This window comes from Streptomyces sp. CB02056 (assembly GCF_001905545.1).
In the GTDB taxonomy this organism is placed as follows: domain Bacteria; phylum Actinomycetota; class Actinomycetes; order Streptomycetales; family Streptomycetaceae; genus Kitasatospora.
This window is the reverse complement of the sequence record NZ_LIPD01000017.1, coordinates 1,836-58,063: the sequence shown is the minus strand read 5'-3', so window position 1 is coordinate 58,063 and position 56,228 is coordinate 1,836. Positions and strand designations below refer to the sequence as shown.

48 protein-coding genes and 1 tRNA gene are annotated in these 56,228 nt (G+C 74.4%); 31 read left to right on the top strand and 18 right to left on the bottom strand.

What is annotated here, in order from left to right:
• Window positions 1-89: 89 nt before the first annotated feature.
• Window positions 90-1,460 carry an alpha/beta hydrolase gene (locus AMK13_RS34630; RefSeq protein ID WP_241853156.1) on the bottom strand — a complete coding sequence of 457 codons (1,371 nt, stop codon included), beginning with the start codon at window positions 1,458-1,460 and terminating at the stop codon, window positions 90-92.
• 68 nt (window positions 1,461-1,528) lie between these two features.
• Here AMK13_RS34630 and AMK13_RS34625 point away from each other — a divergent pair, with 68 nt between their 5' ends.
• From AMK13_RS34625 to AMK13_RS34610, 4 genes are all read left to right on the top strand, one after another.
• The gene (locus AMK13_RS34625) at window positions 1,529-2,146 is read left to right on the top strand and encodes a TetR-like C-terminal domain-containing protein (protein ID WP_074005573.1); all 618 of its coding nucleotides are present in this window, start codon (window positions 1,529-1,531) and stop codon (window positions 2,144-2,146) included.
• Between the two features lie 156 nt (window positions 2,147-2,302).
• Window positions 2,303-3,634 (top strand): tetratricopeptide repeat protein, encoded by a 1,332-nt coding sequence (locus AMK13_RS34620; protein ID WP_079272769.1) that lies wholly within the window; start codon window positions 2,303-2,305, stop codon window positions 3,632-3,634.
• Window positions 3,635-3,693: 59 nt separating this feature from the next.
• The gene (locus AMK13_RS34615; RefSeq protein WP_074005630.1) at window positions 3,694-4,725 is read left to right on the top strand and encodes a S66 peptidase family protein; all 1,032 of its coding nucleotides are present in this window, start codon (window positions 3,694-3,696) and stop codon (window positions 4,723-4,725) included.
• 105 nt (window positions 4,726-4,830) lie between these two features.
• Window positions 4,831-6,045 (top strand): alpha/beta hydrolase family protein, encoded by a 1,215-nt coding sequence (locus tag AMK13_RS34610; protein WP_074005572.1) that lies wholly within the window; start codon window positions 4,831-4,833, stop codon window positions 6,043-6,045.
• A gap of 26 nt (window positions 6,046-6,071) precedes the next feature.
• Here the strand turns inward: AMK13_RS34610 and AMK13_RS43155 are convergent, their stop codons facing one another.
• Window positions 6,072-6,251 carry a hypothetical protein gene (locus AMK13_RS43155; RefSeq protein WP_143204706.1) on the bottom strand — a complete coding sequence of 60 codons (180 nt, stop codon included), beginning with the start codon at window positions 6,249-6,251 and terminating at the stop codon, window positions 6,072-6,074.
• Between the two features lie 215 nt (window positions 6,252-6,466).
• Here AMK13_RS43155 and AMK13_RS34605 point away from each other — a divergent pair, with 215 nt between their 5' ends.
• A complete protein-coding gene (locus AMK13_RS34605; RefSeq protein ID WP_074005571.1) occupies window positions 6,467-7,666 on the top strand; it encodes a pentapeptide repeat-containing protein in 1,200 nt (399 codons plus the stop codon).
• Window positions 7,667-7,726: 60 nt separating this feature from the next.
• Here the strand turns inward: AMK13_RS34605 and AMK13_RS34600 are convergent, their stop codons facing one another.
• The gene (locus AMK13_RS34600; RefSeq protein WP_074005570.1) at window positions 7,727-8,437 is read right to left on the bottom strand and encodes an alpha/beta fold hydrolase; all 711 of its coding nucleotides are present in this window, start codon (window positions 8,435-8,437) and stop codon (window positions 7,727-7,729) included.
• Window positions 8,438-8,601: 164 nt separating this feature from the next.
• Complete coding sequence (locus tag AMK13_RS34595; RefSeq protein ID WP_074005569.1) at window positions 8,602-9,987, bottom strand: aspartate aminotransferase family protein; 1,386 nt, start codon at window positions 9,985-9,987, stop codon at window positions 8,602-8,604.
• 123 nt (window positions 9,988-10,110) lie between these two features.
• Between AMK13_RS34595 and AMK13_RS34590 the strand changes: the two genes are divergently transcribed.
• The 3 genes from AMK13_RS34590 to AMK13_RS34580 all read left to right on the top strand — a co-directional run bounded on the left by AMK13_RS34590 (window position 10,111) and on the right by AMK13_RS34580 (window position 13,415).
• Window positions 10,111-10,860 carry an SDR family oxidoreductase gene (locus AMK13_RS34590; protein ID WP_074005568.1) on the top strand — a complete coding sequence of 250 codons (750 nt, stop codon included), beginning with the start codon at window positions 10,111-10,113 and terminating at the stop codon, window positions 10,858-10,860.
• A gap of 304 nt (window positions 10,861-11,164) precedes the next feature.
• A complete protein-coding gene (locus AMK13_RS34585; RefSeq protein WP_143204705.1) occupies window positions 11,165-11,692 on the top strand; it encodes a hypothetical protein in 528 nt (175 codons plus the stop codon).
• 172 nt (window positions 11,693-11,864) lie between these two features.
• Entirely contained in the window at window positions 11,865-13,415 is a 1,551-nt protein-coding gene (locus AMK13_RS34580; protein ID WP_074005566.1) for an AMP-binding protein, read from the top strand.
• A gap of 218 nt (window positions 13,416-13,633) precedes the next feature.
• Here the strand turns inward: AMK13_RS34580 and AMK13_RS34575 are convergent, their stop codons facing one another.
• Complete coding sequence (locus AMK13_RS34575) at window positions 13,634-14,485, bottom strand: helix-turn-helix domain-containing protein (protein ID WP_074005565.1); 852 nt, start codon at window positions 14,483-14,485, stop codon at window positions 13,634-13,636.
• 162 nt (window positions 14,486-14,647) lie between these two features.
• On the opposite strand from AMK13_RS34575, the gene AMK13_RS34570 reads away from it, so the two are divergent.
• Window positions 14,648-15,853 (top strand): MFS transporter, encoded by a 1,206-nt coding sequence (locus AMK13_RS34570; RefSeq protein ID WP_074005564.1) that lies wholly within the window; start codon window positions 14,648-14,650, stop codon window positions 15,851-15,853.
• Between the two features lie 29 nt (window positions 15,854-15,882).
• On the opposite strand, the gene AMK13_RS34565 is transcribed toward AMK13_RS34570, so the two are convergent.
• Window positions 15,883-16,845 (bottom strand): GlxA family transcriptional regulator, encoded by a 963-nt coding sequence (locus AMK13_RS34565; RefSeq protein WP_074005563.1) that lies wholly within the window; start codon window positions 16,843-16,845, stop codon window positions 15,883-15,885.
• A gap of 15 nt (window positions 16,846-16,860) precedes the next feature.
• Between AMK13_RS34565 and AMK13_RS34560 the strand changes: the two genes are divergently transcribed.
• Window positions 16,861-17,511: a cysteine hydrolase family protein gene (locus tag AMK13_RS34560; RefSeq protein ID WP_338016376.1), complete on the top strand. Its 651-nt coding sequence runs from the start codon at window positions 16,861-16,863 to the stop codon at window positions 17,509-17,511.
• Window positions 17,512-17,736: 225 nt separating this feature from the next.
• Here the strand turns inward: AMK13_RS34560 and AMK13_RS34555 are convergent, their stop codons facing one another.
• The gene (locus AMK13_RS34555) at window positions 17,737-18,519 is read right to left on the bottom strand and encodes an SDR family oxidoreductase (protein WP_074005562.1); all 783 of its coding nucleotides are present in this window, start codon (window positions 18,517-18,519) and stop codon (window positions 17,737-17,739) included.
• Between the two features lie 103 nt (window positions 18,520-18,622).
• On the opposite strand from AMK13_RS34555, the gene AMK13_RS34550 reads away from it, so the two are divergent.
• The gene (locus AMK13_RS34550; protein ID WP_241853155.1) at window positions 18,623-19,555 is read left to right on the top strand and encodes a sigma-70 family RNA polymerase sigma factor; all 933 of its coding nucleotides are present in this window, start codon (window positions 18,623-18,625) and stop codon (window positions 19,553-19,555) included.
• Between the two features lie 107 nt (window positions 19,556-19,662).
• Here the strand turns inward: AMK13_RS34550 and AMK13_RS34545 are convergent, their stop codons facing one another.
• Complete coding sequence (locus AMK13_RS34545; protein WP_049649370.1) at window positions 19,663-20,238, bottom strand: nucleosidase; 576 nt, start codon at window positions 20,236-20,238, stop codon at window positions 19,663-19,665.
• 360 nt (window positions 20,239-20,598) lie between these two features.
• Between AMK13_RS34545 and AMK13_RS34540 the strand changes: the two genes are divergently transcribed.
• From AMK13_RS34540 to AMK13_RS34495, 10 genes are all read left to right on the top strand, one after another.
• Entirely contained in the window at window positions 20,599-22,140 is a 1,542-nt protein-coding gene (locus AMK13_RS34540) for a hypothetical protein (RefSeq protein ID WP_241853154.1), read from the top strand.
• A gap of 22 nt (window positions 22,141-22,162) precedes the next feature.
• Window positions 22,163-23,131: a glutamate ABC transporter substrate-binding protein gene (locus AMK13_RS34535; RefSeq protein ID WP_079272766.1), complete on the top strand. Its 969-nt coding sequence runs from the start codon at window positions 22,163-22,165 to the stop codon at window positions 23,129-23,131.
• 305 nt (window positions 23,132-23,436) lie between these two features.
• Window positions 23,437-24,798: a hypothetical protein gene (locus tag AMK13_RS34530; RefSeq protein WP_234348701.1), complete on the top strand. Its 1,362-nt coding sequence runs from the start codon at window positions 23,437-23,439 to the stop codon at window positions 24,796-24,798.
• Window positions 24,799-24,803: 5 nt separating this feature from the next.
• Window positions 24,804-27,344 carry a serine/threonine-protein kinase gene (locus AMK13_RS34525; protein WP_074005627.1) on the top strand — a complete coding sequence of 847 codons (2,541 nt, stop codon included), beginning with the start codon at window positions 24,804-24,806 and terminating at the stop codon, window positions 27,342-27,344.
• Between the two features lie 3 nt (window positions 27,345-27,347).
• A complete protein-coding gene (locus AMK13_RS42525; protein WP_074005560.1) occupies window positions 27,348-28,658 on the top strand; it encodes a PP2C family serine/threonine-protein phosphatase in 1,311 nt (436 codons plus the stop codon).
• A 110-nt stretch (window positions 28,659-28,768) separates the two neighbouring features.
• Window positions 28,769-30,124 carry a vWA domain-containing protein gene (locus AMK13_RS34515; RefSeq protein WP_049660919.1) on the top strand — a complete coding sequence of 452 codons (1,356 nt, stop codon included), beginning with the start codon at window positions 28,769-28,771 and terminating at the stop codon, window positions 30,122-30,124.
• A gap of 73 nt (window positions 30,125-30,197) precedes the next feature.
• Window positions 30,198-31,511, top strand: a complete 1,314-nt coding sequence (locus AMK13_RS34510) for an FHA domain-containing protein (RefSeq protein ID WP_074005559.1) — start codon at window positions 30,198-30,200, stop codon at window positions 31,509-31,511.
• A gap of 201 nt (window positions 31,512-31,712) precedes the next feature.
• Entirely contained in the window at window positions 31,713-32,630 is a 918-nt protein-coding gene (locus AMK13_RS34505) for an ABC transporter ATP-binding protein (protein WP_049657872.1), read from the top strand.
• Window positions 32,627-33,763, top strand: coding sequence for an ABC transporter permease (locus AMK13_RS34500; protein WP_079272765.1), 1,137 nt, complete (start codon window positions 32,627-32,629; stop codon window positions 33,761-33,763). Before AMK13_RS34505 ends, AMK13_RS34500 begins: the two co-directional genes overlap by 4 nt.
• Before the next feature lie 120 nt (window positions 33,764-33,883).
• Entirely contained in the window at window positions 33,884-34,288 is a 405-nt protein-coding gene (locus AMK13_RS34495; protein WP_049657871.1) for a globin, read from the top strand.
• A 45-nt stretch (window positions 34,289-34,333) separates the two neighbouring features.
• Here AMK13_RS34495 and AMK13_RS34490 read toward each other — a convergent pair whose 3' ends face one another.
• The 5 genes from AMK13_RS34490 to AMK13_RS42515 form a co-directional block, all read right to left on the bottom strand.
• Entirely contained in the window at window positions 34,334-35,020 is a 687-nt protein-coding gene (locus AMK13_RS34490) for a hypothetical protein (protein WP_074005626.1), read from the bottom strand.
• 35 nt (window positions 35,021-35,055) lie between these two features.
• The gene (locus AMK13_RS34485) at window positions 35,056-35,499 is read right to left on the bottom strand and encodes an acyl-CoA thioesterase (RefSeq protein ID WP_049657866.1); all 444 of its coding nucleotides are present in this window, start codon (window positions 35,497-35,499) and stop codon (window positions 35,056-35,058) included.
• 128 nt (window positions 35,500-35,627) lie between these two features.
• Window positions 35,628-37,292 carry an energy-dependent translational throttle protein EttA gene (ettA, locus tag AMK13_RS34480; protein WP_049657863.1) on the bottom strand — a complete coding sequence of 555 codons (1,665 nt, stop codon included), beginning with the start codon at window positions 37,290-37,292 and terminating at the stop codon, window positions 35,628-35,630.
• A 403-nt stretch (window positions 37,293-37,695) separates the two neighbouring features.
• Complete coding sequence (locus AMK13_RS34475) at window positions 37,696-39,132, bottom strand: Cys-Gln thioester bond-forming surface protein (protein ID WP_158077784.1); 1,437 nt, start codon at window positions 39,130-39,132, stop codon at window positions 37,696-37,698.
• A gap of 354 nt (window positions 39,133-39,486) precedes the next feature.
• Window positions 39,487-40,095: a single-stranded DNA-binding protein gene (locus tag AMK13_RS42515; protein ID WP_158077783.1), complete on the bottom strand. Its 609-nt coding sequence runs from the start codon at window positions 40,093-40,095 to the stop codon at window positions 39,487-39,489.
• Between the two features lie 654 nt (window positions 40,096-40,749).
• On the opposite strand from AMK13_RS42515, the gene AMK13_RS34465 reads away from it, so the two are divergent.
• Window positions 40,750-40,825: transfer RNA gene (locus AMK13_RS34465), tRNA-Arg, on the top strand.
• A gap of 251 nt (window positions 40,826-41,076) precedes the next feature.
• Here AMK13_RS34465 and AMK13_RS34460 read toward each other — a convergent pair.
• Entirely contained in the window at window positions 41,077-41,685 is a 609-nt protein-coding gene (locus tag AMK13_RS34460; RefSeq protein ID WP_198959493.1) for a TetR/AcrR family transcriptional regulator, read from the bottom strand.
• Window positions 41,686-41,760: 75 nt separating this feature from the next.
• Here AMK13_RS34460 and AMK13_RS34455 point away from each other — a divergent pair, with 75 nt between their 5' ends.
• Entirely contained in the window at window positions 41,761-42,309 is a 549-nt protein-coding gene (locus AMK13_RS34455; RefSeq protein WP_074005555.1) for a GNAT family N-acetyltransferase, read from the top strand.
• 110 nt (window positions 42,310-42,419) lie between these two features.
• Here the strand turns inward: AMK13_RS34455 and AMK13_RS34450 are convergent, their stop codons facing one another.
• Window positions 42,420-43,955, bottom strand: a complete 1,536-nt coding sequence (locus tag AMK13_RS34450) for an MFS transporter (protein ID WP_380717305.1) — start codon at window positions 43,953-43,955, stop codon at window positions 42,420-42,422.
• Window positions 43,956-44,107: 152 nt separating this feature from the next.
• On the opposite strand from AMK13_RS34450, the gene AMK13_RS34445 reads away from it, so the two are divergent.
• The 3 genes from AMK13_RS34445 to AMK13_RS34435 all read left to right on the top strand — a co-directional run bounded on the left by AMK13_RS34445 (window position 44,108) and on the right by AMK13_RS34435 (window position 46,394).
• Window positions 44,108-44,797, top strand: a complete 690-nt coding sequence (locus tag AMK13_RS34445) for a TetR family transcriptional regulator (RefSeq protein WP_241853153.1) — start codon at window positions 44,108-44,110, stop codon at window positions 44,795-44,797.
• A gap of 35 nt (window positions 44,798-44,832) precedes the next feature.
• The gene (locus AMK13_RS34440; protein WP_079272763.1) at window positions 44,833-45,642 is read left to right on the top strand and encodes an enoyl-CoA hydratase/isomerase family protein; all 810 of its coding nucleotides are present in this window, start codon (window positions 44,833-44,835) and stop codon (window positions 45,640-45,642) included.
• 134 nt (window positions 45,643-45,776) lie between these two features.
• Window positions 45,777-46,394, top strand: coding sequence for a hypothetical protein (locus AMK13_RS34435; RefSeq protein WP_074005554.1), 618 nt, complete (start codon window positions 45,777-45,779; stop codon window positions 46,392-46,394).
• Window positions 46,395-46,446: 52 nt separating this feature from the next.
• On the opposite strand, the gene AMK13_RS34430 is transcribed toward AMK13_RS34435, so the two are convergent.
• Window positions 46,447-47,673, bottom strand: a complete 1,227-nt coding sequence (locus AMK13_RS34430; protein ID WP_049655719.1) for an acyl-CoA dehydrogenase family protein — start codon at window positions 47,671-47,673, stop codon at window positions 46,447-46,449.
• 125 nt (window positions 47,674-47,798) lie between these two features.
• Here AMK13_RS34430 and AMK13_RS34425 point away from each other — a divergent pair, with 125 nt between their 5' ends.
• Both AMK13_RS34425 and AMK13_RS46170 read left to right on the top strand, forming a co-directional pair.
• Window positions 47,799-48,422, top strand: coding sequence for a TetR family transcriptional regulator (locus AMK13_RS34425; RefSeq protein ID WP_049655722.1), 624 nt, complete (start codon window positions 47,799-47,801; stop codon window positions 48,420-48,422).
• A gap of 88 nt (window positions 48,423-48,510) precedes the next feature.
• Window positions 48,511-49,962, top strand: a complete 1,452-nt coding sequence (locus tag AMK13_RS46170; protein ID WP_074005553.1) for a cellulase family glycosylhydrolase — start codon at window positions 48,511-48,513, stop codon at window positions 49,960-49,962.
• A 15-nt stretch (window positions 49,963-49,977) separates the two neighbouring features.
• Here AMK13_RS46170 and AMK13_RS34415 read toward each other — a convergent pair whose 3' ends face one another.
• The gene (locus AMK13_RS34415) at window positions 49,978-52,002 is read right to left on the bottom strand and encodes a M3 family metallopeptidase (protein ID WP_074005552.1); all 2,025 of its coding nucleotides are present in this window, start codon (window positions 52,000-52,002) and stop codon (window positions 49,978-49,980) included.
• Between the two features lie 206 nt (window positions 52,003-52,208).
• Between AMK13_RS34415 and AMK13_RS34410 the strand changes: the two genes are divergently transcribed.
• Entirely contained in the window at window positions 52,209-53,921 is a 1,713-nt protein-coding gene (locus AMK13_RS34410; RefSeq protein WP_074005551.1) for a bifunctional 3'-5' exonuclease/DNA polymerase, read from the top strand.
• 36 nt (window positions 53,922-53,957) lie between these two features.
• Here AMK13_RS34410 and dhaM read toward each other — a convergent pair whose 3' ends face one another.
• Window positions 53,958-54,350: a dihydroxyacetone kinase phosphoryl donor subunit DhaM gene (gene dhaM, locus AMK13_RS34405; protein ID WP_049659695.1), complete on the bottom strand. Its 393-nt coding sequence runs from the start codon at window positions 54,348-54,350 to the stop codon at window positions 53,958-53,960.
• 166 nt (window positions 54,351-54,516) lie between these two features.
• Between dhaM and dhaK the strand changes: the two genes are divergently transcribed.
• Complete coding sequence (gene dhaK, locus AMK13_RS34400; RefSeq protein ID WP_049659693.1) at window positions 54,517-55,512, top strand: dihydroxyacetone kinase subunit DhaK; 996 nt, start codon at window positions 54,517-54,519, stop codon at window positions 55,510-55,512.
• A gap of 12 nt (window positions 55,513-55,524) precedes the next feature.
• Window positions 55,525-56,151: a dihydroxyacetone kinase subunit DhaL gene (gene dhaL, locus AMK13_RS34395; RefSeq protein ID WP_074005550.1), complete on the top strand. Its 627-nt coding sequence runs from the start codon at window positions 55,525-55,527 to the stop codon at window positions 56,149-56,151.
• Window positions 56,152-56,228: the final 77 nt, after the last annotated feature.

The window sequence follows — 56,228 nt, the reverse complement described above, 5'->3', positions numbered from 1 at the left end:
CGAGAAGTCGGACCCGCCGACTTCCTGTGCAGCACGGTCTCTCCCGGCCCGGCCGCCGGCGGTCCACCCCGTACGCGGCTGCCGGGCCTTCACTCGTGGTCGCGCAGGAAGGCCGGAATCCCCTCGCGGGTCGGGGAGTTCGGCAGGGGCGCCGGCTGGTCCTGGAGGAACGCGCCGATCACGGCCGCGGCCCGGTCGTTGTTGCCGTCGAGGCCGTTCCACATGTGGTGCCCGACCCCCGGCATGAACTGGGTGCGCTGGATCGCGGGGTCGGCGGCGAGGACGGCGGTCGCCCATTGGCGGACCTGCGAGGAGCACTCGGCGATCATCAGCATCGCGGGGGTCCGGGACCGCCCCAACTGCGGTGCGATGGAGGCCGAGTCCCTGACCGTCCGCTGGACGCGGAGGCTGGCGGCGGGGCTGAAGGAGAAGTTCCGCGCGCTGTCCTCGACGGGGATGCGGTGCGCGTCGCGCGCGCAGTAGGCGGATGCGGTGTCGCCGCCCAGGTCGGCGGCGGTGAAGGCGTTGTCGCCCTCGGCCTGTCCGATCAGCCCGGTGCCGGGGCTGAGGAGTCCGAGCCGCATGAGGCCGAACGCCACCGCGTAGCGGGGGACGTGCGTCGATCGCGGCCCGGTCGGGTCCGGGGCGAGGCCGCGCGCGGATTCGCGGCCCTGGTGCCCGGCGATCCGCGCGGTGGGGCCGTCCATCGGGCCGGGTTCGGCGATGACCGCCCGGTGCACGCGCGCGGCGGTTCCGGGATCGGCCAGGGCCCGGGTGAGCACGACCGCGCCCGACGAGAACCCGAGGACGTCGACCGCGCCCCCGCCCAGGCGGTCGACGAAGGCGCCGAGGTCGCGGACCGACCGGTCGGCCGTGTACTGGTCCATGGGGAGCAGGCCGCTGCGTCCGCCGCCGGGCTGCTCGTAGGCGTAGACGTCGTAGCCCTGCCCCGCCAGGAGTTGCAGGAACCGGTGGTCGAGCAGCGAAATGCCGCGCACCGGACCGCCGTTGAGGTACACGAGCGGGACGGGGTGCCGGGGGCCGGGCCCGGCGGGCGGGTAGTGGTACACCGCGACGCTGCTGCCGGTGTCCAGGCTCCAGCGCTCCGTGGCCACGAACGGCAGGTCCGGCGGGTACTGCCGGGCCGTGGGCACGGTCGGGACGCAGACCGGCGCCGTCAGCGCCGCCGCGACGAGCACCGGCAGGAACGGCACGAGCCGGGCCACCCGGGCGCGGCTCCGGCTCCGGTCCCGGTCCCAGCTCCGGCTCCGGCTCCGCCACAGCGCGAGGGCGGTCCCGACCGCGAGGACCGGCAGCCAGGCGGCGAGCCCCGAGCCCGCCCCGTCCGTGAGGACTACCAGGGCGAGGAAGGCGAGGACCGACGCCAGGACGGCGGCCAGGGCCGACAGCGAGCGGGCGGCGCGACGTAAGAGCGTCGCGGGCAGGGCGAACGTGGACAAGGTGGAGCCCTCCTTGTTTCGTAACGCTGTTTCAAAACGACGTTATCAAAGGCGGTAGGCTCCCCGTCATGGGAAGGCCGAAGACGAACGACGAGACCGTCGGAGAGCGCCTCGTGGCGTGCGCGACCGAGTGGCTCGCCACCCGCCCGCAGGAGACCGTCACGGTCCGGGCCGTCGCCGCGGCCGCGGGCACCTCGACGACGGCGGTGTACTCCCTCTTCGGCGGCAAGGACGGACTGATCTCGGCCGTCCGCGACCAGGCCGTCGCCGGCCTGTTCCGCGCCGTCGCGGACGTACCCACCTCCGCGGACCCCCTCGCCGACATCTACGCCCTCGCCACGGCCTACCGGCACTGGGGGCTCGAACACCGCCACCTGTACACGGTGCTGTTCGGCGGGGTGCAGTCCTTCGAACCGTCGGACACGGTCGGCACCAGCGACCCCGTCCGACCGCTCACCGCCGCGATCGACCGGGCCGTCGCGGAGTCCGTCCTCGACGGCCCGGCACCCTCGATCGCCCTCTCGCTCTGGGTGACCCTGCACGGGCTCGTCACCCTCGAACTCGCCGGAGCCCTCGACGCCCCCACCGCGCGGGCCGCGTTCAAGTCGACGATCCACGCCGCACTGCGCGGCTGGACGACCCCCGCGGTGTTCCGCGGACTCCGCGAAGCCGAACCCACGCCCTGACGGGCCAGCCCCGCGTGCACGAGAAGTCGGACCGGCCGACTTCTCGTGCACGCGGGCGGTGGACGCCGAGGGCTTCCCCGTACGGTCCGGCCCCGGTCCGCCCCTGGACGGGGCGAGCCCAGGACCGCTGTCAGTGGCGGTTCGTACGCTCCCCGCGTGAACATCGACGACCTCTCCTGGCAAGCGCACAACCTCGGCGGCGTCCACCCGCGCATGGCGCAGACCCTCCTCGACCTGGGCCAGGTGGAGCTGCTCGCCCGGGCGGCGCAGGAGCGCGGGGACTGGAACTGCGCGAAGGCGGCGGCACTGGAGCTGGGCGCGGTCGGGGAGTTCGAGCGGGCGCTGGCACTCCTGGACCCGTTCACGGACATCGGCTGGCGGGCCGCCGAGTGGGTCACCGCCGAGGTCATGATCCGGCAGGGCGAGGCCGACGAGGCCCTCGCGATGGTGCGCCCGGACGCGGCCGAGCTGGACGACGCCCACGTGTGCGTGCGCTACGCCGAGTTGTCGGCGAAGGCCGGACGGATCGACGAGGCCATCGAGGTGCTCACGCCCCACCTCGGGGCGTCCTGGCCGCTGTCGTGCCTGGTCGAGGCGACCGAGGGCCAGGGGGCGGACGACCAGGTCCTCGACGTGCTCGCCCAGGCCGCGGAGCGCGCGGGGACCGAGCCGACGGACTCGCTGGAGCGGTGGCAGGTGCTGCTCCTGACCGCCCGGGTCCTGGAACGCGCCGGGCGAACCGACGCGGCCGTCGAGACCCTGCGCACCGAAGCGGCCGCCGGCCGGCACCACCCCGTCAACTTCCCCGAGTACCACGCGGAACTCCTCGCCCGGCAGGGCCTGATCGAGGAGCTGGCATCCCTCGCCGCCGACCAGCCCTACGCCGCCTTCGACGCGTACGCGAAGGCACTGGAGGACGCGGGGCGCGCACCCGAGGCCGAGGCCCTGCTGCGCGAACGCATCGAGGCCCACGACCTCTCGAACGACCGCGCGGCGCTGATGGACCTCCTCGTCCGCCAGGGCAGGATCGACGAAGCCGTCGAGACCGGCCGGCCCACCTTCGACTACCACGACTGCGGGAACCTCCTCCACCGGACACTGGACCTGCTCGTCGACGACGGCCGCCCCGACCGCGCGCTCGAACTCGTGGAAGGGCTCACCGGCCCGTACGCCGAAGGGCACCCGGACGACGTCCTCCAGCTGCGGCTCCGGCTGCTCGGCGAGGCCGGCCGCTGCCCGCAGGGCATCGCGGAGGCCACCGCCCTCAACGAACGGCAGCCCGGCGCGTGGGACACCTCGCTGGCACGGCTGCTGGAGCTGGACGGCCGACTGGAGGAGGCCGTCGCACTCCTCCGCGCGTCCACCCACTACCGGGCCACCCTCGACCTGGCCGACATGCTGCTCCGGAACGGCCGCCCGGCCGAGGCCCTCGCCGCCATCCCCACCATCGCCGAGGAACGCGCGGCCGCCGAACGCCGGGGGTGGTGACAGAACCCTTCCGGCGAAAGTCGGGTGACCCCGCCGACGGCGGCGGCGACACTGACGCCATGACTGGTTCCGCACCGCCTCGACTGCTTCGACCGCGTGCCCTGGCGCCCGGAGACCTCGTCGTCATCGCCGCGCTGTCCGGTCCGCTGCCGCCCGCGTACGAGCCCAACGTCGAGCGGACGGTGGCCGTGCTGGAGCGGATGGGATTCCGGGTGCGCCGGGCTCCGCTCCTCGAAGCGGGCCGCCGCCACTGGTGGAGCGCGGCCACGCCGGCGGAGATCGCCGGGGAGCTCAACGCCCTCCTGCGCGATCCCGAGGTGCGCGCGATCGTCGCCAGTGACGGCGGCCAGACGGCGCTCGGCTACCTCGACCTGATCGACGTCGAGGCGATCAGGGCCGACCCCAAACCGATCCTCGGCTACAGCGACATCTCCCTGCTGCACCTGGTGCTCCACGCGCGCACGGGCCTGGTCGGGTTCCACGCCGACATGGCCGTCCCCGGCTTCGGCGGACACTGGCGGTCCGCGCCCGCGGCGCGCCAGGCAGAACTCGAGGCGCTCTACGCCAGGTTGCTGACCGGCACCGAGGCGATCGGCGCACTGCCCGCGAGCCCGTCATGGGAGTGCTGGCGTCCCGGCCGTGTCGAAGGGCCGCTGATCGGCGGGTTGATCAACCGGATCGTGCTGGCGCAGGCGACGCCCTTCGCGCTGCCGCTCGAACGGTTCGACGGTGCGGTGCTGTTCTGGGAGGAGATGGGCGGCCTGGCCTCGTACGTGTGGAGCTACCTGCACGTGATGCGGCACAGCGGCATCCTCGACCAAATCGCCGGCATGGTCGTGGGCGTTCCGCGCGAGATCGGCGGCCTCGAACCCGGCGCGTCCCCGACCCTGCGCGAGATCGTCCTCGACGTCCTCGGGGACCGTGACATCCCGGCCCTGGGCAACGTCGACTTCGGGCACGCCGGCCCGAACCTGCCGATGCCGGTCGGCGTCCGCGTCGGCCTCGACGCGCGGCAGCGGACGCTCGCCCTGCTCGAACCGGCGGTGGAGCCCCACGAGCCGACCAAGGGAGCCCCGCGCCGCACGACGTAGCCCCGGCGTATGACCCGGTACCCCGTGGGGGCTACGAACGACAACAGGACGGTTACCTCAACGGGTTGATCCGACACGGAGCCGCGGGACCCTAGCGTCTGTCCCATGAAACGCAATCGCCGTATCAGCGCAGTCACGGTGCTGACGCTCGCCGCCCTCGCCACCGGAACCGGCGCCGGGTTCGCCGCCACGGCCGGACCGTCGGCCGCACCGGTGGCCGCACCGGTGGCCACGCGCGCGTTCGACACCGCACCGGCCGCGGCCGCCGCACCCGCGCGGACCTTCCAGGGCGCGCTCCCCGCGCCGACCGGCCCCTACGCCGCCGGCGAGGACGTCATCCACCTCACGGACACGAGCCGCCTCGACCCGTGGGTGCCGTCATCCGGCCCCCGCCAACTGGCCGTCACCATGGTCTACCCGGCCGTCCCCGGGACGGGGACCCCGGCCCCCTACATGTCCCTCGGCGAGGCAACCGGAATCGTCCAGCGGCAGAACCTGCCGGCGAGCTCCGGCATCACCCCACAGACCATCGCCGGAGTCACCACGCACGCCTTCGACGGCGCGCGGCCGCAGCCCGGCAAGTATCCGCTGGTGGTCCTCTCACCCGCGTACGAGGACCCGCGCGTCACGCTCACCGCGCTCGCGACCGACCTGGCCAGTCACGGCTACGTCGTCGCGCTCGTCGGCGACACCTACGAGGACAGCGGCGAGACGCTGGCGGACGGCCAGACGACGCCGTGCGCGATCTGCGGCGACCCGTCGCGGATCGACTCCATCCCCACCAACCGCGCGCGGGACGTGTCCTTCCTGATCGACCAGTTGACGCACGGCAATACCGCGTGGCGCCTGGCACACCTCATCGACAAGCACGAGATCGGCATGGCCGGACACTCCATCGGCGGAGCGGCGGCCTCCGCCGCGATGGTCGCCGACCCGCGCGTACGGGCCGGCGTGAACATGGACGGCGCCTTCAAGCCGGTCCCGACGCCCGGCCAGATCAACCGGCCGTTCCTCATGCTGGGTTCGCCCGACAACCACCCGGCCGGTGGCGGCGACACCACGTGGGGGCAGGCCTGGGACGCCCTCGGCGGCTACAAGAAGTGGCTGACGGTCGCCGGCGCCGACCACTTCAGCTTCAGCGACCTGGACCTGCTGCACGAGCAGGCCGGGTTCCCGGCGCCGCCCCTCTCCCCGGCACGCGGGGTGGAGATCACCCGCGAGTACGTGACGGCGTTCTTCGACCGGACGCTGAAGGGGATCGACGGTCCGCTGCTGGACGGCCCCTCGCCGGACAATCCGGAAGTGGTCTTCCAGCGCTAGTGCGGCGCCGCGGCAGGGCCTGTCTCCTAGCCCCGCTGGGCGACCAGCCAGGCGAGCAGGCCGGTCACGGTGGCGCCGCCCGCCGCCGTGGCCATGCCCCGGACGAAGTACAGGGCGACGGTGCGCCGGACGACCCGCCACCGACGGCGCCGTCCGGCCACCTCGCCACTCCGTCCCACCCCACCGGGCCGACCGTGCTCGAACATCGCGCTCCTCCTCATCCCTTGGACGGCCGCCTCTCACGGCCTGGATCAACCCTGGCGGCGGACAGAGGCAGCACCGCGCCCGGTCGATGAGACCGGATGAAACCGGAGGCCTGCCGCCAGGAACCCGCGTTCAACTGACAGAACCGCCCCGCCACTTCATGATGGACCGACAGTTACGGACGAAATCTGACAGTCCATCGAGGGGTAGCGCGGCCTTGGCGGGAATCGTCGTTCCGACCAGCGAGAAGCTCCCGCCCGGGCCACGCAGGGACCTGGTCGAAGCGCTGCACGGGCTGTACCGGGGCGCGGGCAAACCCAGCCTCCGCGAGATCTCCCTCGGCATCAAGCAGCGGGACGAGCTGCCGACGACAGTGAGCCACGACACCGCGAGCCAACTGCTGCACGGCGTGGCCGTACCCGCCTGGGCGCGGGTGGAGTCCATGGTCCGGTACCTGGCCGGCACCGCCGTCGGGCGGCAGAAGCCGGACCCGGAGGACGAGGTCGAACGCTTCCACCGGCTCTGGCTGGCCGCCGACGACGCGGACCGGGACGCACCGGCGCCACCCCCCAAGGCGGGCACCACGGATGCGGCGCTACGGGAGGAGCTCCGGTCCACCGACCCGGAGCGCCGCATCGCCGCCCTCTACCGCCTGGAACGGCTCGCCTGGCGCACCCCGCCGCAGGACCAGGAGGCCACCGAGCCGTCCTGGCCGTCGATGCTGCGCGACTTCCTCCGGGAGGCCCGCCCACTCGGGGGTTCCACCAGCCCGGAGCCGGATCCGGCCGAGGACGTCCAGGTGGCGGTGCTGATCCTGGGCCGTCTGCCCGAGCGGTATTCCGGCGGCCACTTCAACCTTTCGCGGCTCGATCTCCGGAACCTGGTCTGGGACGGGGCCCGGTTGTGGCGGGCCAACCTGAGTTCGAGCCTGTTGTCGGGCAGTTCCCTGGAGTACGCGCAGCTGGGAGACGCCCGACTCGTGGAGGCGACCCTCACCGGTGTCGACCTGGACTCCGCCGATCTCACCTCGGCCGACCTCACCCGGTGCGATCTCTCCGGCACGACCATGGTGGACACCAGGATCCCGGACGCGAACCTGTCCGGCGCCGTCCTCACGGGAACGGAGCTGGTGGGCGCCTCGGCCCCCCAGGCCAGGCTGCGGGGATGCAAGGCCTCGGGCGCCGACTTCCGCCACGCCGACCTGAGCGAGACCAGCTTCAAGTGGGCCGTCCTGACGAACTGCCACTTCGACCACGCCAAGCTCGCCAGCGCGGACCTCACCGGCGCGGTGCTGAGCGGCTGTTCCTTCGCCGGCGCCGACCTCTCCCGCGCGCGCTTCACCAAGCGCGGCCTCACCGAGGCCCAACTGACGCCGGCCCAGCTGCAGTCCATCAAGGTCGTACAGAACCCCGACTGACCGAACGCCCCCGACTGACGGCGTTCACGCGCCGCCGACCTTCCGCGCGGTGCGACCCGGCTACAGCGCCGCCAGGTACGCCTCCAGGCGCTCGACCAGCTCTTCCGGGTGGCCGAGCATCGGGAGGTGGTCGCCCGGCATCTCGTCCGGCCGGAGGCCGAGCCGGTCCTGGACGAGCCGGCGCAGGAAGGCGGGCGGGAAGAAGCGGTCGCCGGTGGCCAGCAGGAACCTGGTCGGCACCTGCGGCCAGGCCTCCAGGGGCCACGGTGTCCCGAACGGCGTGGCCGACTGGCGTCGCCCGTGCTCGGTGAGGAGTTCCTCGGCCAGGGCGGGCGGGGTGTCGTGCAGGAAGAGGGCGCGCTCGTCCTCCTCCGCGCCCTCCGCCACGCCCCTGGCGCGGTCGGATTCGCGGCGGGCCTCCGGGTAGCCGGTGTTCTCCCACCACGCGCCCGGCGTCTCCCCCGGCGCCGGCACCTGGGCCTGGAGCATGACCAGCAGGTCCACCGGCAGCCGGGCGCACACCAGCGGGCCGGTGAAGCCGCCGAAGGAGTGCGCGACGACCACGAGCGGGCCCGTCCGGTCGCTGGTCGGCCATTCAGGAGCCACCGCCGCCACCACCGCGTCCGCGTACTCGGCCAGCCCGGCCGTGTCGTCCTCGCACGGCAGGTCCGGCGCGACCACCTCGTGGCCCCGCCCCCGGAGCTCGGCCGCCAACGGCTCCCAGCACCAGGAATCGGCCGCCGCGCCGTGGATCAGCACGAACGTCGCCATGGAACAGTCCCCCTCGTACGCCGGCCGACTCCGGTTTCCCGGAACTCCCTTGCCACGCGCGAGTGTACGACCCGCCTCCGACAGTCACCGGTGCACCCGCCCGCCTCCGCCCGGCCGCGCGCGGGAAGTCGGCCCCGCCGACTTCCCGCGCAAACAGCGCCGGCTCACAGGGTGCGGAACGCGCCCTCCACGGCCTCGCAGGTCTCGTCCAGGTCGTCCTCCGTCACGGCGGCCGAGACGAACCAGCAGGCCATCCCGTACGCGTTGACGTGGATCCCCCGGCGGAGCAGCTCGTGGCGGAACGCGTGGTGGCGGGCCTGGTCGCTGCGGAGCAGGTCCCGGTAGTGCCGGGTCGGCTCGCCGTCGGCGGTGAACACCACCTGGAACATCGCACCCACCCCCTGGACCGCGCAGGGGACGCCCCGGTCCCGGGCGGCCCGCCGGACGGCCTCCATGATCCGTCGGCCGCTCTCCTCGACGTGCTTCACGGTGTCCGGCCGGTTCAGCCTGCGCAGCGTCACCAGCGAGGCCGTCGCGGACAGCGGCGAGGCGTTGTACGTGCCGCCGTGCTTCACCCGTCCCTCGGCCACCGGCTCCATCACCTCGCGCCGCCCCGCGAAGGCCGCGATCGGCAGGCCCCCGCCGAGCGCCTTGGCGTAGACGGCGAGGTCCGGCACGACCCCGAACAGCGCCTGGGCGCCGCCGGGGCCGGTGCGGAAGCCGGTGCAGACCTCGTCGAAGACCAGCACGATGCCGCGCGCCGTGCACTCCTCCCGCAGTAGCGCCAGGTAGCCCGGCGCGGGCATGGTGCAGGCGTTGTTGGCGACGATCGGTTCGCAGACGACGGCGGCGAGTTCGCCCCGGTGGGCGTCCAGGACCGCGCGCAGCGCCCCCGGGTCGTTCCACGGGCAGACCACGACGTCGCCGACGACACCGGCCGGGATGCCGGCCGAGTGGGGCACGGAGCGCGGCGCGCCGTACGGCCCGGCCTCGGCGGGGTCGGGCCGGTTGGAGACGGCCAGGGTGTCCGACCAACCGTGGTAGTGGCCCTCGAACTTGAGCACCTTGGACCGCCCGGTGTAGCCACGGGCGGCCCGCACCGCCCCCTGCACCGCCTCGCTGCCCGAGTTGGCGAACCGGACCAGCTCCGCGCAGGGCACCATCTCCCGGATCAGCTCGGCGAGTTCGACCTCCACCGTGTTGCAGGTGCCGAACATCGTGCCGGCGCCCAGGACGGCGCCGAGCGCCTCGGCGAGCTGCCGGTCGGCGTGGCCCAGCACCGCGCTCCCGTAGCCGGCGAGGTAGTCCACGTACGTGTTGCCGTCGACGTCCCGGACCCGCGCGCCCGAACCGCCCACCAGGTAGAGCGGGTAGGGGTCGGGGCCGGTCGAGGTCAGCCGGGCGGAGGAGCTGACGCCGCCCGCCAGCGACTCCTTGGCCCGCTCGAACCACTGCCGGCTGCCGTCGGTCCGGCCCGGTACCGGGCCGGGGACATCCACGTGCGCCGGGCTGCGGCCGTTCGACTGCGCCGCCGGGTTACGGCCATTCATGTGCGACTCCTGTTTGGTCGAGGGTTGTCCGGGCACGCTCGGGGTGCCCTTCGTCGGGACGGGTTCCTGCCGGACGGCATCGCGAGCAGAGCAGAGCAGAGCGGAGCAGAGGGGACGTGGGGCATGGCGGAGCGGACGGCGGTCGTCACCGGGGCGGGGCGCGGCATCGGGCGGGCGAGCGCGCTGGGCCTGCTGGCGGACGGCTGGACGGTGGTCCTGGTCGGCCGCCGCAAGGAGCCGCTCGCGGAGACGGCCGGGCTCGCCGCCCCCGCCGACCGCGACCGCGCCGTCCCCTTCCCCGCCGACATCACCGACCCGGTGGCCGTGGACGGCCTGTTCGAGTTCGTCGAGGAACGGTTCGGACGGCTGGACCTCCTGTTCAACAACGCCGCCGACGTCATGCCGTACACCCCGACCGAGGACGTGGCCGTCGAGGACTGGCACCGCGTGATGGACTCCATCGCCACCGGCACCTTCCTCTGCTCGCGCGCGGCCTTCCGGATCATGAAGCGTCAGACCCCGCGCGGCGGACGGATCATCAACAACGGCGCGCCTTCCGCACAGACGCCCCGCCCGGACTCCGCCGCCTTCACCGCCGCCAAGCACGCGGTGGCCGGGCTGACCCGCTCGCTGTCCCTGGACGGCCGCCGCCACGACATCTCCTGCGGCCAGATCGACATCGGGAACGTGACCCCGCCCGACCACCCCCAGCCGGCCGTCCTCCAGGCCGACGGCTCACGGCGGGTCGAACCGACCATGGACGTGCGGCACGTGGTCGACATGGTGCGGACCATGGCCGGACTGCCGCTCGGGGTGAACATCCAGTCCGTCCTGGTCATGCCCAGCGCCATGCCGTACGTGGGCCGCGGCTAGCGCCCGTCTTCCTGGGCCGACCGGGCGCCGCGCCGCCCCCGCACGGAACGTCGCGGCACCGCCCTGACCCATGTCCCGTCCCCCGTCCGGTTGCCACTGCCGTTCGACCGGCGTCGGCCGCGGTTCACCGGGTTGTTGCCCGGATGTCCCCGCGACGCCGCCGAAGCCGACGCCCCGAAGCTTCTGTCCCACCCCGGCCCGAAGCAATCCGCCGACGCGGCGAACGGCCGAAAAGTCGTCTCCCCCTCCCGCGGTGCCCCTCGCGGCGCGATCATCGTGCCGACGCCCGGTCACCACCAGCCCGTTGGGGGAGCCCTTGTTCCGCGACACCCGCCCGCACGGCATCCGCATACCGACGCACCGCGAGACCGCCGAGGAGTGGGGCGAGCAGATCGCCGTGCTCCGCGACGCCCCGCGCGGGTGGCGCTTCCTGCTGGGGCGGCTGTCCTCCGACGGCTACCTCTGCCACCTCGACCTCAACTACCACCTGGACGGCGAACTCGTGGCCGTCGTCCAGACCTCGCGCCCCGTCCCGTCCGGCCACCGGGTGGGCTCCCTCACCACCCCGCAGTCCCAACTCTCCACCTTCCTGGCGAATTCGGACCGCCTCGACCCCCGCATCCACCTCGCCCCGCCGGACGGCCCGCCCACCCCCGGCGAGGTCCGGCTCCACGGTGTCCCCGTCCCCGTCGAGGTCCACCGCAGCCACGGCTGCCGCAGCGCCCTGATCTCCCGGCTCCCCTCCCAGCCCGGCTACGCGATCGTCACCGCCGCGACCGAGCACTGGGCCACCGCCACCGACCTCGCCCTCCGGCCCCCGGCGGCGTTCTGACCACGCGAGCCCCTCAGCGGGTGTGCGCCCCGAAACAGGCGCGCGCCCACGATCATTCCCCTGTCCGGGTGACGGACGATCACATTCGGCCCTCCTCGGCAGTTCCCGGACCAGGGGCGGAGGTTGGGGTTAGCCTGTGGACATGGTTGCAAACTACAAGGAAGAAGTAGCCATGCCCGACGCGGAGTTCGTCAGCGGTCCCGCTCTGATCCTCCAGTCCCTCGCCTCCGATCCCGACCGGCAGGCCGTCGTCACCGCCGACGGCGCCGAGATCACCGCCGGCGACTTCGCCGCCGCCGCCTACCGCCTCGCCCACGAGCTGATCGCCCGGGGCGCCGCCCGCGGCACCACCGTGACCCTGCTGACCGGCAACACCCCCGAGGCCCTGAGCGCCCGGTACGCGGCGGGCCTCGCGGGGGCCCGGGTGGTGAACCTGTACGACGGCATGAGCACCCCGGTCCTGGCCGAGATCACGGCGAGCGTCGACACCACCGTGCTGCTCGTGGACGCCGAACGGTACGCCGAGGCCGCCGAGTTGCTCCCGCTGATCGACGTGCCGACCGTCCTCACCCTCGGCCCCGGACCCGGCGGCGACCCCGCCGCCCTCGGCGAGGACGTCATCGCCGCCTCCGCCCACCGCCCCGCCGAACCCCCGGACGTCCGGGTCGGGCCGGAGGACGACCTCAGCATCCGCCACACCGGCGGCACCACCGGCATCCCCAAGGGCATCCTCAGCCTGCACGGGCCGTACCGCCGCATCTTCGACGCCCCGATCGGCAGCGACCCCGCCGCCGGCGCGCCCCGCCTCCTCGCCGCCACCCCGCTCGCCCACCTGGCCGGCATCTTCGCCGACCTGACCCTCCAGCACGGCGGCACGGTGGTCCTCCAGCGCTCCTTCGAGCCCGGCGCGGTCCTGGCCGCCATCGAGCGCGAGCACATCACCGACCTCTGGGTGCTGCCGCCGCTGCTCCACCAGCTGCTCGACCACCCGGCGATCGGCCGCACCGACCTGTCCAGCCTGCGGTACCTCTCCTACGGGGGCAGCGCCGCCTCACCGACCCGGATCCACGAGGCGCTCAAGGTCTTCGGGCCGGTCCTGGTCGGCCTCTACGGGATGTCGGAGGCCCAGCTGATCTCCTTCCTCACCCCGCAGGAGCACGACCGGATCGGCCCCGGCGGCCAGGTCCCGGTCGGCCGGCCCGTCCCGGGCGTCGAGGTGGCGATCCGCTCCGCCGACGGCACCGACCTGCCGACCGGCGAACAGGGCGGGATCCACCTGCGCTCCGACGCCGTCATGGCCGGGTACTGGAAGCGGCCCGACCTCACCGCCGCGGTGCTCCGGGACGGCTGGCTGAACACCGGGGACGTCGGCTACTTCGACGAGGACGGCTACCTCTACCTCTCCGACCGGGTCAAGGACCTGATCATCGTGGTCGGCGGCCACGTCTACCCCTCCGAGGTGGAGGACCTCCTGCTCACCCACCCGGCGGTCGCCCGCTGCGCCGTCTTCGGCGTCCGCGACGACCAGGAGGCGGAGCACGTCCACGTCGCCGTCGTCCCCGCCCCGGGGCAGCGGCCCGACCTGGACACCCTCCGCGCGTTCGTCACCGAGCGCAAGGGGCGGATCTTCGCCCCCGAGGTGCTGCACCTCGTCGACGAGATCCCGCTGACGCCCGTCGGCAAGCCGGACAAGAAGCGGCTGCGCGCGGCCGCCACGGCCTGAAGGCCCGCACCCGCCGGACCGCAGCGGGCGCGGCGGCCGGGGTGCGCGGCCGGAGTGGCGGCCGCACACCGAACCGGCACCGGTCCCCACGGGAATCCCCACCCGGCTTCACCCCAAGGTGGGGTTTGGCTCAACACGCCACGGGCCCCGTGCCGAGAAGCCAACGGGGTGGCGGCGCTGAGGGCCGCCACCCCGTCGGCTTCTCCCCTTCTCCCCCGCTACGGCTGCCGCGACCGCGCCAGCGCGTCGAGCGCCGCCGCGGCGGCCGGGTCCGGGCCGGGGGTGTAGACCTCCAACCGGTGGTCCGGCCGGTCGGGTTGGAGCCACACCTGGTACGTCACCTCCAGCGGCCCGACCGCCGGATGGTCCAGCGTCCTGCTGCCGAAGGTGCACTCCCGCACGTTCCCGCCCGCCCACCAGGCGGCGAACTCCGGGCTCTTCATGCTGAGTTCGCCGATCAGCCGGGCCAGCTCGCGGTCCTCCCCGTACCGCCCGGCGACCAGCCGCAGGTAGCCGACGTGGGTCCGGGCGTAGTGCTCCCAGTCCCGTTCGAGCGCGCGGGTGCGCGGGTCCAGGAACAGCAGCCGGCTCATCGACGGCCGGGTGGCCGGATCGTCCGGCGCCCCGTACGGGAGGTGTCCGGCGAGCAGCGCGTGGCCGAGGCGGTTCCAGGCGAGCACGTCGTTGCGGCGGCCGAGCAGCAGGGCGGGCACGTGGTCCAGCGAGGCGAGGAGGTGCACCGAGCGCGGGTCCGGCTGCTCGACCGGAGGGCGGCTCCGTACGGCCCGGGGCGGGTGGCGGGCGAGGTCGCCCAGGTGGGTGCGCTGGGTGGCGTCCAGGCGCAGGACGCGGGCGATCGCGTCGAGCACCTGGTCCGAGGCGTTGGTGCTGCGCCCCTGCTCCAGCCGGGTGTAGTAGGCGACGCTGATGCCCGCCAGCCCGGCCAGCTCCTCCCGGCGCAGCCCGGCCACCCTCCGGTGCTCGGCCGGCACGCGCAGGTCCAGCTCGGCCGGGGTGACGGCGGCGCGGCACAGGCGCAGGAACTCGCCCAGCTCGCTGTTGGCTCCCATGCCCACCGAGGCTACGGCGGAAGGTTTCCGCAGGCCAGCGCCGCGGGTGACCCTCCGAGGAGTAGGAACGGCAGGTGGCTGGCCGGGGGCGCGCGGGGCGCCGGAGCATGGCCCCGTCCGGCCGCGCCCCGGCCCCGCCCCAGCCAAGGACCCTCCACCGCCATGCCCTCCGCCCTGCTCGCGCTCGCCCTCAGCGCCTTCGCCGTCGGCACGACCGAGTTCGTCACGAACGGCCTGCTGACCGCCCTCGCCACCGACTTCGACGTCACCGTCGCCCGCGCCGGGCTGGTCACCACCGCCTACGCCGTCGGCCAGGCCTGCGGTCCTGCGCTCGCCCTGCTCACCCTGCGGATGCCCCGCCGGCGCCTGCTCGTCCTGCTGATGCTGCTGTTCACGGCGGGCAACCTCGCCTCGGCGCTCGCGCCGACCTTCGGCCTGCTCCTGGCCACCCGCTTCCTCACCGGGTGCACCCACACCGCCTTCTTCGGCGTCGCCTCCGTCGTGGCCTCCCGGCTCGTCCCGACGGCCCGGCGGGGAGCCGCGATCGCCCTGGTGTTCACCGGGCTGAGCCTGGCCAACGTGCTCGGCCTGCCGATCGGCACCCTGGCCGGGCAGGCCTGGGGCTGGCGCGGGGCGTTCGTGCTGGTCGCCGTGTTCGGCGCGGCGGGACTGCTCGGCCTGCTGCGGCTCCTCCCCCGTACGGGCACCGCCCCCGCCGACGCCCCCGCCTCCGCCGCGCCCTCGCTCCGCGCCGAACTGGCCGTCTTCGCAGGCCTCCGCCTCTGGCTGGCCCTCGCCGCGACGGCCGTCGGCTTCGGCGGGCTGTTCGCCTCCTTCACCTTCGTCCAGCCGATGCTGACCGCGGTCACCGGCTTCGGGACGGGCGACGTGGTCTGGCTGCTGGCCGTCTACGGCGCCGGGCTGGTCGCGGGCAACTGGCTGGCCGGCCGGGCCGCCGACCGCGCCCTCGTCCCGACGACGGCGGCCCTGTTCGCGGCCCTCGCCCTCACCCTCGCCCTCTTCACCGCCACCGTCCACCACAAGGGCGCCGCCGTGGCCACCCTCTTCCTGCTCGGCTTCTGCGGCTTCGGCCTGCTCACCCCGACCCAGGCCTACGTCCTGCGGGTCGCGGGCCGCGACTCCGCCCTGGTCGGCACCGCCAACACCGCCGCCTTCGGCGTGGGCATCACCCTCGGCTCCCTGCTCGGCGCCGCCGTCATCGAACACGGCGGCCCCCACCCCGACACCGCCCTCCCCCTCACCAACCTCGCCGGCGCCGCCATGACGGCCCTCGGCCTGCTGGTCTTCGCCCTCTCCGCCGCGACCGGCCCCCGCCGCCCCGCCACCGCTCCATCAACTCCCGGATGACGTCAACCGGTTCAGCCGGTGCGAACCGCTCAGCCCTCCTCGCGGCCGCGGAAGGCCCGGCGGTACTCGCGGGGGGCAACGCCGACCCGGTCCACGAAGACCGGCCGCAGGGAGACCGCGGAGGCGAAGCCGCAGTGGGTGGCGACGGTGTCGACGGGCAGGTCGGTCTCCTCCAGGAGGCGCTGGGCGGTGAGGACGCGCTGGTCGAGGAGCCAGCGCATCGGGGTGGTGCCGGTGGTGGCGGTGAAGCGGCGGGCGAAGGTGCGTTCGGACATCAGGGCAGCGGCGGCCATCCGGCGCACCGTCCAGGGGGTGTCGAGAGAGGCCAGGACCTCGGCGCGGAGGCGGGCCAGCGGGTCGTCGCCGACGGCGGCGTCCGGGACCGGGGAGGGCAGGAACTGGTTCTGGCCGCCCGCCCGGAAGGGCGCGGTGACCATGGCGCGGGCGATGGTGGCGGCGGCCCGCTGGCCGTGGGCGGTGCGGACGAGGTGCAGGCAGAGGTCGATGCCCGCCGCGACGCCGGCCGAGGTCCACAGGCCGTCGCCGCCGGTGAAGAGCACCTCGGGCCGGACCGTCACCGCCGGGAAGCGGCGGGCGAGTTCGGGGGCGAGCGCCCAGTGGGTGGTGGCCTCGCGGCCGTCCAGCAGGCCGGCCTCGGCAAGGACGAAGGCGCCCGCGCAGAGCGAGGCGATCGGGACGCCCGCCGCGGCGACGGCCCGCAGGGCGCCCAGGACCTCCGGGGTATGCCGGGCCCCCGGGTCCTCGACGCCCGGCACCACCACCAGGTCGCAGTCGGTGAGCGCGCCCAGGGCGTGGTCGGGGAGCCGCTCCAGCCCGCCGCCCAGCCGCACCCGGGCGCCCTCCGGCCCGCAGACCCGCAGGTCGAAGAGGGGCTGGCCGGGCCGGATGGCCCGGTTCGCCCACACCTCGCCGATCACGGCGTAGTCGAAGGCCCGGACACCGTCGAAGATCAGGCAACCCACCGTACGCATGGCAGGAATCTATCGATGGTCGGCATCTCCGCCCATCACGCCTCCCCGGCCCCGCCGACCACCATGGACGGCATGACGAACCTCGACGCCTTCGACGCCCCCCTCGCCCTCGACCCCGACGCCGTCCTGCTGCTCATCGACGTCCAGAAGGGCTTCGAGGCCCCCGCCTTCGGCCCCCGCGACAACCCGCAGGCCGAGCAGCGGATGGCCGAGCTGATCACCGCCTGGCAGGACACCGACCGCCCGATCGTCACCGTGCAGCACGACGGCCCGGGCACGCCGCTGGCCGGGGGCACCCCGGGGCACGACCTGAAGGACTTCGTCGCCGGGCTCACCCCGGCGCTGCACGTCACCAAGACCGTCAACAGCGCCTTCTACGGCACCCCCGACCTGCACGCCTGGCTGCAGGAGCGCGGCGCCCGGCAGGTGGTGGTCACCGGGATCATCACCAACGTGTGCTGCGAGACCACCGCCCGGATGGCCGGCAACCTCGGCTACGACGCGATCTTCCCCACCGACGCCATGCACTCCTTCGACATGGCCGGCCCGGACGGCACCACCATCCCGGCCGCCGACCTCGCCCGCGCCACGGCCGCCACCCTGCACGCGATGCGCTTCGCCAAGGTGGTGACCACCGAGGACGTCACCGGAGCCGCCCGGGCCTGAACAGCGGCTCGTAGGCGTTGCCCTCCTCGGCGTCGAGCAGCACGTACGACGCCCCGGGGCCCAGCGCGAGCTCCCGCAGCCGCGCCAGGGCCCCGAAGGCCGGGGGACGTCGGGCCCGAGCACGGCGGCCGGGGGGCCGCTGAGCCCAAGCGCGGCGGCGGAGTCGGCGCGGACGGCGTCGAGGAGGGGCACGGCGGCCACCCCACGGACCACGACGGGCAGCCGTCAGGCCGCCAGCCGCTCCGCCAGGTACTCCTCCCAGGTCCGCCGCCCGTGGTCGGCGCCCGCCGGGGCCAGGTTCTCCCCCGCCCGGTACGCCCGCCCGACCTTGCCCGGCACCCGGAGCGGCAGCCGCCGGCGGCTGCGGCCGCGCGCCGCGAGGTAGCCGCGGGTCAGCTCCTCCATCGCGTACACCGTCGGACCGGCCAGGTCGGGCACCGCCCCGGCCGGCTCGCCCAGCGCCAACTCCACCAGCCGGGCGGCGACTTCCCGTACGTCCACGGGCTGCCAGCGGACCCCGCCGGGGGCCGGGACGAGCGGCAGCCGGGCCGTCTTCTCCGCCACCGTGAACGCCAGGTCGTGGAACTGCGCGGCCCGCAGGACCGTGTACGGCAGGCCCGAGTCGGCCACCGCCCGCTCGGCGGCGTGCTTGGCCCGGAAGTAGCCGAGCGGCAGCCGGTCCGCGCCGATCACCGAGATGTACACCAGGTGCCGCACCCCGGCCCGCCGGGCGGCGGCGACCAGCAGCCGGGTGGCGACGTCGTCGCCCTTGGGGCCGCCCGCCAGGTGCAGCACGGTGTCCACGCCCGCCAGCGCCCCGTCCAGCCGGGCGGCCGCCGTCGCCGGGTCGCCGAGCAGGTCGCCGCGCACGTACGCGACGCCGTCGGCGTCCGGGCGCTCCCGCCGGCTGAGCACCCGCACCGGCAGCCCGGCCGCGCGCAGCAGCGGGACCACCTGCCGGCCCAGGGTCCCGGTACCTCCGGTGACCAGCACCGTGTTCTTCGTCATGACCGTCTCCGATTCGTCCCGGGAGGGGAGTTGATCTCCGCGCCGCGGCCGTTGTTGGGTGACTCCTGCTGCCCTGACCCCCGGCGACGAAGGAATGTGACACGTGGACGAGAAGGTGGACGGGGAATCCGCCCGGACCGCGCTCTTCGAGGAGCACCGCCCGCACCTGCGCGCGGTCGCGTACCGGATGCTCGGCTCGATCAGCGAGGCCGAGGACGCCCTCCAGGAGGCCTGGCTCCGCTACGACCGCACCGACACCGCCGGGGTGGACAACCTCGGCGGCTGGCTGACCACGGTGGTCTCCCGGGTCTGCCTGAACCTGCTGCGCACCCGCGCCCAGCGCCGCGAGGAGCCGCTGGAGCCCGCCGGGCCGGGCGGCGAGCCGGGCCCGCCGCGCATCCCGGACCCGCTGCTGCGGCGCGAGGACGTGGTGGACCCGGAGCAGGAGGTGATGCTCGCGGACTCGGTCGGGCTGGCGCTGATGGTGGTGATGGAGTCGCTCTCACCGGCCGAGCGGGTCGCCTTCGTGCTGCACGACCTGTTCGCGGTGCCGTTCGAGGAGATCGCCCCGCTGATCGAGAAGACCGCCGCCGCCACCCGCCAGCTGGCCAGCCGGGCCCGCCGCAAGGTGCAGGGGCAGGCGCCCGCGCCCGACCCGGACCTCGGCCGGCAGCGGGCGGCCGTGGACGCGTTCTTCGCCGCCGCCCGCAACGGCGACCTGGACGCGCTGCTCGCCGTGCTCGACCCGGACGTGGTGCTGCGCTCGGACGGCGGCGCGCTGCTGGCCCGGCACACCGTGGTGCTCTCGGGCGCCGGCACGGTGGCCGGCCAGGCCGTCCTGTGGGGCACGCTGTCGCCGTTCGCCCGCCCGGCGCTGGTCAACGGCACCGCGGGCGCGGTGGTCATCGGCGACAACGGCCGGGCGCTCTCGGTCATGGCGTTCACCGTGGTGGACGGCGCGATCGTCGCGATCGACGTGCTCACCGACCCGGATCGGCTGGCGGGCCTGGACCTCACCGACTTCCGGAACGGCTGACCCGGGAGGCGGGGCGGGGAGGGCGGCCGCGCCCTCCCCGGTCAAGCCCGGTCGGCCCTGCGTTCCCCCCGGTCACCGCGCCACCCTGACCAGCCCCTGAGACGACGTCACCAGCCCTGCGCGACCACCCAGTCGGCCAGCTTCCGGGCGCAGTCGTCCACCGCCTCCTTCCAGCTGTGCTCCGCACCGTCCCCGGCCTGGTCGCTGACGTGCTTGACCAGCCGCACCGGCAGCCCGGCGCGGTGGGCGACGGTGGCGACGGCGTAGCCCTCCATGTCCACCAGGTCGGCGTGCTCGGCGAGCCGGTCGCGGGCGTCCGTGTCGGAGACGAAGAGGTCGCCGGTGGCCAGCACCGGGCCGTCGCCCTTGCCGATCACCAGCGGGGCCCCGTACTCACGCCCGGTGAGCGCGTGCAGGGCGGCGGTGTCGAGGTCGTGCTGGATCACCTGGACCACGTGGTGGGTGCCCTCCCAGCCGGGGCGCAGCGCGCCGGCCGTACCGAGGTTGATCACCTCGGACGGCTTCTCGCCCTGCGCGAGGACGGTGGCCAGCGCGACGGCGGCGTTGACCTTCCCTATCCCGGTGAGCAGCACGGGCAGGCGGTCGTCCAGGTGGGCGGCCTCCTCCCGCACGGCGACGACGAGCAGCGGACGGTCGGGCGAGATCGTTCCAAGCAGGCGCATACCTCCATCGTACGGAGCGAGGGGTCGCCGCACCCGGGAAAGCCCGCCCGCAACCGGACCCCCGCGCTCCGCCCGGCCGGGGGAACCGCGTAGGGTGCGGCCCGCGTCGGACGGTTCGCCACCTCTCGGGACGACCGGCAGGAGACGACCGACGGGAGCGGCACGAACCGTACGGGCCGTACGGAGCGTACGGGCCGCACCAACGGCACCGGCCGCGACGGTGCTGCGGGCCGTCCGGGGGACGTGCACGACATGCTCAAGATCGGCGCAAGTCAGGTGTGGTCGGGGGGAGTCACGGCCATACTGCTGCCATCGGTCGGGCCCCGGGGACGGGCCCGGCCCCAGGGGAGGATGAGGCGGGTGGCAACACCAGTAGGCAACGGCGCGTCCGGCGCCGCGTTCCCGGCACGGCCGAACCAGCTGCCGGGGGCGCCGGGCGCCGCGGTGGCGACGGCCGTGCCGGTGGCGGCGGCCGCACCGGGGGCACCGGCCGTCCCCGGATCGGCCCCGCTCGCGAAGTCCGGCGGGGCGCCCCCGGCGGCCAGACCCGGTGGGGCGCCCGAGAAGCGCCCTCCGGCGGCCGTCGCCACCGGCGTGCGCGCCCGGCTCGCACAGGCCACCCGCACACCCCCAGGGCGGCTGCGACTGGCCGGCGTGGTGCTCGCGGTGCTCACCGTCGCCTTCGGCGGGCTCACCGCCTGGCAGCTGGAGACCAGGGCGCAGGCCGCCGACCGGGTGGTCTCGTACAGCCAGCCGCTCAGCCGGGACGCCGCCGAGATCCACCGCAGCCTGGCCGACGCCGCCACCACCGCGGCGAGCGGCTTCCTGCTGGCCGGCGCCGAGCCCGACGCGGTCCGCACCCGCTACGAGCAGGACATCGCCACCGCCGCCAAGCTGATCGCCCAGGCCGCCGCCCGGACCACCGCGACCTCGCCCGCCCAGGGCTCGCTCTCCCGGCTGAACCAGCAACTCCCCGCCTACGCCGGCCTGGTGGAGACCGCGCGGGCCGACAACCGGCAGGGCATCCCGCTCGGCGGCGCCTACCTGCGGTACGCCTCCGAGCAGATGCAGACCGTGCTGCTGCCGGCCGCCGCCGAACTGGCCGCGGCCGAGAACCAGGAGCTGGCCGACGACTACGCCGAGGCCAAGGCGGTGCCGTGGGGGGCGTACGGCCTGGCGCTGGTCACCCTGGCCGCGCTGGCCTGGGTGCAGCTCACGCTGTTCCGCCGCACCAACCGGGTGTTCAACATCGGGCTGCTGGGCGCCACCGCCGCCGTCCTGGCCGGCGGGCTGTGGCTGGCCGTCACCGGTCTGACCACCAGCGCGGCGCTCAAGCGGAGCGTCCACGAGGGCGCGGCCCCGCTGAAGGCGCTCAACACCGCCCGGGCGGACGTGCTGACCGCCCGGCTGGCGGAGAACCTCCACTTCGTCGCCCGCGGCTCGACCACCAAGTACGCCGACCAGTGGACGAAGGCCGTCGGAGACCTCGCCGGAACCACCGACGTCCCGGCGGACCGGTCCGCCGGCTCGCTGCCGGAGGCCCTCCGCCTGGCCCCCTCGGCCGCCCAGCCGAGCGTCCGGGAGGCCGCCAAGCAGTTCGACGAGTGGCGCAAACGGCACGACGAGGCCCGGAAGCGGGAGGTGTTCGAGGCCGACTACCAGGGCGCACTGGAGGCCACCGTGACGGCCAAGGGCGACGCGGCCACAGCCGACGCCTCCTTCAACGCCACCGACAAGGCGCTCGCCCAGGCCGCCGACATCGAGCAGGACCGCTTCAAGCAGGCCGCCGAGGGCACCGGCGGGGACCTGCGCACCGCCGCCGTCGCCGCCGCGCTGCTCGGCCTGGTGGCCGCGGCCGCCGCGCTGCGCGGCCTGGGCCGGCGACTGGCCGAGTACCGGTAACGGGCAAGGGGGAGAGCGACCGATGCGCACCAGGGGTTTCAGGAGCTTCAGAGGTTCCGGCGGTTCCGGGAGGAGGACCAGGCCCGCCGTCGCGGTGGCCCTGCTGGCGGCCGGCGCGGCCGTGCTCGCCGGGGGCGGCCCGGTCGGCGCCGCGCCGGCGGCCGTGCACCGGACGAAGCAGGACCAGCAGGAGCAGGCCGACGGCTGCGACGTCACGAAGAGCGTGCCGCCGAGCACCGACGACGGCCCGGCCGTGAAGGCCATCAAGGCCAGGCGCAGCCTGGTGATCGGCGTGGACCAGAACAGCTACCGCTGGGGCGCCCGCAACCCGAACACCGGCCAGATCGAGGGCTTCGACATCGACCTCGCCCGGGCGATCGGCGCGGCCGTCATGGGCGACCCGGAGAAGGTGGTGCTCAAGCCGGTGGCCACGGCCGACCGGATCGACGCCATCAAGAAGGGCCGGGTCGACCTGATCGTCCGCACCATGACGATCAACTGCAAGCGGATGGAGGACGTCGCCTTCTCCAAGCCGTACTTCAACATCACCCAGCGCGTCCTGGTGCCGACGGCCTCGCCGGCGAAGAACATCGACGACGCCGTCAAGGACCAGCGGGTCTGCGCCGCCGCCGGCTCCACCGCGCTGACCGTGGTCACGGAGAAGAAGACCGCCCGGCAGGTCGTCACGGTGGAGAACCAGCTGGACTGCCTGGTCCTGATGCAGCTCGGCAAGGTCGACGCGACCATGACCGACAACGGCCTGGCGGCCGGTCAGGCCGCGCAGGACCAGACCGTGCGGATCGTGGACGGCGAGGCCCAGCCGGAGGTGGTCGGCGTCGCCATGCTGAAGGACAGCACCGACCTGACCGCCCGCGTCAACCAGGTCCTGGCCGACTACTACGCGCGCGGCGACTGGGCCCGTTCGTACGAGCACTGGCTCAAGCCGTACATGCTCAACGAGGCCGACCGCTACTGGCCGGGCACCCGCTGAGCCGGCGTCGGGGCCGCCCCGGGGTCCGCACCGGGGTCCGCCCCGGGCCGGTCCGGGGGCGACGCGGGGGACGGCGCGGAGGAGGTAGCGCGCGGGCCGTCAGCGGGGCGTTGACGGTGCCTTGACGCCCCGCGCCCGCTCCGCCCGAACGGCCACCGGCTAGGGTTCGGGACGATCACCACGGGGAGACCGGTGGTGGACACGGGGGTTGTCGTGGGACCGCACGTCCGGTACGTCCAGCACGTCAGGTACGTCAGGAACGTCAGGCACGTCGGGATCGCACGCGAGGAAGGAAGGACACCGCGGTGGCGGCATCGGCTGGCCCGGTACTGAACCGGGAGGAGGTCGACCGCGCGCTCGCCCGCCTCGGCGCGGAGCGGGACGCGGTCGAGTCGGCGCTGCTCGCCCTCCAGGACCACTCGGGCCTGCGGCTGCTGGACGGCGCCGAGCTGTCCGGACGCACCCTGGAGCGCTGGTCCGTCGCCGGCAAGGGCCTGCCCCTGCTCTGGGCGCTGTTCGACCGCTACTCCGAGGCGCTGGCCTCGGCGCGCGCCGTCCGGGCCCGCAAGGCCAAGCCCGGCGCGCCCGAACTGGCCGAGCTGAGCGAACTGCTGACCGGCGACGCGGTGACCGTCCCCGGCGGGGTGGTGCCGGACGGCCCGCAGGTGCTCGGCGCGCCGGCCAGGCTGGTCGAGCGGATCAGCCTGGACGCGCTGATGGTGCGGATGAACTCCTGGTACGCCACCGTGCTGGAGGTGGTCAGCGCCGCCGACGCGGTCTGGTCGGCGCTGCCCGCCCGGATCGACCTGCTGCTGGCCGAGCTCCAGCGGGTGCGCACCCTCGCCGCCTCGCTCGGCGTGCGCACCGGGAGCCACCCGCTGGGCGACGACCTGGCCGGGATCGAGCAGGACCTCACCGGGCTGCGCGCCGAGGTCCACGGGGACCCGCTGGCGCTGTGGCGCCCGGCCCGGGTGCCCGCCCAGCGCGGCACCGTCCCGGAGGGCTCGGCCTTCGCCGGCCCCGCCGGGGTGGTCGACACCGAGCGGTTCGACCGGGCCGGGCGGGCGCTGGACGGCGTCCGGCTGGAGCTGGAGGACCTGCTGCGGCTGCGCGACGAGGCCGAGGAGCGCCTCCAGGGCGTCGGCGACCTCCTCCAACGGGCCGACGCCACCCTGGCCGAGGCCCGCCGGGCGCGCGGCGAGGTGCTGGCGAAGATAGCGTCCAGCGACGTCCCGGCGGTGCCCGGACCGGCCTCGGCGCTGCGCGAACGGATCGTCGCGGCCCTGGACCTGCGCCAGGCCGGGCAGTGGGGCCGGCTGGCGCCGCTGCTGGACACGCTGGAGGACGCCGCCGCCAAGGAGCTGGGCCGGGCCCGGCAGTCGCTCACCGAGGTGACCCAGCCGCTGGCCGTCCGGGCCGAGCTGCGCGGCCGGCTGGACGCCTACAAGGCGATGGCGGCCCGGCTGCGGGTCTCCGAGGACCCGGAAGTGATCGAACGGTACGAGAAGGCGCGCTGGCTGCTGTGGAGCGCGCCCTGCGACCTGCGGGCGGCGGCCGCCGCGGTGGCCCGGTTCCAGCAGTCGCTGCGCCCGGCCCAGACCGAGGCCGGGCAGGCACAGGAGGCGGCCGGCCAGGAGCCGGCCGACGGACAGGTCCAGGGGGGCTGAGGGTGATGGGCGGGACGTGCGAACGGCCGGAGTGCTCCGGCAGCGGCAGGATCGACGCCGACGGCTACTGCGACGAGTGCGGGCTCGCCCCGGCGGGCGGGACCACCGCGACGACCGGAGCGGCGGGGGCACCGGGCGCGGGGGCGACGGGGGCCACGGGGACACCGGCCGCCGGCCCCGGCGCGCCCTGCCCGCGCGACTGCTCCGGCACCATCGACCCGGACGGCTACTGCGACGAGTGCGGCCTGACCCCGCCCGGCGGCGACACCGGCGTCACCCAGCCCCACGTCCCCTCCGCCCGGGTCTCCCCCGGCCCCGGCCGGAACGGCTCCGGCCACGACGGCTCCGCCCGCTCGCTGTCGGTCCGCACCGGCTCGGCCCGCTCGATGTCCGGCCGCTCCCGCTCGCACCGCTCGACCCGCACCGGCAGCAGCCGCTCCCTCTCGGTCCGCTCCACCCGGGGCGGCTCCACCGCCGGCACCCGCAACCGGCTGGGCGCCGGCCTGGTCACCGTGCCGACCGTCGAGGCGGCCGACCCGTCCCAGGCGGTGCTGGCCGACCCCGAGGTGCCCGAGCGCAAGCGGTTCTGCTCCAAGTGCGAGACCCCGGTGGGCCGGGAGAAGAACGGCCGCCCCGGCCGCCCGGACGGCTTCTGCACCAAGTGCGGCACGCCGTACTCGTTCACGCCCAAGCTGCGCCGCGGCGACCTGGTCGGCGGGCAGTACGAGGTGGTGGGCTGCCTGGCGCACGGCGGGCTCGGCTGGATCTACCTGGCGGTGGACCGGCGGGTCCACGACAAGTGGGTGGTGCTCAAGGGCCTGCTGGACACCGGGGACGAGGACGCGCTCGCGGCGGCCGTCGCCGAGCGGCGCTTCCTGGCCGAGGTGGACCACCCGAACATCGTCCGGATCATCAACTTCGCCGAGCACCCGGACCTGCGCACCGGCTCCACCGACGGCTACATCGTGATGGAGTACGTCGGCGGGAAGTCGCTCAAGGACATCGCCAACGAGCGCCGCACCGCGGACGGCCGGCGCGAACCGCTGCCGGTCGAGCAGGGGATCGCGTACGCGCTGGAGGCGCTGCCGGCCCTGGGCTACCTGCACGGCCGGGGCCTGGTGTACTGCGACTTCAAGATCGACAACGTGATCCAGAGCGGCGACACGCTCAAGGTCATAGACATGGGCGCGGTCCGCCGCTTCGACGACGACGGCCCGATCTACGGCACCATCGGCTACCAGGCCCCGGAGATCGCCACCGACGGCCCCTCCGTCGCCTCCGACCTGTACACCGTGGCCCGCACCCTCGCGGTGCTCACCTTCGACTTCCAGGGCTACAGCGGCACCTACCGCGACTCGCTGCCCGGCCCGGAACAGGTCGAGGTCTTCGCCAGGTACGAGTCGTACTACCGCTTCCTGGTCCGCGCCACCGACCCGGACCCGGCCCGCCGCTTCGCCTCCGCCGAGGAGATGGCCGACCAGCTCACCGGCGTGCTGCGGGAGGTCCTGGCCCTCCAGGACGACCGGCCCCGGCCCGCGCCCTCCACCCTGTTCGGCCCCGAACTGCGCGTCGTGGACACCGAGTTGGTCCTGCCCACCGAACAGGCCGGGCAGCTCCGGGTGGCCCCCCTGGACCCGGCCGCCGCCGCCCTCGCACTGCCCGTCCCCCGGGTCGACCCCGGCGACCCGAACGCGGGCTTCCTCGCCGTCCTGGTCACCCCCGACCCCGAGGAGACGCTCGCCGCACTGGCCGCCGCGCCCGCCGTCTCGGTCGAGAGCCGGCTGCGCGAACTGCGCGCCCTGCTCGAACTCGGCCGCCACGACGACGCGGTGAACCGCCTCACCGAGCTGGAGCGGGACCAGCCGGACGACTGGCGGGTGGTCTGGTACCGCGGGCTGACCGCCCTCGTCGACGGCTCCTCCACCGCCCTGCGGGCTGCTGCGGAGGCCTTCGACGCCGTCTACGACGCCTTCCCCGGCGAGGCCGCCCCCAAGCTGGCCCTCGCCATCTGCGCCGAGCTGCTCGGCGACGGCGGCGACGCGGCCGAGTTCTACCGGCTGGTGTGGGCCACCGACCACGCCTACCTGAGCGCCGCCTTCGGGCTGGCCCGGGTCCGGCTGGCCGAGGAGGACCGGACCGCCGCGGTCCGCGTCCTGGAGACCGTCCCGGCCACCTCCAGCCACTACACCGCCGCCCGGATCGCCGCCGTCCGGGCCCGGCTGCGCGAGCGCCGGACCACCGACGACCTGGCCGCCGACCTCGGCGCGAGCTCCGCCCAGCTGACCGCGCTGCGGCTGGACGCCCGCCGCCGCGAGGAGCTCGCCGTCGAGGTGCTCGACACGGCCCTCGGCTGGGTCGGCGCCGAGGAGGCGGCCGGCCGGCGGACCACCGACCTGGTGGTACTGGGACGTCCCGCACAGGAGCGGGAACTGCGCTTCGCCCTGGAACAGTCCTACCGGGTACTCGCCCGGTTGGCCGACCGGGCGGAGACCAGGATCGAGATGGTGGAACGGGCCAACCGTGCCCGTCCCAGGACGTGGGTGTAGCAGATGCCGCAGCAGACCGAGTGCCCGAGCTGTTCGGAGCCGATGGACCAGGAGGACGCCTACTGCGGCTCCTGCGGGACCGGCCGGGACGGCCGGGCGGCCCCCGGCTCGATGCCCACGAGCTGGGCCGCCGCCCGCGGCGAGGCCGTACCGTCGCCGCGCGGGCAGGTCTGCGTGCACTGCGGGCAGCCGCAGGTCGCCCCGGACGGCTACTGCGAGGGCTGCGGCAGCGCCCAGCCGCGCCCGCGCGACCACATGGAGAAGGCGCTCGGGGGCGTCGCCGGGGTCAGCGACCGCGGCGTGCGCCACCACCGCAACGAGGACTCCTTCACCGTCGCCGCGACCTCGCTGCCCGGCGGCGAGCCGGTCGTGGTCGCCGTGGTGTGCGACGGCGTCTCCTCCTCCGACCGCCCGGACGAGGCCTCGGAGACCGCCGTGGACGCCGCCTCCGAGTCGCTGCTGACCGCCCTGGAGGCCGGCCGGGACCCGAACTCGGCGATGCGCCAGGCCGTCGCCGACGCCGCCGACGCGGTCGCCGGCCTCGCCACCGACGGCGCCGGCCCCACCCGGCCCGACCTCAACGCGCCCGCCTGCACCTTCGTCAGCGCGATAGCCGCGGGCGGCCGGGTCACCATCGGGTGGGTCGGCGACACCCGGGCGTACTGGATCCCGGACGACCGCGCCGCCGCCGAGCCGTTCCGGCTCACCCAGGACGACTCCTGGGCGGCCCGGATGGTCGAGGCCGGGCTGATGAGCGAGGCCGAGGCCTACGCCGACCCCCGCGCGCACGCGATCACCGGCTGGCTCGGCGCCGACGCCGAGGAGGTCGTGCCGCACACCCTCGACTTCACCCCGCACGTCCCCGGGGTGGTGCTGATCTGCACCGACGGGCTGTGGAACTACGCCGAGGCGGCCACCGACCTGGCGTACTACGTGCGCCCGGACGCCCGCACCGAACCGCTCGCCACGGCGCAGACCCTGGTGAAGTTCGCGGTCGCGGCCGGCGGCCACGACAACATCACCGTCGCCGTGCTGCCGATCGACCCGCCCGCCGCCGCCCTCGAGGCGGCCGAGGAGACCCCCACCGCGTTCGACCTGCCGGTGATCGCTCCGCGCACGGCCGTCCGGCCGGCCCCGGAGGAGGACGAGGACTACGAGCCGACCCTGCCGGACCTCCCGGTGATCGGCTCCGCCGCCGCCCCGCTGCCCCCGGCCCCGCCCGTACCCCCGGTCCCCCCGGCGCCGTCCGTCCCGCCGACCGCGCCCGCCGTTCCGCCCGTCCCGCCGCAGCCGCCGCACCCGCCGACGGCCTGACCCGACCACCCGCCGGACGCTCCGGCGGCACGGCCCGCCGGCCCCGCCCGGCGGGCCGCCCCACCGTCCTGAGCACGTCCACCCCTCACCCGACGGGAGCCGACCGCCCCATGGCAACACTGGCGAAGCCGAACCTGCCCAGGTTCAACGTGGAGATCTTCCAGAACGAGTACCTGGCCGACGGCGCCCGCGAGGTCAACGCCATCGTCACCGTCACGGCGACCGGCGGCGGCACCTCGGGCGGCCGGCCCCTCGGCTTCGCCGACGCCACCGCGGCGGGCGCCGGCACCGCGGCGGCCGTGGTCGTCCTGGTGGACTGCTCGGGCTCGATGGACTACCCCAAGACCAAGATCAACGGCGCCCGCGAGGCCACCGCCGCCGCCATCGACGCGCTGCGCGACGGCACCGCCTTCGCCGTCGTCGCCGGCACCCACGAGGCCCGCGACATCTACCCCGGCGACGGCACCCTCGCCACCGCCTCCGCCACCACCCGCGCGCAGGCCAAGGAGTCGCTGCGCCGGCTCACCGCGGCCGGCGGCACCGCGATGGGCACCTGGCTGGCCAAGGCCGACCAGCTCTTCCTCACCCGCCGCGACATCGCCATCCGGCACGCCGTCCTGCTCACCGACGGCAACAACGAGCACGAGTCGGCCGAGGACCTGGCCCGCACCGTCGAACGGGTGACCGGCCACTTCACCGCCGACTGCCGCGGCGTGGGCACCGACTGGCGGATCGACGAGCTGCGCCGCATCTCCTCGGCGCTGCTCGGCACCACCGACATCGTCGCCGAGCCCTCCGGCCTGGCCGAGGACTTCCGCTCGATGATGGCCGGCGCGATGGGCAAGCAGGTCGCCGACGTCGCGCTGCGGATCTGGACCCCGGCCAACGCCAGGGTCCGGTTCGTCAAGCAGGTCGCCCCCGCGGTCGAGGACCTGAGCTCCCGCCGCACCGAGGCCGGCCCCCGGGCCGGCGACTACCCCACCGGCTCCTGGGGCGACGAGAGCCGCGACTACCACGTCTGCGTCGAGGTGCCGGCCGCCTCGGTCGGCAACGAGATGCTGGCCGCCCGGATCAGCCTGGTGCTGCCCGAGCAGGTCGCCGGCGGCACCCCCGAGGTGCTCACCCAGGGCCTGGTCAAGGCGGTCTGGACCGACGACCTGGCCTCCTCCACCCGGATCAGCCCGCAGGTCGCCCACTACACCGGGCAGGCCGAGCTCGCCTCCTCCATCCAGGAGGGCCTGGAGGCCCACCGGGCCGGGGACGTCGACCGGGCGACCGCCAAGCTGGGCGCCGCCGTCCGGATCGCCCACGCGACCGGGAACGAGGGCACCTACAAGCTGCTCCAGAAGGTGGTGGACGTGGTGGACCCGAAGGAGGGTACGGTTCGGTTCCGTAAGAACGTGAGCGAGGCCGACTCGATGACCCTTGAGACCCGGTCGACCAAGACGGTACGTGTGAAGAAGTGACCGCTGAAGACGTGACCGGGCCGGCACCCCGGCGCGACGCCGCACGGAGCCGGCCCGAAACGAGGGGGACCTGATGCCGATCTGCCCGAGGGGCCACGAGTCGCAGGCCGAGGACTGGTGCGACTTCTGCGGCTTCCCGATGACTCCGCCGGCCCCTGCGCCGGGGGCGCACGGAGGCTACCCGGGGGCGCACGGGGGCGAGCCCGCGCCCGGTGCGCACTCCGGACACCCGGGGTACGGCGGCGCCTCCTTCGGCGCGCCGCCGCCTCCGCCGCCGATGCCGCCGGGGGCCGTCCCGCCGCCCGGGGCACCCCTGCCGCCGCCCGGCCTGGTGCCCCCGGGCCGGCACGGGGCCGTACCCCCGCACGGGGCCGTCCCGCCGCAGGCCGGACCGCAGGGCCTCACCGCGGGCCTGGCCGTCTGCCCGATCTGCCGCAGCCCGCAGACCGGACGGTTCTGCGAGGAGTGCGGCTACGACTACGAGCTCTCCACGCCCTCGCGCCGCCAGGTGCCCGGCGCGGCACAGCAACAGCAGCAACAGCCGCAGCAGCAGCCGCCGCTGAACATCCCGGCCTCCTACGGCGGCCCCCCGCCGCAGCAGGCCCAGCACGGCCACGCCCAGGCCGGTCAGCCGCCGCACGGCCACGCCCCGGCGGGACAACCCCCGCACGGCCAACCGCCGTTCGGCCAGCAGCCGCTCGGGCAGTCCCCGCTCGGCCAGCCACCGGCGGCCCAGCAGGCCGTCGCCCCGCCCGTCCCCCAGCAGCCCCAGGCCCCGGCGCACCAGCACACCTACGGCTACCCGCCGCCCGAGGGCGCGTTCCCCGACACCTCGGTGCGCGAGGACTCCGGCCCGGTGTACGCCCAGCCGACCGGCCCCGGCCCGAACAACCGCGGCGGCGACTTCGGCACCTCGTTCAACCTGGCCCCGCCCGTCCCCCAGCAGCCCCAGGAGACCGCCCCGGCCGAGCCGGTGCGGACCAACTGGATCGCCGTGGTCTCGGCCGACCGGGACTACTTCACCGACATGATGGCCCGCAGCGGCCCCGAGGCGGCCGGCCTGTTCTTCCCGCCGTACTGCCCCGAGCGCCGGATCCCGCTGACCGGCCGCGGCCAGCTGCGGATCGGGCGGCGCAGCCAGCACCGCGGCACGGTGCCGGAGATCGACCTGTCCGTCCCGCCGGAGGACCCGGGCGCCTCGCACCAGCACGCGCTGCTCGCCGAACAGGCGGACGGCAGCTGGGTCCTGGTGGACCAGGACTCGACCAACGGCACCACCATGAACGGCGGCGCGGAGCCCGTCCCGCCGCACACCGCGGTACCGCTGAACGACGGCGACCGGATCCACATCGGCGCCTGGACCACCATCACCGTGCACCGCGGCTGACCGGCCGTCGGTCGGAGGGGATTCTCCGACTGAAAACCCGTCAAATCGTTACCTGACCACACGTCGGTGACAACTCCGGCCGGGCCGGGCGGAATTCGACATCCGCCCGGCCCGGATTTGTTTGGACCATCCTCAAAATATCCGCAAATTCGCCGCCGCGGGCGTGCGCCGGAGCCTTCCCTGCCCCTAGGCTCAGGCCACATGACTGCTGCTATATCCGCTGACGGCATCCGCCAGCGGTACGGGGATGTGCAGGCCGTCGACGGGGTGTCGTTCACCGTCGAGGCCGGCGAGTTCTACGGGATCCTGGGCCCGAACGGCGCCGGGAAGACCACCACGATGGAGATCCTGGAGGGCGTCCGGAAACCGGACGAGGGCCGGGTCGAGCTGCTGGGCATGGCGCCCTGGCCGCGAAATCCGAAACTGCTGCCGCGAATCGGCGTGCAGTTCCAGGCCTCCGCTTTCTTCCGGAAACTGACGGCCCGGGAGACCATCCGCACCTTCGCGTCGTTCTACGGGGTCGGCCCCAAGCGGGCCGACGCGATGCTGGAGCGGGTCGGCCTCTCGGACAAGGCCGAGACCCTGACCGACCAGATGTCCGGCGGCCAGGCCCAGCGCCTGTCGATCGCCTGCGCGCTGGCCCACGACCCGGAGCTCGTCTTCCTGGACGAGCCCACCACCGGGCTGGACCCGCAGGCCCGGCGCAACCTCTGGGACCTCCTGCGGGACATCAACGCCGAGGGCCGCACGGTCGTGCTGACCACGCACTACCTGGACGAGGCCGAGGTGCTCTGCGACCGGGTCTCGATCATGGACCACGGCAAGATCCTGCACACCGGCGCCCCGGCGGCGCTGATCCGCGAGATCGACGACACCGTCCGGATCAGCGTGGCCTCCGGCCAGCTCCCGCTCGAGCGCGCCCGGGAGCTGCTGACCGCGGCCGGCGCGGAGATCGCCACCCTGGAGGACGACAGCGTCTCGCTCTCCGTCTCCACCCGCCTCCCGGCTCCGGTGCTCAGCGTCCTCGCCGAGCAGAACGCGCTGCGCGGCCTGGAAGTGCGCGGCGCCACCCTGGAGGACGTCTTCCTCCAGCTGACCGGACGGGAGTTCCGCGCATGACCGCCACCACCCCCACCGAGCCGCAGGCCCCCGCCCGGCGCGGCGGCCCGGCCGCCGGCGAGCGGGAGCGGGTCAGCGCGTTCTGGAGCCTGTCCCGCGCCATGCTGCTCGGGATGAAGCGCGACCGCACCGCGGCCTTCTTCATCCTGCTGTTCCCGCTGGTGTTCCTGGTCTTCTTCGGCTCCGTGACCAAGGGCTCCGGCAGCCCGCACGCCAAGGTGGCGCAGGTCGGCGCGGTGAAGCTGTTCGACTCGATCCAGGGCGAGGACCGGGCCGGGCTGGACAAGGTCCTCACCATCACGAAGACCGACGACGAGGCCGGCACGCTGGAGAAGGTCCGCAAGGGCGACTACGACGCGCTGATCAAGCAGGGCCCGAACGGCACGGTCGAGCTGCGCTACACCGCCGCCGACCAGGTCCGGGCCGGCGCGCTCCAGGGCATCCTCAACTCGGTGGTCCAGAGCGCCAACCAGGCCGCCACCGGGCAGAAGCCGGCCTTCGTGCTGGACTCCCAGCAGGTCGAGGACAAGTCGCTCAAGCCGATCCAGTTCCTCACCCCCGGCCTGCTCGGCTGGGCCGTCGCCACCGGCGCGGTGTTCGGTGCCGCGCTGACCCTGGTCAACTGGCGCAAGACCAAGGTGCTGCGCCGGCTGCGGCTGGCCCCGCTCAGCGCCGGAACCGTGATCAGCTCCCGGATCCTGGTCTCGCTGCTGACCGCGTTCCTGCAGACCGCCGTCTTCCTGGTGGTCGCGACCGGCTTCTTCGGGTTGAAACTCACCGGCAACTGGTGGCTGGTCATCCCGCTGGTGGCCTGCGCGACGCTCGCCTTCATGTCGATCGGCCTGCTGGCCGGCTCGGTCGCCAAGACCGAGGAGGCGGCCAACGGCATCTCGCAGATCATCGTGCTGCCGATGTCCTTCCTGTCCGGCTCGTTCTTCCCGCTGGACGGCGCCCCGGAGTGGCTGAAGGCCGTCTCCAAGGTTATGCCGCTGCACTACCTGGTCGAATCCGCCCAGTCGGTGCTCACCCGCGGCGGCGGCGTCATGGACGCCGTGCCGACCATGGGCGGCCTGCTGCTCTTCGCGGCCGTGCTGACCGGCATCTCCTGGAAGCTGTTCCGCTGGGAGGACTGACCGTCCGGCGCTGGTCTCCTACGCCGACGTCCGTGCCGACGTCCGCCGGTCCCCTCCCGACGGGGTCGTACGCCTTTGGTCCCGGTGTACGACCCCGTCGGCGTCTGCGACCATGGTCGGGTGAGAGAGATCCGGCGAGGCACGTTGAGCGAGGAGACCTTCTACGACCAGGTCGGCGGTGAGCCGACCTTCCGGCGGCTGGCCCACCGGTTCTACGAAGGCATCGCCGAGGACGAGTTGCTGCGGCCGATGTACCCCGAGGAGGACCTCGGGCCCGCCGAGGAGCGGATGGCCCTCTTCCTGATGCAGTACTGGGGCGGCCCGCGCACCTACAGCGAGCGGCGCGGCCACCCGCGGCTGCGGATGCGGCACGCGCCGTTCAAGGTCGACAAGGCCGCGCACGACGCCTGGCTCACCCACATGCGGGCGGCCGTCGCGGACCTGGAGCTGCCGGCCGAGCACGAGCAGCAGCTGCTCGAGTACCTGGTCTACGCCGCCGCCTCGATGATCAACACCCCGGGCTGAGCCCGGATCGCTCCTCGGCGGGGCGGGCCGGGCCCCGGACCGCCGTTACCGGAGCGGGCTGAGGCCCAGCCCCGCGCCCGGCGCGGCCGCGGTCCGCACCACCACCGAGCCCACCGGGGAACTCAACCGCAGCCAGCCGCCCGCCCGGTGCACCGAGAGCGGCGCCTCGGGGCTCAGGAAGCCGATCCGGTACGAGGCGTGCACGGCGCGCAGCGGCAGCTCCGGCAGCACCGAGACCGGGCGGGACCACACCTCGTCCGCCAGCCGGTCCAGCACCGCGCGGGTGCGGTGGTGCTCCGGGACGGCCTCGCTGCGCTCGCGGAACTCCCCGACCGCCGCCATCAGTTCGCGGCACACCTCGGCCGCCGGCGGGGTGCCGACCGGGCGCCAGCCGGTGCGCGGCGGCAGCAGCCCGGCCCAGGCCGGACCGGTCACCGGCGCGGGCAGCGCGACGGCGCCCGACCCGGCGTCCACGCCGTCCAGCAGCTGGCCCGCGGAGACGGTCAGGTCCACCGGCTCGTCCAGACCGTCCAGCCGGGCCGTGCGGATCGCCAGCACGCCCGAGTCGCCCAGCGGCAGCCGTCCGAAGACCGCCAGCACGCCGTCTCCCTCGCCCGGGCCCACCGCCTGGATCCGGACGGCCGCCGCCCGGTCGAAGCGCAGCAGGCGCAGCAGGAAGGCGGAGAGGTCGGCGGCCTCCCCGGTGTCGGTCAGGGCGAGACGGGCGGTGATGGTCACAGTGGTTCAGCTCGAATCGTCGGGTGCGGTCAGACGGCGGCGACTACCGGCTCTTCGTCCATGAAGCGGCCGAGGAACTCCCGCTCCACCGGCGAGATCCGGCGCGGCCGGCCCTCGGCCAGGTCGTAGGGGACGACCACGGTGGACGCCCGGACGTACACGATGTCGCCGCCGTCCTCGGCGACGTCCTTGATCTCGTACGAGACGGTCAGCGAGGCGCCGCCGATCTTCGTCACCCAGGTCTCGATGGTGACCGGCTCGGGCCGGTGCACCAGCGGACGCTTGTAGTCGATCTCGTGGCGGGCCACCACCGAGCCGCCCGCGAACTCCCCGGCACCGGCCGCGGCGGCCTGGGTGAACATGAAGTCGATCCGGGCCTCCTCCAGGTAGCGCAGGAAGACCACGTTGTTGACGTGCCCGAAGGCGTCCATGTCGGACCAGCGCAGCGGGCAGGCGTAGATGTGGCGAGCCACGGGAGTTCTCCTCGGTGTCCGGTCGCCCGCCGCCGTCCACCGCCGGGGCGGCGGGCGGTCGGCGACGGGCCGCGGCCCGGCAGGCCGCCCCGGAGGGCAGTCTGCCGGGCCGTTGTGACGGCTGGGTGTCAGCCTCGGGTCAGCTTCTTGTACGTGGCCCGGTGCGGACGGGCGGCGTCGGCGCCGAGCCGCTCGATCTTGTTCTTCTCGTACGACTCGAAGTTGCCCTCGAACCAGAACCACTTGCTCTCGCCCTCGTAGGCGAGGATGTGGGTGGCCACCCGGTCCAGGAACCAGCGGTCGTGGGAGATGACCACGGCGCAGCCGGGGAACTCCAGCAGGGCGTTCTCCAGCGAGGAGAGCGTCTCGACGTCGAGGTCGTTGGTGGGCTCGTCGAGGAGCAGCAGGTTGCCGCCCTGCTTGAGGGTCAGCGCCAGGTTCAGGCGGTTGCGCTCACCACCGGAGAGCACGCCGGCCGGCTTCTGCTGGTCCGGGCCCTTGAAGCCGAAGGCCGACACGTAGGCGCGGGACGGCATCTCGACCTGGCCGACGTTGATCCAGTCCAGACCGTCGGAGACGACCTCCCAGAGGGTCTTCTTCGGGTCGATGTTGGCGCGGGTCTGGTCGACGTAGCTGATCTTGACCGTCTCGCCGACCTTGACCGTGCCGCTGTCCGGGGTCTCCAGGTCCTGGAGCATCTTGAACAGGGTGGTCTTGCCGGCGCCGTTCGGGCCGATGATGCCGACGATGCCGTTGCGCGGCAGGGTGAAGCTCAGGTCGTCGATCAGGACCTTCTCACCGAAGGCCTTGTTGAGGTTCTCGACCTCGATGACGATGCTGCCCAGGCGCGGGCCCGGCGGGATCTGGATCTCCTCGAAGTCCAGCTTCCGCATCTTGTCCGCCTCGGCCGCCATCTCCTCGTAGCGGGCCAGACGGGCCTTGGACTTCGCCTGGCGGCCCTTGGCGTTGGAGCGGACCCACTCCAGCTCCTCCTTGAGGCGCTTGGCGCGCTTGGCGTCCTTCTGCCCCTCGACCTTCAGGCGGGACTGCTTGGACTCCAGGTAGGTGGAGTAGTTGCCCTCGTAGCCGATCGCGCGGCCGCGGTCGAGCTCCAGGATCCAGCCGGCCACGTTGTCCAGGAAGTACCGGTCGTGGGTGACGGCGACGACGGTGCCGGGGTACTTGGCCAGGTGCTGCTCCAGCCAGTTCACCGACTCGGCGTCCAGGTGGTTGGTGGGCTCGTCGAGCAGCAGCAGGTCGGGGGACTCCAGCAGCAGCTTGCAGAGCGCCACGCGGCGCTTCTCGCCACCGGAGAGCTTGGTGACCGGCCAGTCGCCGGGCGGGCAGCCCAGGGCGTCCATGGCCTGCTCCAGCTGGGCCTCCAGGTCCCACGCGTTGGCGTGGTCCAGCTCCTCCTGGAGCTTGCCCATCTCGTCCAGCAGGGCGTCCGAGTAGTCGGTCGCCATCAGCTCGGCGATCTCGTTGAAGCGGTCGAGCTTCCCCTTGATCTCCTTGACGCCGTCCTCGACGTTCTCCAGGACGGTCTTGGTCTCGTCCAGCGGCGGCTCCTGGAGCAGCATGCCGACGGTGAAACCGGGCGAGAGGAAGGCGTCGCCGTTGGAGGGGTGCTCCAGGCCGGCCATCATCTTCAGCACGGTGGACTTACCGGCGCCGTTGGGGCCCACGACGCCGATCTTCGCTCCGGGGAGGAAGCTGAGCGTCACGTCGTCAAGGATGACCTTGTCTCCGTGAGCCTTGCGCACCTTGCGCATCGTGTAGATGTATTCCGCCACGTGAGATCGCTCCGGCGTCGTCGGGAGTATTCGGCTTGCAGCCTTCCATTGTGCCGCACCCGGCCCTGAGGCCCGAATCGCCTGGATGACCCCACCGGGGTATCCGGAAGCGCTCCCGCCCGCCCCGGCCCCGCCGCCCGGACCGCGGCCGCCCGGCGCCCCCGCTCCCGCCCTCCCGGCCGCCTCTGCCCGGCCGGCACCCCGCCCACCCCGGGCCCCGCCGCCCCGTAGCCGACGCCCCCGGGGCCCCGTCCGGGAAACGCGACGGCCCGGCTCCCCGCAGCGGGTGCGGGGAGCCGGGCCGGTTGCCGCTCTCAGGGCCTCGGGAGGTCGGTGACCCCCGGCCCGCTCGGGCGGTTCCGTCGCTTCGGGCGCTTCGGGCGCCTCAGGCGGTTCGGACGGTTCAGGCGGTGGTGCGACCGTGGCGGCCGCGGCGGCGCAGGACGAAGACGGCGGCGCCACCGGCCACGACCAGGCCACCGGCGACGGCGGCGAGGATCGGGGTGGAGTCATTGGCACCGGTCTGGGCCAGGCCACCGGTGCCCGGGGCGGCGCTGGTGGTCGCCGGGGTCGGCTGGCCGGCGCCGGTGCTGGGGGTGCCCGACGGGGCCGCGCTCGGGGTGCCGGACGGCGTGCCGGTCGCGGCGGGGGTGGTCGGGGCCGGGGTCGGCGTCACGCCGACCTTGCAGTCCAGGACGCCGGTGAACTGCTTGGTGTAGCCGTTCGGGCCGGTCACGGTGAAGTCGTAGTGCGCCTTCTCCTCGACCTTGACGAGCACGCTCTCGGTCTTGCCCGGCTGGACGGCGACCTGCTGCTTGCCGACCGTGACGGTGGCGGCCTCGTCACCGCTGTTGGTGACGGACACCCGCACGCCGCCGGTGGCGCACTCCTCCTTGGCGGTGCTGTCGACCAGCGCGCCCTTGCCCTGCTTCCAGGTGGCCTTGGCGCCGCCGGCGACGTTCACCTTGGTGGAGCCGGCCAGGATCATGGTCTGGCTGTGGCGGCCGCGGGAGTCCACGCCGCTCATGAAGACCCGGCCGCTGAGCACGGTGGCCTCGGCGGTGGCGTTGATGGCGGCCTTGCCGTCCGGGGTGCCGGCCGGCACGTCCAGGAACAGCGGGGTGTCCTTGCCGATCGGACCGGCCAGGCTGCCGTTGACCGGCTTGCTGTCCTTGTCCAGCAGCTTGATCTTGTCCGCGGCGTCGCCGGTGACGGTCAGCTTGACCTCGTTCGCGCTGGAGTTCAGCAGGAACGGGCCGAGCTTGCCGCCCGACTTCCCGGAGACCGAGTCCGGGGAGAGGGTCAGCGAGGGCTTCGGCTCGGCCGCGACGCCCTTGTTGGCGTCGCCGACGAGGTAGTCGCGCAGCTTCTTGGCCTTGTCGTTGCGCGGGACGGCGTTCTTGTTGTCCGAGAACTTCCAGATCGCGGCCTGGGTGCCGGCGGCGGCGTCCGCGTCGGTCAGGCTGTCGACGCCGGCGGCCGTCGCGAGGGACGTCAGGCTGGCCTGCGGGTACGAGTTGTCCAGGATCCAGCGGATCTTGGGGGCGTTCGCGTTGCTGTTGAGCGAGCTCGACGCCCAGTCCGCCTCGTGGTACTTGGCGCCGCTGTCCAGGTAGACCGGGTTGTCGAAGTCGATGCAGTACGTCCGGAGCTTCTCCCCGGCAGCCGTCTTGAGGGTGAACAGGCCGCCGTCGACGGTGCCCTTGCCCTCGACGTCGATCTTCTCGCCGAGCATCTCGTTCTGGACTTCCGCCGTCACGCCCGAGGTCGGGGCGCCGGCCGCGACCGCCGCACCGGCCGCGAACAGGCCTCCGCCAAGCGCCAAGCTGGTCGTGAGCATGACAGTGGTTATCCGGGACAGACTCCGCCCCTGCCTCTGGAACATCTGGGATCCCTCCGGGCCGGGCCGCACCGAGTGGGCGGCCCGCCGACTTGCCGTTCCGCGCGTGCCCCCTGTGGCACTGCTACGGGTATGAACCAGACGAATCCTATTGAGCCCCAGAGGCCCGGAAACCCCCATGCGAAATCAGGACGATTCCGTATCTGGATCGTTATCAATCCCCTCAAGTCCCACACAAGCTGACGGTCGACCAGAAAGTCCCGGGCCGCTTTCTGTTATCCGGTCGGATTGCGCGTGCGGGCACAACGACGTTCTCGATCAACATATTTGTCGACAGGGAAGGTCACCGACCGATCAGGTCAGGGCATCCTCGGCGCCACCTCCCCGCTCCGCCCCGGACACCTCGCCCGACTCCCCCGCGGCCGGCCAGCCGCCCGGCGGCAGCGCCCGGACGACGGGCGCCGCGACCGCCGCCGGGGCCGGCGCCGGGGGCGCCCCGGAGCCCCTGCGCGCCTCCACCGCGCTGACGATCCACCCCGGCACGGCCTCGCCCCCGCCCTCCGCCCCGGCCGGACCGGCGCCGCCCGGCGGCTGCCCGCGCACCCCCGCCGCCCACCGGAACGCCGTGGTACCACGGGTGAGGTCGTGTCCGACCGATCGGGCGTCGATCTCGGCCCGGCTCCGCTTCACCTCCCCCTCCGTCCACTCGCGCACCCGCAGCCGGCCGCTCACCAGCACCGGATCGCCCTTGGACAGCGAGCCGATCAGATTGACCGCCAGCGCCCGCCAGGCCGTCACCGCCACCCACTGCGTCTCGCCGTCCACCCAGCACTCGCGCTGCCGGTCGTACCGCCGCTCGGTGCAGCCGAGCCGGAAGTTCGCCATCGGCACCCCGCCGCTGGTTTCGCCGTAGCTCACCTCCGTCGCCACATTGCCGATCACCGTCACATGCGTCTCGCTCACGGCACACCCTCCGTTCTCGCCGATGCACCGTACGGAATCGACCGGTGCGCCTTGAGCGTGCACTTCAGGGGAAATCCGGGCCACCGACTTCCGAAATCCTGTGGATAACTCGGGCCTGTGGAACTGTTGTCACCCGCAGGGGTGAATTTCAGCCTTCCGCCGCCGCTTCGACCCCGCTTCTTCGCGGCCATGACAACAAACTCGCTGCTCGCCGCCCGGCCGGCGCACCCCGGAACCCGCCCGGGAACGCGCTCCGGAAGGCGCCCCGACGGCCGTCCGCGCACGTCATACGACCGGCGCAACCGCGATTAAGGCCCCCACCCGCACCGTCGGCGCCGCATTCTCCGTGCCGAATCCATAACGGGTGAGGAGGCAGCCCCGTAACGACTGCACAACGTCCGGCGCGGAACACTCCCAGACCGCTGCACTCACGGCCTTCACCTGCGATTATCGGACCGCTCCACCGAACCGACACACCAACGGCGGTGTCGTCACACCCGGCCTGGGAACCGGTCACCCTTATCCTGTCCCCGACAGGGCGAGGGCCCACCACCCCCACCCCCACCCTCAGGTACGGGGCCGGACAGCGCGCGCCCCGGCGCTCGCCAGCCCGATCCCGGCCACGGTCGCGCCCGCCAGGGCACCGCCCGTCCCGCCCCCATAGCTCAGCGGATAGAGCACCCGCCTTCTAAGCGGTAGGTCGCAGGTTCGAATCCTGCTGGGGGCACCACCCCGCAATTCCGCAGGCCACCACTCCGGCGGACACTTTCCGTGTCCGCTCCGGACCAGTCGGTAATCCCGTACACCAACCGTTCCGCGCACTCATCGCACAGAACTCGTGACCATGCGTGTCGGGGCCGCCGCGAAAACGGGGCGAAAAACGGGTCCAACCGGAACAACCGGAATTCCCGGTGAATCCCCCACCCCGAACACGCCGGAGCCCGCCCCGGGCCGGGCCGGCGCGCCCGGAAGCACCCCGGCCTACCCCGCCAGCCCCGCCAGGTAGGCGTCCAGCAGCTCCGTCTGCCGCTCCGCCGGGAACTCCTCCGGGGCGAAAAGCGCCTGGACCACCAGGCCCAGCACGAAGGCCTGCGCCCCCGCCGCGAGCGCGGCCGGGTCGGCCCGCGCCGGGAGCTCCCCCAGCCGCTGGGCGTCCGCGACGTGCGCCGTGAGCGCGGTGCGCGAGCGCGCGTAGCGGCCCGCGTGGGCGGCCGCCAGCTCCGGGTCGGCCAGGGCGTGGTCCCAGGAGCCGACCCAGATCCGGTTGTCGGCGGCGGCCTCGCCGTCCAGCGGCAGCACGTCCAGCAGCGACGCCCGCACCCGGGCCAGGCCGGCCGGCGGCGCGCTGCCGTCGGCGGGGGCGGTGCGCCGGGGCCGGGCCAGCGAGCGCCGGTCCAGCTCCTCCAGGGCGTGGCTCAGCAGCGCCCGCTTGTTCGGGAAGTAGTGCGTCAACAGCCCGGTGGAGGCACCCAGTTCGGCGGCCACCGCGCGCAGGGTCAGCCCCTCGAAACCCCGGGTGGAGAGCACCCGCCACACCCCCTCGGAGACTTCCGAGCGTCGGGCGTCATGGTCTCCACGGGCCGGTGTCATGGGGGCTATCTTACGTACCAAACGTTTGTTATGAATAGTCCAGCCAACCTCAGCACCACCCGTGAAAGGCCGCCCGTGTTTGCCGTACCGCTCACCGAGAACGCCGAACTGCGCCCGCTGGAGCCCTGGCAGGCGCCCGAGTTCCTGACCCACCTCGACCGCGCCCGCGCCCACACCGACCCGTGGATCCCCTGGGCCACCTTCTCCGTCGACCTGGAGTCCGCCCGCGCCACCCTCCAGCGCTACGCCGACGGCCTGGCCGCCGACCAGAAGCGGATCTACGGGATCTGGCTGGACGGCACCCTGGTCGGCGGCGTGATGTTCGTGAGCTTCGACGCCCGGTCCGGCGTCTGCGAGATCGGCGCCTGGACGGAGCCGGCCGGCGAGGGCCACGGGCTGATCACCGCCGCCGTCAAGCAGCTGCTCGACTACGCCTTCACCACCCGCGGCATGCACCGCGCCGAGTGGTGGTGCTCCTCCGTCAACGCCCGCAGCCGGGCGGTCGCCGAGCGGGTCGGCATGACCCGCGACGGCGTGCTGCGCGAGTGGTACCCGTACAACGGGGTCCGCTACGACAAGGAGATCTGGGCCGTGCTGGCCGACGAGTGGACCAGCCGGGCCTGAACCGGGAACGGCGCCGGGCCCGGTGGACTCCCCCGCCCACCGGGCCCCGCACCGAACCGAACCGCACCACACCGTCCCGGCGGCCCACCAGCCCGCCGGCCGTCGACCCGTCAGGCGGCCGGCGCCACCCCCGCCGACCCGGCCGGCCCCGCCAGCTCGGCCGGCCGCAGCCGCAGCACGCACACCAGTGCCAGCGCCAGCACCCCGCCCGCCGACAGGAAGACCACGTCCACCGCGTCCGTGAAGCTGCGCACCGCGTGCTCGTGCGCCGCCCCGGTCAGCGCCCGGACCGCGCCGAGCGGCCGCCCCGGCTCGCCCGCCTCGAAGACCCGGGTCAGCACGGTGCCGAAGAGCGCCGCGCCGAGCGCGCTGCCGAGGCTCTGGAAGAACCGGATCCCGGTGGTCGCCACCCCCAGCTGGTGCCGGGGCGCGGTCTCCTGCACCACCGTGACCAGCTGGCCGATCAGCTGCCCCAGCCCGCAGCCCAGCAGGGCGAGTTCGGCCAGCACCGCCCACAGCGCGGTGTCCGGCCCGCTGAGGCCGAGCAGGGCGAGGGCGAGCGTGGCGCAGGCCGCGCCGGCCGCCAGGAAGGTCCGGGGCGGGTGGCCGCGCCCGGTCAGCCGGCCGACCAGCAGGCCGGCCGCCGTCATCCCGGCCGCCATCGGGACCAGGTAGAGGCTGGCCGAGGTCGGGGCCACGCCCCGGGCGATCTGCAGGTAGAGCATCACGTACATGATCGAGCCGACCATGCCCATCCCGACCAGCCCCTGGATCGCGAAGCCCAGCCGCACCGCGCGGATCCGGAACAGCGACAGCGGCAGCACCGGCTCGGCGGCGGTGGCCTGACGCCACAGGAAGAGGCCGAGCGCGGCCAGGGTGGCGGCGGCGAGCCCGAGGATCACCGGGGAGGTCCAGGCGTGGTCCTTGCCGCCCCACTCGGTGACGAGCAGCAGCCCGGTCGCGAAGGCCGCCGCGAGGGCCGCGCCGACGAAGTCCAGGCTCCGGCGACCGGTCGCCCGGGGCAGCCTGACCACCAGGGCGACGCCGACCAGCACCAGCAGGCCGAGCGGCAGGTTGACGTAGAAGACCCAGCGCCAGCCGAGGTGGTCGGTGAACAGCGCGCCGACCAGCGGGCCGACCGCCATGCCGAGGCCGGCGACGATCCCGCCCACCGCCCCGCCCTTGGCGCCGCCGTGCTCCTCCGGGTCCTTGAACTGGGCGATGACCACCATGGTGACGCTCATCAGCCCGCCGCCGCCGACGCCCTGCACCGCCCGGAAGGCGATCAGCTGGTCCATCGACTGCGCCGCCCCGCAGAGCGCCGAGCCGAGCAGGAAGGTGCCGACGGCCCCGAGCAGCACGCGCTTGGCGCCGTACACGTCGCAGAGCCTGCCGTACAGCGGCAGCAGCGCGGTGGCGGCCAGGGCGAACGCGCTGACCAGCCAGGGCAGCCGGTCCACGCCGTGGACGGGATCGAGGTCGCGGACGATCGGCACGGTGGCGGCCGACACGATGTTCATGTCGAGCACCGCCAGCACGATCGTGACCAGGCAGAGCAGCATGCCCAGCTTGCGCTGGGCCGGGGTCATCAGCGCGGTGTCCGGCGGCGCGGGTGCGGCAGCGGGTACGGCGGCGGTGGTGGCCATGGTCGGGTCCCCCCAGGGTCCGTCGGATTCGCGCCGGGGCCGGGGCGGCCGGCGGCACGCCCTCACCATCGCAGCGTTTTTGGACTCGGTCAATTCTTCATCCCGACCAATCTTTCTGCCTGGTCAACATTTGATCCTGGTACAGTCCCCCCATGGCGATGCGACCCGCACAGGACTTCGGCCCCGACGTCGACCTCGACGCCCTCCCGCTGCGCGAGCGCAAGAAGTTCCAGACCGGCATGCGGATCTTCCGCACGGCCGTCGCGCTGTTCACCGAGCGCGGCTTCGACCAGGTCTCGGTCGCGGAGATCGCCGCCGCCGCCGAGGTGTCCAAGATGACCGTCTTCAACTACTTCCCCACCAAGGAAGACCTGGTCATGGGCCCGATGGAGCAGCACCTCGACGAGCCGGCCCAGGCGGTGCGCGACCGCGCCCCGGGCACCTCGGCGGTGACGGCGCTGCGCGAGCAGTTCCTCGCCGCACTGGAGCGCTTCGACCCGGCCGCCGGGCTGAACGACGACCGGATCGTGCTCGACGTGGTCCGGCTGATCCACCGCACCCCCGCGCTGACCGCCCGCGCCACCCACGGCTTCGACCGGCTGGCGCACGCCGCGCTCGCCGCCGAACTGCTCGCCCAGGACCCGGCCCACGACGAACTGACCGCCCGGGTCGCCACCGCCCAGCTGCTCGCCGTCCGGGTCGCGCTGATCGCCGCCAACCACCGGCGGATGCTGGCCGGCGAGCGCGCCGCCGACGCCCTGCCCGCCGTCCTGGAGGAGGCCCGCCGCGCCTTCGCCCTGCTCGAGCACGGCCTCGGCGACTACTGCACCCGCGCCGCCTGAGAGAGTTGGCGCACCACGACCGACCGGAGGTGCGCATGGACCAGCCGCTGCTCACGCGGGACCGCTCCGCCCTGCCCGCGCAGGCCGACGGCCTCAACGCGTACGTCGGCGAGGACGGCGTCGCCGTCCTGGAGTTCGCCCGCCCGCACCGCCGCAACGCGGTGACCCTGGCGGTCTGGCAGGCGCTGCCCAAGGTGCTGGAGCAGCTGGCCGGCCACCCGGGCGTGCGCGTCCTGCTGCTCACCGGCGCCGGCAACACCTTCAGCGCGGGCGCGGACATCGCCGAACTCTCCGAGGTGTACGGCGATCCGGACCGCGCCGAGGCCTACCACGCGACCAACGTCGCCGCCGAGGAGGCGCTGGCGGCCTTCCCGCACCCGACCCTCGCCGTGGTGCACGGCGCCTGCGTCGGCGGCGGCTGCCAACTGGCCGTCGCCTGCGACCTGCGGTTCGTCGCCGAGGACGCCCGGCTCGGGATCACCCCGGCCAAGCTCGGCGTGGTCTACCCGGCGGTGCCGACCGTACGGCTGGCCCGGCTGATCGGCCCGGCCCGGGCCAAGTACCTGCTGTTCTCCGGCGAGTTGGTGGCCGGCCGGGACGCGCTGCCGCTCGGCCTGGCCGAACGCGTCCTGCCGGACGCCGAACTGGACGCCGCCGCCCTGGACTTCGCCCGGCTGCTGACCCGTCGCTCCGCCCAGACCGTCGGCGCGGCCAAGGCCGTCCTGGACGCCCCGCCCGAGCGGGCCGACGAGGTCCTGGCCCCCTGGCTGCTCCGCGCCCGGGAGGGCTCGGACGTCCGCGAGGGCCTGGCCGCCTTCCTGGAGGGCCGGCCCGCCCGGTTCTGAACGGGAACGGGTCCGAGCGGGAACGCTCCCGCGCGGGAACGGTGCGGGCCCGGCGGAAGGGGCCGCACCAGCACCCGTACGATCATCCGGCCGGAACCCGTCCACCCCTTCCCGCCCCCGGAGCACCCACCCCGATGACGACCGAGGCCCAGGCCGTGCCCGCCCCGCCCGCCCCCACCCGCCGGACGGCCCTGGCCCGCCGGATCACCGACGGCCTGGAGCCGAAGAACGTGATCCTCGTGCTGCTCCCGCTGCTGGGCGGCCTCCGCTACGGCTGGTCGGGCATCGGCTGGGCGCTGTTCGCCGCCCTGTTCGCCGCCGTCGTCCCGACCCTGATCATCGGCCACGGCATGCGCAAGGGCACCGTGGCGGACCGTCACGTCGGCCGACGGCAGCGCCGGCTGACCCTCTTCCCGCTCATCATGGGCTCGGTGCTGCTCAGCTTCGCGGTGATGATCGGACTGGACGCCCCGGCCGACCTGACCGCGCTGGTGCTGGCGATGTTCGCCTCGCTGGTCCCGATCCTGGTGATCACCGTCTGGTGGAAGGTCTCCGTGCACACCGCCGTGGCCACCGGCGCGGTGGTCTGCCTCGCCATCGCGCTCGGCCCGCTCTGGCTGCTGCTCGGCGCGCTGGTCCCGCTGATCGGGTGGTCCCGGGTGGCGCTGCGGGACCACACCGCCGCGCAGACGGCCGTCGGCGCGGCGGTGGGCGCGCTCGCCGCCGGCCTCACCTTCTGGGCCGCCCGCTGACGGGCCACCCGCTCTCGGGCCGCCCACCGGCCAGGGCGGCCACGGCGACCGGTCAGCGGATCGGCACCCCCGAGATCGCCCGGGCGATCACCAGCCGCTGGATCTCGCTGGTCCCCTCGAAGATCGAGTAGATCGCGCTGTCCCGGTGCATCCGCTCCACCGGGTACTCCCGGGTGAAGCCGTTGCCGCCGAGGATCTGCATCGCCTGCGCGGTCACGTACTTGGCGGTCTCGCCCGCGTACAGCTTGGACATCGAGCCCTCGGCCGCCGTGAACGGCTGGTTGTTGACCGCCATCCAGGAGGCCCGCCACACCAGCAGCCGGGCCGCGTCGATCCGGGTCCTCATGTCGGCGAGCTGGAAGGCCACGCCCTGGTTGTCGATGATCGGCCGGCCGAACTGCTCCCGGGTCCTCGCGTAGTCCAGCGCCACCTCGTACGCGGCCCGGGCGATGCCGATCGCCTGCGCGCCGACGGCCGGCCGGGAGGCCTCGAAGGTGGCCATCGCCGCGTTGCCCCTGCCGCCGGGGCGCTTGACGCCCTCGCGGGCCCGGGCGAGGCGCTCGTCCAGCTTCTCCTTGCCGCCGAGCAGGCAGCTGCCGGGCACCCGGACGCCGTCCAGCACCACCTCGGCGGTGTGCGAGGCGCGGATGCCGTGCTTCTTGAACTTCTGGCCCTGGCTCAGCCCCGGGGTGCCCGGCGGGACGACGAAGGAGGCCTGGCCCTTGGCGCCGAGCTCCGGGTCGACGGTGGCGACCACCACGTGGACGGCGGCGATCCCGCCGTTGGTGGCCCAGGTCTTGGTGCCGGTGAGCACCCACTCGTCCTTGGCCTCGTCGTACACCGCCCGGGTGCGCAGCGCCGAGACGTCGGAGCCGGCGTCCGGCTCGGAGGAGCAGAAGGCGGCCACCTTGACGTCCTCCGGGGTGCCGAACATCTGCGGGGTCCAGGTGCCGATCTGCTCGTCGGTGCCGTTGGCCAGCACCGCGACGGCGGCCAGGGTGGTGCCGACGATGGACAGCCCGATGCCCGCGTCGCCCCAGAACAGCTCCTCCATGGCGATCGGGATGCCGACGCCGGAGGGGTCGAAGTACTGCTGGGCGTAGAAGTCCAGCGAGTAGATGCCGAGCTTGGCGGCCTCCTGGATGACCGGCCAGGGGGTCTCCTCGCGCTCGTCCCACTCGGCCGCGGCGGGGCGCATCACGTCGGCGGCGAAGCCGTGCAGCCAGTCGCGTACGGCGAGCTGGTCCGCGCCCGGGTCCAGCGAGAACGTGCTGCTCATGGTGCGTGCCTCCGAAGACGTGTGCGGCCGACCGGGGTGTTACCTCGGGTAACATCGTCGGAGTCTGCTACTGATTGGTAACCGGTGTCAACGCCCAGACGGACCCCAACTCCGAGGAGCAGCGCATGTCCCGAGAGCCCCGCCGCGAGCAGCTGCTCAACGCCGCCGACCGGGTCGTCCAGCGCGAAGGGCCGGGCGCCAGCATGAACGCCATCGCCGCCGAGGCCGGCATCACCAAGCCGATCCTCTACCGCCACTTCGGCGACCGGAACGGCCTGATCAGAGCCCTGACCGAGCGCCACACCGGCGGACTGCTGGCCGCCGTCCGGGCCGCCCTCGCCGAGCCGCTGGAGCGCCGCGACCGGGTCGAGCACGTCCTGGACACCTACCTCGCCGGCATCGAGGCCCGCCCCCAGGTCTACCGGCTGCTCACCCACCCCGAGCCCGGCGACCCGAGCGGCGCCGGCAACGCCCTCGCCCCCGCGCTCCGGCAGATCGCCGAGGAGATCACCCGGGCCGTACAGAGCCAGGTCGACCTCGGCGCCGACCGCGACCTGCTCGCCGAGGCCTGGGGCCGGGGCATCACCGGGATGGTGCTGGCCGCCGGGGACTGGTGGCTGGAGACCAGACCCTGCTCGCGCGCCCGGATGGTGCAGGCGCTGGCCGACCTGCTCTGGGGCCGGCTGGCCGCCGCCGCGGACCGGCCGACCGCCGTCCTGCCGACCGCGCCCGAACCGGCCGCGGACTGAGTCCTCCGTAGACCGAACTCTTGTGCGGCGCACGGAAGTCCGGGCATCATCGGGCCCCACCCCCACCCCCCGCCGTGCGAGGTCCCCGATGCGCCTGCGCCGCACCGCCGTCGCCCTGCTGCTCGCCGCCACCGCCGTCCTCACCGCCGTCCCGGCCTCGGCCCACGACGGGCCGCCGGACCGCTTCCCCACCGGAACGGCCACCGCCGCCGACGGCCGCACCGCCCTCACCGACGCCCAGGGCCGCCGGCTCCTCCTGCGCGGCTTCAACCTCGACAAGTACGCCGAGGCCACCCCGGCCGACCTCGACTCCGTCGCCGCCCAGGGCTTCACCCTGGTCCGGCTGCCGGTCTCCTGGACCAGGCTGGAACCCCGGCGCGGCCGCCTCGACCCCACCGAGCTGCACCGCGTCCAGCGGCTCCTCGACCGGGCCGACCGGCTGGGCCTGCTGGTCCTGGTCGACTTCCACCAGGACGTCTACGGGCCCGCGTTCGGCGGCGGCACCAACGGCGTCCCCGTCTGGGCCACCCGGGACGACGGCCTGCCGTTCACCCCGGACCCGGACGACTGGTTCGCCGGCTACTTCCAGCCCGCCGTCCAGGCCGCCTTCCGCCACCTCTACGACGACCCCGACCTGCGCGCCTGGCAGGCCGACTTCTACACCCGGCTCGCCCGCGAACTGCGCGGCCACCGCTCGCTGCTGGGCTACGACCTGTTCAACGAGCCGTTCGGCCCGGTGGACGGCGACCCGAGCGACCCGGCCGTGCTGGCCGCCGCCGCCTCCGCCCTGGAGCAGGGCCGGCTGGCCGACATGTACCGCCGCCTGATCGCCGCCGTGCGCCGGGCCGACTCCCGCGCCTGGCTGTTCGTCGAGCCGACCGTGCTGGTCGGCCAGGGCGTGCCCACCAGCCTGCCCGGCTTCGCCGACCCCCGCCCCGGCGCGGCCCGGCTCGGCTACGCGCCGCACTTCTACGACACCGCGGTCGAGGGCGGCGCCGACTGGAACCCCGCCGACGGCTTCGTGGAGCGGTACACCGCCGCGATCACCGGCTACCCGGCCGCCCACCGCCTGCCCGTCCTGGTCGGCGAGTGGGGCCCGCCGGACTCCCGCACCCCGGGCAACACCGAGCTGGTCCGCCGTCAGACCGCCGCGATGGACGGCTTCGCCGAGGGCTGGACGATGTGGTACTGGTGCCGGGGCAACGGCGGCTACTGCGCGCTCGACCCGGCCGGGCGCCCCGCCCCCGGCGACGAACCCGCCTTCGGCCCGTACCCGGTGGCCGTCGCGGGCACGGACGTCCGCACCGACGCCCGCGCCGACGGCGCCACCGTCCGCTGGCGCGCCGACGGCACCGGGCGCGGCGGCGAACTCCTGCTCCCCCCGGCCGCGTTCCCGCACGGGGCCCGGGTCGCCGTCTCCCCCGCCGGCGCCCGGGTCGAGGTCGACCAACCGACCGGCGGGCGCGCGGGAACCGTCCGCGTCCGGCTCCCGCACACCCGCCGGGGCACAACCGTGACGGTCACGCTCACCGCGGCCTGACCGTGACGGTGACGGTCAGACCAGCCCCCGGCGGGCCAGCAGCGGCCCGGTCTCCGGAGCCCGGCCGACCACCGCGCGGAAGGACTCCAGCGGGTCCCGGCTGAACCCGCGCGCCAGCAGCTCGCGCCGGAACAGCTCACCGCTCTCCCGCACCGCGCGCCCGTTGGTCTCGAACCACTGCACGGTGTCGGCGTCCAGCACCTCCGACCAGATGTACGCGTAGTACGCGGCGCTGTAGCCGCTGGAGAAGATGTGCTGGAAGTACGTCGTCCGGTAGCGCGGCGGGATCGCGTCCACCGCGATCCCGGCCGCGGCGAGCGCCCGCGCCTCGAACTCCTCGGCGTCCGCGACCTCCTCGCCGCGCGGCACGGTGTGCCACGCCCAGTCCAGCAGCGTGGCCGCCAGGTACTCCACCGTCCGGAAGCCCTGCCCGAAGCCCTCGGCCGCCGTCATCCGCTCGACCAGCTCGGCCGGCAGCGGCTCCCCGGTCGCGTGGTGGCGGGCGTAGTTGGCCAGCACCTCCGGCCGGACCATCCACATCTCGTTGACCTGCGAGGGGAACTCGACGAAGTCCCGGGGCACCGAGGTGCCGGAGAACAGCGGGTAGCGCACGTCCGAGAACAGCCCGTGCAGCGCGTGCCCGAACTCGTGGAACAGCGTGCGCACCTCGTCCCAGTCCATCAGCACCGGCTCGCCGGGCGCCGGGCGCGGGATGTTGAGGTTGTTCAGCACCACCGGGCGCTGCCCGGTCAGCCCGGACTGGGCCACCATCGCGTCCATCCAGGCGCCGCCGCGCTTGGACGCCCGGGCGTGGAAGTCGCCGATGAACAGGCCCAGCGGGGTGCCGTCCTCCTCGAACACCTCGAAGACCCGGGCGTCCCGGTGGTGGGCCGTCAGCTCCGGCCGCTCGGTGAAGGTCACCCCGTATGCCAGGTTCGCGGCGAAGAACACGCCGTCCCGCAGCACCCGCTCCAGCTCGAAGTACGGGCGCAGCACGGCCGCGTCCACCTGGTAGGAGCTCTGCCGGACCTTCTCCGAGTAGTACGCCCAGTCGTGCGCGGCGATCTCCGTGATGCCGTCCGCGGCGGCCGCCCTGGCCAGCTCGGCGGCCTCCCGGCGGGCGTTGGCCACCGCCGGCTCCACCAGCCGGGCCAGCAGCGAGGAGACCGCCTCGACGGTGCCGGCCGTCTCGTCCGCCACCACGTACGCGGCGTGGCTCGGGTACCCGAGCAGCGCCGCCCGCTCGGCGCGCAGCCCGGCCATCCGGATCGCCAGCGGGCCGTTGGCCTCGACGCCCCGGCCGAGCGAGGCGGCCAGCAGCCGCTCGCGCACCGCGCGGTCGGTGAGCTGGGCCAGCTCGGGCTGGCCGGAGGTGTTCTTCAGGCTCAGCACGTACCGGCCGTCGTGGCCCAGCACCCGGGCGTTCTCGGCGGCCCCGGCGATCGCGCCCCCGGACAGCCCGGCGAGCTCCTCGGCGGAGTCCAGGACCAGCGCGGCGGCCCGGGTGGCGGCGTTCACGTTCTGCTGGAACGTGGTGCCGAGCGCGGCGAGTTCGGCGTTCAGCTCGCGCAGCCGGGCCTGCTCGGCCGCGCCCAGCCGGGCGCCGGAGCGCACGAAGGCGGTGTACCGGCGCTCCAGCAGGCGCAGCGACTCCGGGTCCAGGCCGAGCCCGGCGCGGTCCCCGTACAGCGCCTCGATCCGGGCGAACAGCGCGAGGTCCAGGTGGATCGCGTCGTGGTGGGCGGCGAGCAGCGGGCTCACCTTCGCCTCCACCTCGTCCAGCACGTCGGTGGTGTCCGAGGAGGACTGGTTGCGGAACACCGCGTCGACCCGGCGCAGCAGCTCCCCGGAGCGCTCCAGGGCCACCAGGGTGTTCTCGAAGGTCGGCAGGCCCCGGTCCGCGGTGATCACCGCGATCTCGGCCAGCTGCTCGGCCATCCCCCGCTCGTACGCGGGCAGGTAGTGCTCCTCGCGGATCTCGGCGAACGGCGGGAGCTCGTAGACCAGCGGGCTGGCCTGGAAGAACGGGTTCACGGTCATTTCGCGAACCCTACGCCGTGTCCCCGGCCCTGCCCACGTGCTTTTGCCGCCCCTCGCGGGGCCCGCGTGCCGCCCGTTGTCGTACCCACCCGTTAACGTCGACGCGCGGGCCCGTCGGTCGCGGGCCGCGGCGTGCCCGTCCGCGGGCCCGCGTCCCCGTACCCGTCCCCGCACGCCCGACCGCGCGCCGGAGAGGAGCAGCCCCCGTGGCACCCAGGACCGCCATCGCGCCCGATCCGCACGGCCCCGGCGGCCGGCTCCAGCCGCTGGACGACACGGGCCGGCCGCTCGGCCCGCCGGAGGCCGTCCGCGACCTCGCCACCGCCGTCGCCGCCCGGGAGGCCGCCGACCACCCGCGCTGGGTCTGGGCCGCCGCCGACTCCGGGTACGCCCCGCTGCTGCCGCGCCTGCCCGACCGGCTCGCCCGCTGCCACGACCTGCGGCTGGTCGAGGCGCTGCTGCTGGCGCACGAGGGCCGGTTCGGGGCGCCGCGCTCGCTCGGCGCCGCCTGGGCCCGGCTGCGGAACCTGCCCGTCCCGGCGGACCTGCCCGAGCCCGGCCTGGCCGACGCCGACGACGGCCAGGACACCCTGTTCGCCCCCGACCGGCTGCAACTGCCCCCCGGCGCCGACCCGTTGGAGGCCGTGGTCGCCGTCCACGCCGAACAGCAGCGCCGGATCGCCGCCATCGCCGACCCGGCCGCCCGGCAGCGCTTCCGGCTGCTGGTCGCCGCCGAGTCGGCCGGCGCCCTGGTGGCCGCCGAGACGGCCCACGACGGGCTGCCCTGGCGGGCCGACGTCCACGACCGGCTGCTGACCGAACTGCTCGGCCCCCGGCCGACCGTCCCCGGCACCCAGCCCAGGGTCCTCGCCGAGCTCGCCGTCGACCTCCAGCAGGCCCTCGGCGCCAAGCCGTTCAACCCCGACTCGCACACCCAGGTGCTGCGCGCCTTCGCCGAGGCGGGCATCCAGCTCGGCTCCACCCGCTCCTGGGAGCTCAAGGGCGTCGACCACCCGGCCGCGCAGCTGCTGGTCCGCTACAAGGAGCTGTCCCGGATCCACGTCGCGCACGGCTGGGCCTGGCAGGACGCCTGGGCCCGCGGCGGCCGGTTCCGGCCCGAGTACGTGGTCGGCGGCGTGGTCTCCGGCCGCTGGGCCAGCCGCGGCGGCGGCGCCCTGCAGATCCCGCGCATCCTGCGCCGCGCCGTGGTCGCCGACCCGGGCTGGCTGCTGGTCGTCGCCGACGCCGCCCAGCTGGAGCCCCGGGTGCTCGCCGCGCTCTCCCAGGACGCCGGGCTGGCCCGCACCGCCGCCGGCGGCGACCTGTACGAGGCGCTCGCCGCCCAGGCCTTCCAGGGGGACCGGGACAAGGCCAAGCTCGGCCTGCTCGGCGCCATGTACGGGCAGACCAGCGGCGACATCGGCCCGCTGCTGAACACCCTGCACCGCCGCTACCCGGCCGCGATGGGCTACGTCGAGGCCGCCGCCCGCACCGGCGAGGACGGCGGCGTGGTCGCCTCCCGGCTCGGCCGGGTCTGCCCGCCGGCCTCCGCCGACTTCCTCGACCTCACCGAGGGCGAGGGCGCGGGCGAGGCCGGCGGCCGCACCGCCCGCGCCCGCGGCCGCTTCACCCGCAACTTCGTCATCCAGGCCAGCGCCGCCGACTGGGCACTGGCCCTGCTCGCGGCCCTGCGCCGCCGACTGAACGAACTGCCCGCCGCGGGCCCGGAGGACCGCCCGCACCTGGTGTTCTTCCAGCACGACGAGGTGATCGTGCACACCCCGGCCAACCTCGCCGACGAGGTGGCCGCCGCCGTCGCCGAGGCGGCCGACGAGGCCCGCCGGCTGGTGTTCGGCGACACCCCGGTGCGCTTCCCGCTCAGCACGGCGGTGGTGGACTGCTACGCGGACGCCAAGTGAGCCGCGGGCACTGAACGGCGCCCGGACACCGGTCCGTCAGAGCTTCCGGAACCCGCGCGCGTCCTCGGCCGCCGCGACCACCTCGGCCAGGCCCGCCCCGGTCGAGGCGGTGACGGCGGCGGCCACCGCGCCCTCCACGAACGGCGCGTCCACCAGCTGCACGCCCGGGCGCGGCTCGTCCTCCAGCACCGTGACGGCGGTGAGCACCGAGCTGCCGAGGTCCGGCAGCACGACCACGCCCGCCCCGGCGTCGGCCCGCGCGATCGCCCCGGCGATCAGGTCGTAGCTGGTGCCGAGCCCGCCGTCCTCGGTGCCGCCCGCGACGACCACCCGCACGCCGTCCGAGGCGAGTTCGCCGAGCAGCTCGCGCAGCCCCTCCGCGAGCCGGGCGCTGTGCGAGACCAGAACAATGCCCACGTTCTCACTCATGCGGCCGACCCTACGGCCGGAACCAGGTACTCCGGGAGAGTGATCGGAATCCCGCGTGTCGCACCCCGTGCCCACCACCCCCGTCTGGCGTAGCGTCGGGGCTACGGCGTCGCCGGCCGTGGCGTCCTCACCCAGGTCACCCAGGTCACCAAGGGAGCGAAGAGCGTTGAAGAAGCTGATCAACACCCCGGAGAGCGTCCTGGAGGACGCGCTGGCCGGGATCGCCGCCGCCCATCCGGAGCTGACGGTGGACGTCCCCAACCGGGTGATCACCCGGGCCGCCCGCCCGGCCGGCCCGAAGGTCGCGCTGATCTCCGGCGGCGGCTCCGGCCACGAACCGCTGCACGGCGGCTTCGTCGGCCCCGGCATGCTCGACGCCGCCTGCCCCGGCGAGGTCTTCACCTCGCCCGTCCCGGACCAGATGCTGGCCGCCGCCAAGGCCGTGGAGACCGGCGCCGGCGTGGTCTTCGTCGTGAAGAACTACACCGGCGACGTGATGAACTTCGAGCTCGCCGCCGAACTCGCCGCCGAGGAGGGCCTGGAGGTCCGCACCGTCCTGGTCAACGACGACGTCGCGGTCGAGGACTCCACCTGGACGGCCGGCCGCCGGGGCACCGGCGCGACCGTCCTGGTCGAGAAGACCGCCGGCGCGCTGGCCGAGCGCGGCGCCCCGCTGGACGAGGTGGCCGCCCTGGGCGAGCGGGTCAACGCCGCCTCCCGCTCCTTCGCCGTCGCGCTCACCGCGGCCACCGTCCCGGCCGCAGGCAAGCCCGGCTTCGACCTGCCCGAGGACGAGATCGAGGTCGGCGTCGGCATCCACGGCGAGCCCGGCCGCCGCCGCGAGAAGCTCCGCCCGGCCCGCGAGCTGGCCGCCGAGGTGGTCGACACCATCCTGACCGACCACCACCTGACCCCGGGCGACGAGGTGATCGCCCTGCTCAACGGCCTCGGCGCGACCCCGCTGCTGGAGCTGTACGTGGTCTACGGCGAGGTCGCCGCCCGGCTCGCCGAGCGCGGCATCACGGTGGCCCGCAGCCTGGTCGGCAACTACGTCACCAGCCTGGACATGGCGGGCTTCTCGCTCACCCTCACCAAGGCCGACGCCGAGCTGCTGGAACTCTGGGACGCCCCGGTCGACACCCCCGCCCTCAAGCGGGCCTGAGGAGGACGCACGATGGACTTCGACACCCCGCTGGCCGAGGCCTGGGTCCGCGCGATCGCCGCGGCCGTCGAGAAGGAGCGGGCCCGGCTCACCGACCTGGACTCCGCGATCGGCGACGGCGACCACGGCAGCAACCTCCAGCGCGGCTTCGCCGCCGCCCTGACCGCCCTGGACGGCCTCCAGCCCGCCGGCCCCGGCGCCGTCCTCACCAAGACCGGCACCACCCTCATCTCCAAGGTCGGCGGCGCCTCCGGCCCGCTCTACGGCAAGGCCTTCCGCGCCATCGGCGCCGCCCTGCCCGACCCGGCCGGCCCGGCCGCCGTCGCCGAGGCCCTGTCCGCCGGCCTGGACGCCATCCGCCTCCTCGGCAAAGCCGCCCCCGGCGACAAGACCATCGTGGACGCCTGGACCCCGGCCGTCGCCGCCTTCCGCGCCACAGCCGCCACCGGCGCCGACCTCCCCACAGCGGCCGCAGCGGCCGCCGACGCCGCCGAACAGGGCGCCCGCGACACCATCCCCCTCCAGGCCCGCAAGGGCCGCGCCTCCTACCTCGGCGAACGCAGCATCGGCCACCAGGACCCGGGCGCCACCTCCACCGCCCTCGTCTTCCGCACCCTCGCCGACATCACCACCACCTGACCCCCACCCACCGCCCACACACACCCACCTCCCCCCACACCCACCCCACCCGCCTCACCCCCCACCTCCCGCCCCAG

What these genes read in the sequence shown, in the direction of transcription:
- AMK13_RS34625 (WP_074005573.1), top strand. Translation starts at nt 1,529, where the DNA reads ATGGGAAGGCCGAAGACGAACGACGAGACCGTCGGAGAGCGCCTCGTG.
- AMK13_RS34615 (WP_074005630.1), top strand. Translation starts at nt 3,694, where the DNA reads ATGACTGGTTCCGCACCGCCTCGACTGCTTCGACCGCGTGCCCTGGCG.
- AMK13_RS34610 (WP_074005572.1), top strand. Translation starts at nt 4,831, where the DNA reads ATGAAACGCAATCGCCGTATCAGCGCAGTCACGGTGCTGACGCTCGCC.
- AMK13_RS43155 (WP_143204706.1), bottom strand. Translation starts at nt 6,251, where the DNA reads ATGTTCGAGCACGGTCGGCCCGGTGGGGTGGGACGGAGTGGCGAGGTG.
- AMK13_RS34600 (WP_074005570.1), bottom strand. Translation starts at nt 8,437, where the DNA reads ATGGCGACGTTCGTGCTGATCCACGGCGCGGCGGCCGATTCCTGGTGC.
- AMK13_RS34595 (WP_074005569.1), bottom strand. Translation starts at nt 9,987, where the DNA reads ATGAATGGCCGTAACCCGGCGGCGCAGTCGAACGGCCGCAGCCCGGCG.
- AMK13_RS34590 (WP_074005568.1), top strand. Translation starts at nt 10,111, where the DNA reads ATGGCGGAGCGGACGGCGGTCGTCACCGGGGCGGGGCGCGGCATCGGG.
- AMK13_RS34580 (WP_074005566.1), top strand. Translation starts at nt 11,865, where the DNA reads ATGCCCGACGCGGAGTTCGTCAGCGGTCCCGCTCTGATCCTCCAGTCC.
- AMK13_RS34575 (WP_074005565.1), bottom strand. Translation starts at nt 14,485, where the DNA reads ATGGGAGCCAACAGCGAGCTGGGCGAGTTCCTGCGCCTGTGCCGCGCC.
- AMK13_RS34570 (WP_074005564.1), top strand. Translation starts at nt 14,648, where the DNA reads ATGCCCTCCGCCCTGCTCGCGCTCGCCCTCAGCGCCTTCGCCGTCGGC.
- AMK13_RS34565 (WP_074005563.1), bottom strand. Translation starts at nt 16,845, where the DNA reads ATGCGTACGGTGGGTTGCCTGATCTTCGACGGTGTCCGGGCCTTCGAC.
- AMK13_RS34560 (WP_338016376.1), top strand. Translation starts at nt 16,861, where the DNA reads ATGGTCGGCATCTCCGCCCATCACGCCTCCCCGGCCCCGCCGACCACC.
- AMK13_RS34555 (WP_074005562.1), bottom strand. Translation starts at nt 18,519, where the DNA reads ATGACGAAGAACACGGTGCTGGTCACCGGAGGTACCGGGACCCTGGGC.
- AMK13_RS34545 (WP_049649370.1), bottom strand. Translation starts at nt 20,238, where the DNA reads ATGCGCCTGCTTGGAACGATCTCGCCCGACCGTCCGCTGCTCGTCGTC.
- AMK13_RS34535 (WP_079272766.1), top strand. Translation starts at nt 22,163, where the DNA reads ATGCGCACCAGGGGTTTCAGGAGCTTCAGAGGTTCCGGCGGTTCCGGG.
- AMK13_RS34525 (WP_074005627.1), top strand. Translation starts at nt 24,804, where the DNA reads ATGGGCGGGACGTGCGAACGGCCGGAGTGCTCCGGCAGCGGCAGGATC.
- AMK13_RS42525 (WP_074005560.1), top strand. Translation starts at nt 27,348, where the DNA reads ATGCCGCAGCAGACCGAGTGCCCGAGCTGTTCGGAGCCGATGGACCAG.
- AMK13_RS34515 (WP_049660919.1), top strand. Translation starts at nt 28,769, where the DNA reads ATGGCAACACTGGCGAAGCCGAACCTGCCCAGGTTCAACGTGGAGATC.
- AMK13_RS34510 (WP_074005559.1), top strand. Translation starts at nt 30,198, where the DNA reads ATGCCGATCTGCCCGAGGGGCCACGAGTCGCAGGCCGAGGACTGGTGC.
- AMK13_RS34505 (WP_049657872.1), top strand. Translation starts at nt 31,713, where the DNA reads ATGACTGCTGCTATATCCGCTGACGGCATCCGCCAGCGGTACGGGGAT.
- AMK13_RS34500 (WP_079272765.1), top strand. Translation starts at nt 32,627, where the DNA reads ATGACCGCCACCACCCCCACCGAGCCGCAGGCCCCCGCCCGGCGCGGC.
- AMK13_RS34475 (WP_158077784.1), bottom strand. Translation starts at nt 39,132, where the DNA reads ATGCTCACGACCAGCTTGGCGCTTGGCGGAGGCCTGTTCGCGGCCGGT.
- AMK13_RS34460 (WP_198959493.1), bottom strand. Translation starts at nt 41,685, where the DNA reads ATGACACCGGCCCGTGGAGACCATGACGCCCGACGCTCGGAAGTCTCC.
- AMK13_RS34450 (WP_380717305.1), bottom strand. Translation starts at nt 43,955, where the DNA reads ATGGCCACCACCGCCGCCGTACCCGCTGCCGCACCCGCGCCGCCGGAC.
- AMK13_RS34445 (WP_241853153.1), top strand. Translation starts at nt 44,108, where the DNA reads ATGGCGATGCGACCCGCACAGGACTTCGGCCCCGACGTCGACCTCGAC.
- AMK13_RS34440 (WP_079272763.1), top strand. Translation starts at nt 44,833, where the DNA reads ATGGACCAGCCGCTGCTCACGCGGGACCGCTCCGCCCTGCCCGCGCAG.
- AMK13_RS34435 (WP_074005554.1), top strand. Translation starts at nt 45,777, where the DNA reads ATGACGACCGAGGCCCAGGCCGTGCCCGCCCCGCCCGCCCCCACCCGC.
- AMK13_RS34430 (WP_049655719.1), bottom strand. Translation starts at nt 47,673, where the DNA reads ATGAGCAGCACGTTCTCGCTGGACCCGGGCGCGGACCAGCTCGCCGTA.
- AMK13_RS34425 (WP_049655722.1), top strand. Translation starts at nt 47,799, where the DNA reads ATGTCCCGAGAGCCCCGCCGCGAGCAGCTGCTCAACGCCGCCGACCGG.
- AMK13_RS46170 (WP_074005553.1), top strand. Translation starts at nt 48,511, where the DNA reads ATGCGCCTGCGCCGCACCGCCGTCGCCCTGCTGCTCGCCGCCACCGCC.
- AMK13_RS34415 (WP_074005552.1), bottom strand. Translation starts at nt 52,002, where the DNA reads ATGACCGTGAACCCGTTCTTCCAGGCCAGCCCGCTGGTCTACGAGCTC.
- dhaM (WP_049659695.1), bottom strand. Translation starts at nt 54,350, where the DNA reads ATGAGTGAGAACGTGGGCATTGTTCTGGTCTCGCACAGCGCCCGGCTC.
- dhaL (WP_074005550.1), top strand. Translation starts at nt 55,525, where the DNA reads ATGGACTTCGACACCCCGCTGGCCGAGGCCTGGGTCCGCGCGATCGCC.